The organism is Olivibacter sp. SA151, assembly GCF_054130995.1.
In genome coordinates this window covers 5766085-5823755 of sequence record NZ_CP096391.1, presented here as the reverse complement: position 1 = coordinate 5823755, position 57671 = coordinate 5766085, and the positions used below count along the sequence as shown (strand labels likewise).

49 protein-coding genes (2 of these 49 only partly in view) are annotated in these 57671 nt (G+C 40.9%); 30 read left to right on the top strand and 19 right to left on the bottom strand.

Translation table 11 applies throughout. The features are described from left to right. On the bottom strand, positions 1-552 hold the 5' portion of the coding sequence (locus M1D52_RS23780) for a thioredoxin family protein (RefSeq protein ID WP_437394195.1). It extends 45 nt beyond the left edge of the window; the window shows 552 of its 597 coding nt (coding positions 1-552); it begins with the start codon at positions 550-552; the stop codon falls past the left edge of the window. 125 nt (positions 553-677) lie between these two features. Here M1D52_RS23780 and M1D52_RS23775 point away from each other — a divergent pair, with 125 nt between their 5' ends. From M1D52_RS23775 to nagB, 6 genes are all read left to right on the top strand, one after another. Next, positions 678-3158, top strand: coding sequence for an outer membrane beta-barrel family protein (locus M1D52_RS23775; protein WP_013664793.1), 2481 nt, complete (start codon positions 678-680; stop codon positions 3156-3158). A gap of 107 nt (positions 3159-3265) precedes the next feature. Next, positions 3266-3718 (top strand): cytochrome B, encoded by a 453-nt coding sequence (locus M1D52_RS23770; protein ID WP_437361092.1) that lies wholly within the window; start codon positions 3266-3268, stop codon positions 3716-3718. A gap of 244 nt (positions 3719-3962) precedes the next feature. Further along, on the top strand, positions 3963-5372 hold the full coding sequence (locus M1D52_RS23765; protein ID WP_437394196.1) for an anthranilate synthase component I family protein: 1410 nt from the start codon (positions 3963-3965) through the stop codon (positions 5370-5372). A gap of 134 nt (positions 5373-5506) precedes the next feature. Next, positions 5507-6100, top strand: coding sequence for an anthranilate synthase component II (locus M1D52_RS23760; RefSeq protein WP_013664796.1), 594 nt, complete (start codon positions 5507-5509; stop codon positions 6098-6100). 10 nt (positions 6101-6110) lie between these two features. Next, positions 6111-6893 carry an indole-3-glycerol phosphate synthase TrpC gene (trpC, locus tag M1D52_RS23755; protein WP_437394197.1) on the top strand — a complete coding sequence of 261 codons (783 nt, stop codon included), beginning with the start codon at positions 6111-6113 and terminating at the stop codon, positions 6891-6893. Positions 6894-7016: 123 nt separating this feature from the next. Beyond that, a complete protein-coding gene (gene nagB, locus M1D52_RS23750; protein ID WP_013664798.1) occupies positions 7017-8936 on the top strand; it encodes a glucosamine-6-phosphate deaminase in 1920 nt (639 codons plus the stop codon). A 56-nt stretch (positions 8937-8992) separates the two neighbouring features. Here the strand turns inward: nagB and M1D52_RS23745 are convergent, their stop codons facing one another. After that, a complete protein-coding gene (locus M1D52_RS23745; protein ID WP_437394198.1) occupies positions 8993-10303 on the bottom strand; it encodes an FAD-dependent oxidoreductase in 1311 nt (436 codons plus the stop codon). Between the two features lie 743 nt (positions 10304-11046). Here M1D52_RS23745 and M1D52_RS23740 point away from each other — a divergent pair. Next, positions 11047-11397 (top strand): hypothetical protein, encoded by a 351-nt coding sequence (locus tag M1D52_RS23740; RefSeq protein ID WP_130854514.1) that lies wholly within the window; start codon positions 11047-11049, stop codon positions 11395-11397. Positions 11398-11457: 60 nt separating this feature from the next. Here the strand turns inward: M1D52_RS23740 and nadD are convergent, their stop codons facing one another. The 3 genes from nadD to M1D52_RS23725 are packed head-to-tail and all read right to left on the bottom strand — an operon-like array spanning position 11458 to position 13509. Next, positions 11458-12033, bottom strand: coding sequence for a nicotinate (nicotinamide) nucleotide adenylyltransferase (gene nadD / locus M1D52_RS23735; protein ID WP_130854513.1), 576 nt, complete (start codon positions 12031-12033; stop codon positions 11458-11460). Between the two features lie 13 nt (positions 12034-12046). After that, entirely contained in the window at positions 12047-12613 is a 567-nt protein-coding gene (gene gmk, locus M1D52_RS23730; protein WP_013664802.1) for a guanylate kinase, read from the bottom strand. A gap of 20 nt (positions 12614-12633) precedes the next feature. After that, on the bottom strand, positions 12634-13509 hold the full coding sequence (locus M1D52_RS23725; protein WP_437394199.1) for a YicC/YloC family endoribonuclease: 876 nt from the start codon (positions 13507-13509) through the stop codon (positions 12634-12636). Positions 13510-13695: 186 nt separating this feature from the next. Between M1D52_RS23725 and M1D52_RS23720 the strand changes: the two genes are divergently transcribed. Beyond that, the gene (locus M1D52_RS23720) at positions 13696-14472 is read left to right on the top strand and encodes a hypothetical protein (protein ID WP_437394200.1); all 777 of its coding nucleotides are present in this window, start codon (positions 13696-13698) and stop codon (positions 14470-14472) included. A gap of 54 nt (positions 14473-14526) precedes the next feature. Here the strand turns inward: M1D52_RS23720 and M1D52_RS23715 are convergent, their stop codons facing one another. Continuing rightward, positions 14527-17454, bottom strand: coding sequence for a M16 family metallopeptidase (locus M1D52_RS23715; RefSeq protein ID WP_437394201.1), 2928 nt, complete (start codon positions 17452-17454; stop codon positions 14527-14529). 97 nt (positions 17455-17551) lie between these two features. Between M1D52_RS23715 and M1D52_RS23710 the strand changes: the two genes are divergently transcribed. The 3 genes from M1D52_RS23710 to M1D52_RS23700 all read left to right on the top strand — a co-directional run bounded on the left by M1D52_RS23710 (position 17552) and on the right by M1D52_RS23700 (position 22496). Further along, positions 17552-18241, top strand: a complete 690-nt coding sequence (locus M1D52_RS23710) for an OmpA family protein (protein WP_013664806.1) — start codon at positions 17552-17554, stop codon at positions 18239-18241. A gap of 312 nt (positions 18242-18553) precedes the next feature. Next, entirely contained in the window at positions 18554-21340 is a 2787-nt protein-coding gene (polA, locus tag M1D52_RS23705) for a DNA polymerase I (RefSeq protein WP_437361077.1), read from the top strand. Position 21341: 1 nt separating this feature from the next. Next, positions 21342-22496, top strand: coding sequence for a toxin-antitoxin system YwqK family antitoxin (locus M1D52_RS23700; protein ID WP_437394202.1), 1155 nt, complete (start codon positions 21342-21344; stop codon positions 22494-22496). 78 nt (positions 22497-22574) lie between these two features. Here the strand turns inward: M1D52_RS23700 and M1D52_RS23695 are convergent, their stop codons facing one another. The 3 genes from M1D52_RS23695 to M1D52_RS23685 form a co-directional block, all read right to left on the bottom strand. Beyond that, positions 22575-23258, bottom strand: coding sequence for a metal-dependent hydrolase (locus M1D52_RS23695; protein WP_437394203.1), 684 nt, complete (start codon positions 23256-23258; stop codon positions 22575-22577). Between the two features lie 145 nt (positions 23259-23403). Then, positions 23404-23709 (bottom strand): YbaB/EbfC family nucleoid-associated protein, encoded by a 306-nt coding sequence (locus tag M1D52_RS23690; RefSeq protein ID WP_013664810.1) that lies wholly within the window; start codon positions 23707-23709, stop codon positions 23404-23406. Positions 23710-23826: 117 nt separating this feature from the next. Beyond that, entirely contained in the window at positions 23827-25014 is a 1188-nt protein-coding gene (locus tag M1D52_RS23685) for a serine hydrolase domain-containing protein (RefSeq protein ID WP_437361072.1), read from the bottom strand. A 247-nt stretch (positions 25015-25261) separates the two neighbouring features. On the opposite strand from M1D52_RS23685, the gene fumC reads away from it, so the two are divergent. The 3 genes from fumC (at position 25262) to M1D52_RS23670 (ending at position 28421) form a co-directional block, all read left to right on the top strand. Continuing rightward, positions 25262-26659 (top strand): class II fumarate hydratase, encoded by a 1398-nt coding sequence (gene fumC / locus M1D52_RS23680; protein ID WP_013664812.1) that lies wholly within the window; start codon positions 25262-25264, stop codon positions 26657-26659. Positions 26660-26731: 72 nt separating this feature from the next. Beyond that, a complete protein-coding gene (locus M1D52_RS23675; RefSeq protein WP_149105161.1) occupies positions 26732-27199 on the top strand; it encodes a fumarate hydratase in 468 nt (155 codons plus the stop codon). A 34-nt stretch (positions 27200-27233) separates the two neighbouring features. After that, complete coding sequence (locus M1D52_RS23670) at positions 27234-28421, top strand: BamA/TamA family outer membrane protein (protein ID WP_013664814.1); 1188 nt, start codon at positions 27234-27236, stop codon at positions 28419-28421. 74 nt (positions 28422-28495) lie between these two features. Here M1D52_RS23670 and M1D52_RS23665 read toward each other — a convergent pair whose 3' ends face one another. Next, positions 28496-29281: an O-methyltransferase gene (locus M1D52_RS23665; protein ID WP_377613219.1), complete on the bottom strand. Its 786-nt coding sequence runs from the start codon at positions 29279-29281 to the stop codon at positions 28496-28498. A gap of 635 nt (positions 29282-29916) precedes the next feature. On the opposite strand from M1D52_RS23665, the gene M1D52_RS23660 reads away from it, so the two are divergent. Continuing rightward, on the top strand, positions 29917-30945 hold the full coding sequence (locus M1D52_RS23660; protein WP_437393740.1) for an IS110 family RNA-guided transposase: 1029 nt from the start codon (positions 29917-29919) through the stop codon (positions 30943-30945). A 331-nt stretch (positions 30946-31276) separates the two neighbouring features. After that, positions 31277-32365, top strand: coding sequence for a hypothetical protein (locus tag M1D52_RS23655; RefSeq protein ID WP_157622200.1), 1089 nt, complete (start codon positions 31277-31279; stop codon positions 32363-32365). Between the two features lie 145 nt (positions 32366-32510). Here the strand turns inward: M1D52_RS23655 and vapC are convergent, their stop codons facing one another. Further along, positions 32511-32924 (bottom strand): type II toxin-antitoxin system VapC family toxin, encoded by a 414-nt coding sequence (gene vapC, locus M1D52_RS23650; RefSeq protein WP_130854503.1) that lies wholly within the window; start codon positions 32922-32924, stop codon positions 32511-32513. Then, positions 32921-33112 carry a type II toxin-antitoxin system VapB family antitoxin gene (locus M1D52_RS23645; RefSeq protein WP_013664818.1) on the bottom strand — a complete coding sequence of 64 codons (192 nt, stop codon included), beginning with the start codon at positions 33110-33112 and terminating at the stop codon, positions 32921-32923. The genes vapC and M1D52_RS23645 overlap by 4 nt, the downstream gene beginning before the upstream one ends. 297 nt (positions 33113-33409) lie before the next feature. Here M1D52_RS23645 and M1D52_RS23640 point away from each other — a divergent pair, with 297 nt between their 5' ends. Then, a complete protein-coding gene (locus tag M1D52_RS23640; protein WP_130854502.1) occupies positions 33410-33622 on the top strand; it encodes a hypothetical protein in 213 nt (70 codons plus the stop codon). Between the two features lie 943 nt (positions 33623-34565). Then, positions 34566-35195 carry a hypothetical protein gene (locus tag M1D52_RS23635; protein ID WP_437366683.1) on the top strand — a complete coding sequence of 210 codons (630 nt, stop codon included), beginning with the start codon at positions 34566-34568 and terminating at the stop codon, positions 35193-35195. 37 nt (positions 35196-35232) lie between these two features. On the opposite strand, the gene M1D52_RS23630 is transcribed toward M1D52_RS23635, so the two are convergent. Both M1D52_RS23630 and M1D52_RS23625 read right to left on the bottom strand, forming a co-directional pair. Further along, on the bottom strand, positions 35233-36087 hold the full coding sequence (locus tag M1D52_RS23630) for a transglutaminase-like domain-containing protein (RefSeq protein WP_013664821.1): 855 nt from the start codon (positions 36085-36087) through the stop codon (positions 35233-35235). Between the two features lie 704 nt (positions 36088-36791). After that, positions 36792-38288, bottom strand: coding sequence for a catalase (locus M1D52_RS23625; RefSeq protein ID WP_437393738.1), 1497 nt, complete (start codon positions 38286-38288; stop codon positions 36792-36794). A 104-nt stretch (positions 38289-38392) separates the two neighbouring features. Here M1D52_RS23625 and M1D52_RS23620 point away from each other — a divergent pair, with 104 nt between their 5' ends. After that, positions 38393-39331, top strand: a complete 939-nt coding sequence (locus tag M1D52_RS23620; protein ID WP_013664823.1) for a hydrogen peroxide-inducible genes activator — start codon at positions 38393-38395, stop codon at positions 39329-39331. 1 nt (position 39332) lies between these two features. On the opposite strand, the gene M1D52_RS23615 is transcribed toward M1D52_RS23620, so the two are convergent. The 4 genes from M1D52_RS23615 to porX all read right to left on the bottom strand — a co-directional run bounded on the left by M1D52_RS23615 (position 39333) and on the right by porX (position 43805). After that, positions 39333-40295 (bottom strand): YihY/virulence factor BrkB family protein, encoded by a 963-nt coding sequence (locus M1D52_RS23615; RefSeq protein WP_013664824.1) that lies wholly within the window; start codon positions 40293-40295, stop codon positions 39333-39335. A 28-nt stretch (positions 40296-40323) separates the two neighbouring features. Beyond that, positions 40324-41535, bottom strand: coding sequence for an alanine dehydrogenase (locus M1D52_RS23610; protein WP_013664825.1), 1212 nt, complete (start codon positions 41533-41535; stop codon positions 40324-40326). 180 nt (positions 41536-41715) lie between these two features. Next, positions 41716-42162, bottom strand: a complete 447-nt coding sequence (tsaE, locus tag M1D52_RS23605; RefSeq protein ID WP_437393736.1) for a tRNA (adenosine(37)-N6)-threonylcarbamoyltransferase complex ATPase subunit type 1 TsaE — start codon at positions 42160-42162, stop codon at positions 41716-41718. Positions 42163-42254: 92 nt separating this feature from the next. Then, entirely contained in the window at positions 42255-43805 is a 1551-nt protein-coding gene (porX, locus tag M1D52_RS23600) for a T9SS response regulator signal transducer PorX (RefSeq protein ID WP_130854498.1), read from the bottom strand. A gap of 236 nt (positions 43806-44041) precedes the next feature. Between porX and M1D52_RS23595 the strand changes: the two genes are divergently transcribed. The 7 genes from M1D52_RS23595 to M1D52_RS23565 all read left to right on the top strand — a co-directional run bounded on the left by M1D52_RS23595 (position 44042) and on the right by M1D52_RS23565 (position 50642). Then, complete coding sequence (locus tag M1D52_RS23595; RefSeq protein WP_437366092.1) at positions 44042-45268, top strand: HD domain-containing protein; 1227 nt, start codon at positions 44042-44044, stop codon at positions 45266-45268. 79 nt (positions 45269-45347) lie between these two features. After that, positions 45348-46385 (top strand): UDP-3-O-(3-hydroxymyristoyl)glucosamine N-acyltransferase, encoded by a 1038-nt coding sequence (gene lpxD / locus M1D52_RS23590; protein WP_013664829.1) that lies wholly within the window; start codon positions 45348-45350, stop codon positions 46383-46385. A gap of 50 nt (positions 46386-46435) precedes the next feature. Beyond that, on the top strand, positions 46436-47848 hold the full coding sequence (locus tag M1D52_RS23585; protein ID WP_013664830.1) for a bifunctional UDP-3-O-[3-hydroxymyristoyl] N-acetylglucosamine deacetylase/3-hydroxyacyl-ACP dehydratase: 1413 nt from the start codon (positions 46436-46438) through the stop codon (positions 47846-47848). A 1-nt stretch (position 47849) separates the two neighbouring features. Beyond that, a complete protein-coding gene (lpxA, locus tag M1D52_RS23580) occupies positions 47850-48644 on the top strand; it encodes an acyl-ACP--UDP-N-acetylglucosamine O-acyltransferase (RefSeq protein ID WP_130854496.1) in 795 nt (264 codons plus the stop codon). Positions 48645-48703: 59 nt separating this feature from the next. Then, positions 48704-49327, top strand: a complete 624-nt coding sequence (locus M1D52_RS23575) for an ABC transporter ATP-binding protein (protein WP_437393734.1) — start codon at positions 48704-48706, stop codon at positions 49325-49327. Positions 49328-49408: 81 nt separating this feature from the next. Then, positions 49409-49969, top strand: a complete 561-nt coding sequence (gene efp / locus M1D52_RS23570) for an elongation factor P (protein ID WP_013664833.1) — start codon at positions 49409-49411, stop codon at positions 49967-49969. Positions 49970-50063: 94 nt separating this feature from the next. Continuing rightward, positions 50064-50642 (top strand): 5-formyltetrahydrofolate cyclo-ligase, encoded by a 579-nt coding sequence (locus M1D52_RS23565; protein ID WP_437393733.1) that lies wholly within the window; start codon positions 50064-50066, stop codon positions 50640-50642. Between the two features lie 37 nt (positions 50643-50679). Here the strand turns inward: M1D52_RS23565 and M1D52_RS23560 are convergent, their stop codons facing one another. Next, positions 50680-51474, bottom strand: a complete 795-nt coding sequence (locus M1D52_RS23560) for a S1/P1 nuclease (protein WP_437393732.1) — start codon at positions 51472-51474, stop codon at positions 50680-50682. A 134-nt stretch (positions 51475-51608) separates the two neighbouring features. On the opposite strand from M1D52_RS23560, the gene M1D52_RS23555 reads away from it, so the two are divergent. The 4 genes from M1D52_RS23555 to nrfD form a co-directional block, all read left to right on the top strand. After that, positions 51609-52589, top strand: a complete 981-nt coding sequence (locus tag M1D52_RS23555) for a deoxyhypusine synthase family protein (protein ID WP_013664836.1) — start codon at positions 51609-51611, stop codon at positions 52587-52589. Between the two features lie 376 nt (positions 52590-52965). After that, complete coding sequence (locus tag M1D52_RS23550) at positions 52966-54237, top strand: cytochrome c3 family protein (RefSeq protein WP_013664837.1); 1272 nt, start codon at positions 52966-52968, stop codon at positions 54235-54237. A 38-nt stretch (positions 54238-54275) separates the two neighbouring features. After that, a complete protein-coding gene (locus M1D52_RS23545) occupies positions 54276-57299 on the top strand; it encodes a TAT-variant-translocated molybdopterin oxidoreductase (protein ID WP_437393730.1) in 3024 nt (1007 codons plus the stop codon). 30 nt (positions 57300-57329) lie between these two features. Continuing rightward, positions 57330-57671 carry the 5' end (the start) of an NrfD/PsrC family molybdoenzyme membrane anchor subunit gene (gene nrfD / locus M1D52_RS23540; RefSeq protein WP_013664839.1) on the top strand. It continues 1137 nt past the right edge of the window, so only the first 342 of its 1479 coding nucleotides appear in the window; the start codon lies at positions 57330-57332; the stop codon falls past the right edge of the window.

Here is a 57671-nt window from a genome sequence, read left to right as displayed (position 1 = left end):
TTTCGTTTTATCTTTCGTATACCATAACATCACTTTTTCAATCCATTCCTCTTTACTTAAACCCATAACTTTTAGCGATTCGATGTATAGCTGCAGTTCTTTAGGCCGTGGCCCCCAGTTAAGTATCTCTTTATTTTCGGCCACGTCATAGATAATCAATTTCGGAATCCCACGTGCCCCATTGGTTAAATATTGGTCCATATAATCTGTACTGCTATCTCTCAAAACGATAAATAAATCAATCTGGCTAGGATTGGCTTCCGCTATTTTGGCTATAACCGGTAATATCTGAGCCGCATCCCCACACCAAGCTTCTGTAATGACAGTAAAAACATATTGTCGTTTCAATTGTGAAAGCTTCGTAAGCAAAGACTCTTTCAGAGTGATCATTTTACCAATGCGCTGCATTCTTACCAGATTTAATGCCGTAAAATTGGCTAAAAACGAGGATTGGTCAGGACCCGTAGTCTGTCTTTTTTCTACAAGCTGTTTCACCAGTTCTATATAAGCATCGTAGCTAAATCTTTCTTGCGGTATATGGTTTAAAGACATGCCGCGAAGATACTGTAATAATGGTGTTACGGGTTAATCTTATTGTCAAAAAAGGAGTCCTAGACTAATTGATAATGTTAATTTTGACGGCGTCAGATAAAGCTAAAATTAAATAGATTCATACAATGAAGTTACAAGTGGTAAGAAATATTACATTATTCTTAACCTTATGCCTAGGACCTTTCCTTTTGCAGGCGCAAGACCTTGCGAAGATAAGCGGCATTGTTGTCGATTCCGTCAGTAGTCGACCCATAGACTTTGCTAGCGTAACCTTAATGAACCAACAGACGAACCAAGTAATAAAAGGCGGGCAAACCGATGATGACGGTAAGTTTATTTTTTCCGGCATACCGGCTGGGACTTACCTATTACGCGCCAGCTTTGTTGGCTATGATGCTTATGAAAAGCGATCGCTACGTGTAACCGGTACACAAACACTGGCATTAGGGAACCTAAAGCTAAGCCCTTCGGCAAGTACCATGTTAAAGGAAGTGGTAATAGAAGGGACACCGCCTGCTATGCAAATGGGGATTGATCGAAAGATTTTTAATCCTGAACAAAGTATCGTGAGTGCAGGAGGAAGCGCTTCTGAACTATTGGCTAATGTACCTTCCCTGTCGGTGGATATGGATGGAAATGTGGGGTTGAGAGGTTCTACAAATGTTAAAATCTTAATCGACGGAAAACAATCGGCATTAGCCGGCAGCAATATTAACAGTCTATTGGAATCATTACCTGCCAATTCTATACAACGAATCGAAGTGATGACAAATCCGTCCGCTAAATACGACCCGGAAGGACAAGGGGGCATTGTCAATATTATTTTGAAAAAAAACATCCGTACAGGCTTTAACGGCATGGCTCGTGCAGGAGGTGGTTCTTTTAACAATTACAATGCAGGGATCGACCTAAACTATCGCGATACGAAATTTAACTATTTTGGAGGCTACGATTTCAGACGAAGAAATAATCCAGGGAGCGGCTTTAATAATAATATTTACAATGATGGAAGTAGGGTATACAATATAAGCGATAACCAACGGAAGGGGAATAGTCACACTGTTCGTTTAGGAGCTGATTTTTTTGCAACAGAAAAAACTACCTTAGGATTATCGGCTAATCTTAATTTACGTGATAATATTCGGCGAGAGGATCTATTTTATACATATTACGATGCAACAGGCTCCGTCATCGGTACGAGTCCACGCTACACTAACCAGAATGAGGACGATACAGGTTACGAGTTCAATTTCGATTTCAAACGGGAATTTAAACGCGAAGGGGAAGAATTAACTGCCAATGTATCATACGGTAGAAGTAAAGAGGACGGCATCCAGACCTTTGAGCAAACGGCAACGGATCCTTCCATTGTAATTGATCCCGGTCGGATTAATGATACGTATGAAGATGGTGAAAACGTTAATATACAAGTCGATTATGTGCTTCCCTTTAGCAAGGAACAAAAGCTTGAGACAGGGTACAGAACAACTTTACGTTACAGCGATGAACAGCAATTGTCCGACGCGTTTTCTCCATCCACGGGGCAATATGAACGAGATTATAACCTAACAAATGACTTCAATATGGATGATATTGTCCATGCTCTTTATGCTAATTACCAGAACAAGCTAAGCGACAAATTTGGTTATCAGGTTGGTCTACGTGCTGAACAGGCTTATTTAAATACCGAGTACCTTTCTTATGATCCGAATTTAGCCCCTGAAGACCGGTCGACTAAAGGGCGACTGGATTATTTCCGTGTTTATCCAAGTATCTACCTGACACAGGAACTCTCAGAAGGTTCATCCTTACAACTGAGTTACACACGTCGAGTTAACCGTCCTCGCGGATGGCAAGTGAATCCTTTTTTGGATATCTCTGATCCCGTAAATTATAGACAAGGAAATCCAAACCTTAAGCCGGAAGATATTCACTCCCTGGAATTAGCGTATAGTAAAAAGCTGGGAAAAATGAACCTAACCTCTTCGGTATACCATCGCATTACGAACGATGTAGTGGAAATGATCGTCGATTCGGCAGCGTCAGGCACTAATGTTACCTATTCAACCTTCCGTAACATCAGTCAAAATCGCGCAACGGGGATTGAACTTATTTCGCAGTTCACACTGAACCAAAATTTTGATTTTATGGCCAACTTCAATGGAAACTACCAATCATTCAGTGGGAGTGAAGAATACGGCGTTGACGCAAACAGCGGTTTTAACTGGGATGCTAACTTAACGGCCAATGGCAGGATTGCTAAGGGCCTGACCGCTCAACTTAGAGGGAATTATATGGCTCCACGTGTCATGGCACAAGGGACATCGACCAGCATGTTTTTTGCGGATGCCGGACTCAAGTGGTCTGTTTTGGAAGATAAGGGAAGTATCATGTTGAATGTTCAAAATATCTTCAACAAGGCCCGGTTTGGAGGAACAAGAACAACTGCGCAGTTTTACAGCGAATTCCAACGTAATTTCATGAAAGGTCCGCGTGCTATGTTGACACTTTCTTATCGCTTTGGCAAACGTAACCCCGATCAAGAACGCAAGCGTAGAAGAGAAGAAAATACGGAAGATTTCCAAAGTGGTGGCGAAATGCAATAAAATATTTCGCCGCTATAAATTACTTCTTTATGGCAGCTAAGCTAACCGATAAACTTTCATATAAAGGAAAGTTTGGCTAAGTTTGCTAACGATAAAAACTAGACAACATGTATACAGGACTTAAACATTTACATTCGGGGCTGCGCTATGTGGTTCTTTTATTGTTAATATTAGCGATTATTTCAGCGATAAGCGGATTGGCTGGAAAGAAATCCTACACAGAAGGAAACCGTAAATTGAATTTATTTACCTTAATTTCGGGCCACATCCAGTTATTGATAGGTTTAGCACTGTATGCAATGAGCTCGATGGTTACGTTTAACGATATGAGCAACGTCATGAAAACTGCAAACCTGCGTTATTGGACAGTGGAACATATTAGTATGATGGTATTGGCCATTATATTAATAACCGTAGGGCATTCCAAATCAAAAAAGGCGGTGGATGCCTCTGCTAAACACAAGTCTATTGCTGTATTTTATACGATTGCTTTGGTTATTATACTGGCCGCTATTATGATGGCTGTTGGAAAAGGCTTTATAACCTTCTGGGGATTCTAAAGGCTTGAGCCTTTTTATGTTAACTTTAGTCAAAAAAATTTGAAATATTAAAATTTTATAGTAGGTTTGCTTTATCATGACAATCGATACTACAATACGCAACTGGTGGTGGCCTGTTAAAGAACAGCGCCGGGAGCATATATAATGGCATAGATTGATCAACCAAAGCCGAAACTTATAAACCCGACGCATATACGTCGGGTTTTTTTGTGCTTATGATTACAGCAATGTTAACAATTTAAGAATGGAGACATATCAATTAAAGACGAGATTTAAAAAGTTATTAGCGGACACGACCACACCGGTGAGTATATATTTACGATTGCGGGACGTTTTTCCCAATAGTCTACTGTTGGAAAGTTCAGATTACCACAGTCGCGAAAATAGCATGAGTTATGTTTGTTGCAGTCCAATAGCTGGTATCAGCCTCAATGAAAAGCAGTTAAATATGTATTTTCCCGATGGCCAAAAACGCAGCAAGCTGGCAAATGCCGTTAATTTAAGAGAAGAAGTTTCCAATTTTCGCCAGTCTTTCACGGCTGATAACCTTGATGATTTCAAATTTATCACGAATGGATTATTTGGATATTTCACCTTTGATACCGTTGCTCATTTCGAAGATATCACTTTAAAGACACCTATTGATGAAGCACGGAATATTCCTTTTCTGCAGTATCACGTCTATCGTTATGTGATTGCCATCGACCATTTCCGTAATGAGCTCTATGTGTTTGAGCATTATTTGGGTGAACCTGAGGAAGACGGTTTGAGCAAAATCCAGTACTTGATTCAAAATAAAAATTTTCCTGAATACAAATTTGAGCTTAATGGCGAGGAGCGTTCCAATAAAACGGATGAGGAATACAAATCATTGGTTGAAAAAACGAAAGAGCATATCTTCCGAGGAGATGTGTTTCAGATTGTTCCGTCGCGAGCTTTTAGTAGGCCGTTTTTAGGAGACGAGTTTAACGTTTACAGAAGCTTACGTTCCGTGAACCCTTCTCCGTATTTATTTTATTTTGACTATGGTAACTTTAAATTATTCGGCTCTTCGCCGGAAGCCCAACTGACAATTAAGGGGAATGAGGCGTCCATTTATCCTATTGCAGGAACTTTCAAAAGAACGGGAAATACTATAGAGGATCTTCGAGTTGCGGAAGCTTTGAAGAACGACCCTAAGGAAAGTGCAGAACATGTTATGTTGGTTGATTTAGCACGGAACGACTTAAGTAGGCATTGCATCGATGTGGAAGTTAGATCCTTCAAGGAGGCGCAATTCTATTCGCATGTCATTCACCTCGTTTCGAAAGTGAGTGGAACCTTACAGGACGGGGCCAATCCTTTTGATGTGGTAGGCGATACCTTTCCGGCCGGAACCTTGAGCGGTGCACCCAAACATATGGCCATGCAGTTGATCGATCGCTACGAGAAACAACAACGTGGATTTTATAGTGGCGCCATCGGCTTTATGGGTTTCAATGGAGATTTCAATCATGCGATCATGATCCGAACTTTTTTGAGCAAGAATAATAGATTGCACTACCAAGCTGGGGGTGGTGTGGTAGCAGACTCGTCGGCAGAAGGCGAATTAAATGAAGTTAATAATAAAATAGCCGCTCTCAGAAAAGCGTTAACTTTAGCCGAAGAGCTCTAGGCTGTTGATAAGGAATAGTTAAGTAGTGAAATGGCGAGGTAGCTGAGGCTGATTGCTGATAGCTAAAAGCTGATAGAAATGAATAAATAAGCTGACAGCAGATTGCTGAAGGCTAAACGCTGATAAAAACAACAATGACGCAGAAAAAACTTGCTACTGAACCAAAGATATTGGTGGTAGATAATTACGATTCTTTTACCTTTAATTTAGTGCATCTGCTGCAAGAATGTGGCTTGGATTGCACAGTGGTTAGAAATGACAAATTTCGCATCGAAGAGGTGGCGGCTTATGATAAAATTTTGCTTTCGCCCGGGCCCGGGATTCCGGAAGAAGCCGGGCTCCTCATGGACGTTATTCGTACTTATGGTGCATCTAAAAGTATTCTCGGTATCTGTTTGGGACAGCAAGCAATCGCTGAAGTATATGGAGGGAAACTATTTAATCTTAAAAGGCCTGTGCATGGTACCGCAACTCCCTTAAAGATTCTAAAATCAACGGAACCGTTATTTAAAGGCTTGCCCGAACGCTTTAACATTGGTCGTTATCATTCTTGGGCCGTAGCACAGGAACAATTTCCCGAAGAGCTTGAGATAACCGCCGTCGATGATGAGGGGGTGATTATGGCCTTGTCTCATCGCTATTATGATGTAAAGGGTTTACAGTTCCATCCTGAATCTGTTTTAAGTGAGCACGGAAAACAAATGATCGCCAACTGGTTGAATAATTAATCGGCATACAATGAATATACTGGATAAGATTATAAGCAGAAAAAGAGAAGAACTATTAATTGCTAAACAGCAAGTAACAATAGATGACCTGATGCGTCGGCCACTTTTCGATCGTACTTGTTACAATCTCAGAGACTCGGTACTTGATCCGCAGAGAACCGGCATTATTGCAGAATATAAGAGAGCCTCTCCATCAAAAGGCGTAATCAATGATCAGGTTACCATTGAAGAAGTTACCAGGGGATATGCAGAGGCAGGTGCCTCCGCTATTTCAGTTTTAACTGATCGTGATTTCTTTAAGGGCAGTTTACAAGATTTAATAAAAGCTCGGGAAACGGTGAATGTACCTTTGTTACGAAAAGATTTTATCATTGACGAATATCAGATAGCCGAAGCAAAAGCATATGGTGCCGATATCATATTGTTAATAGCCGCTGTTTTAAATAATGAAGAGGTGGAATCGCTGGCCAAATATGCTAAAAACTTAGGTTTGAATGTGCTTTTAGAAGTACATAACCAGCAGGAGCTGGAAACGAATTTATTCGACACGGTAGATGCTATTGGCGTAAACAACCGAAACCTTAAAGATTTTACAGTATCAATTGATCACTCGTTAGCGCTGGTGAACCGCATTCCGGAATCCTTTGTTAAAGTTTCGGAAAGCGGCATAAGCGATCCTCTTGTTATTAAGCAATTGAAAAAGGCGGGTTTTCAGGCGTTCTTGATCGGTGAAAACTTCATGAAAACAACGGACCCTTCAGCATCGATTAAACAGTTCGTGAACGAATTATAATTTACGCAGTCGATTGCTTTACACAAAAAGATGAACATCTGCCAAAAAGCTAGTCAATTTATTATGAGGTATATAATATTTCGTTATTTTTGCGTCTCACCTTAAATGAAACTATCCTCAAAAATGGCTAGATTAAATCTATTGGAAGAAACGCGTTTCGAGAAACTCCCCGTAACCGTTTACAAAAATTCAAAGGCAGCCTCATTAGCTGTCGCTGCTCGTATTGCAACCCTAATTAAAGAAAAGCAAGAAAAAGGTGAGCAGGCCGTATTAGGTCTCGCTACAGGTGCAACTCCTGTTCAAGTTTATGCAGAGCTCGTGCGACTTCACCGCGAAGAAGGACTAAGCTTTCAAAACGTTACTACTTTTAATTTGGATGAATATTATCCCATGCAACCCGACTCTGCCCAGAGTTATGTTACCTTTATGAACAAAAACTTATTTGATCATATCGATATTAAGCGGGAAAATATTAACATCCCCGATGGAACACTCGATCTATCGGACATACCGACCTATTGTATGGAGTATGAGCGTAAGATCAGTGAACTGGGTGGTTTGGATTTTCAACTTTTAGGAATCGGTAGAACCGGCCACATAGGTTTCAATGAGCCTGGTTCGGCCCCGAATTCAGGTACCCGTTTGGTTACTTTGGACGACCTTACCCGTCGAGATGCGTCTCGCGATTTTGGGGGGAAGGAGAACGTGCCAACGAAGGCTATTACTATGGGTATCGGTACCATTTTTAAGGCTCGCGAAATCATTTTGATGGCTTGGAGTCCTGTTAAGGCCGAAATTGTTAAAAAGGCAGTGGAGGGGGAAATGTCTTCGGATGTGCCCGCAACCTTCCTTCAGCTTTCTGATAATGTTGAATTCGTTTTGGATGAGGGAGCCGCAAGTGAATTGACCCGTTTCAACACGCCTTGGTTGGTCAAAGACTGTGTTTGGAACTCTAAAACCATAAAAAAGGCAGTAATTTGGTTGGCCCAAACGGTTAAAAAGCCAATTCTCAAATTAACCGAAGAAGATTACAACAACCATGGCATGGCGCAATTGGCCACGGAAAAAGGGCCGGTTTATAACATTAATATAGATATTTTTAATCAGCTTCAACATACGATTACCGGTTGGCCGGGAGGGAAACCTAACGCGGATGATAGTCAGCGTCCTGAACGTGCAGTGCCTGCGAGGAAAAATGCGATTATCTTTTCACCACACCCGGATGATGACGTAATTTCTATGGGTGGTACTTTTATACGTTTGGCTGATCAGGGACATAATGTACACGTTGCTTATCAGACTTCCGGGAACACAGCTGTTTGGGATGATGATGTCTTACGGTATATAGAATTTGCTACTGACTTTACAAAGTCGCTGAATTTAGGGACGGAAAAATTAGAAGCATTATATAACGAAACCCGAAGATTTATAGCAGCCAAAAAACCGAACCAAATTGATACAGAAGAAATCCGTACCATTAAGGGGCTAATTCGTAAAGGAGAAGCAATAGCGGGTGCCCGATTTGCCGGTCTGCCTGACGAAAATATCCATTTTCAGGATTTACCTTTTTACGATAGGGGCAAATTTTCAAAGGTTGTATCTTATGAGGATGATATCGTAAAGACGATGGAGTTATTGCAGCAAATCAAACCGCATCAGGTTTTTGCAGCCGGTGATTTTGCCGATCCGCATGGAACGCATAAAGTTTGTTTCGACATTATTTTGGAAGCGTTGACCCGATTAAGTAAAACGGAGGAGTGGACAAAAGATTGCTGGTTGTGGCTATATAGAGGGGCATGGCACGAGTTTGAGATTCATGAAATAGAAATGGCCGTTCCCTTGTCACCACAAGAAGTGATTCGGAAACGCCACGCTATTTTCAAACATCAATCACAAAAAGATCTGCCTGTGTTTCCGGGAGATGATGCTCGTGAGTTCTGGGTACGTGCCGAGGATAGAACCAGTGAAACAGCGAGAAAATACGATGAACTAGGTTTAGCGGATTATGAAGCCATTGAGGCTTTTGTTCGCTGGAAATTTTAATGAATACAGATTGGGTTTGTTTAAGTATCTATTGAGATGCTTGAACAAACCTCAATCTAATATTGTAATTCGCCTTTCAAATTAACGCGAACATGAAAGGGCTGTAAATACGTGTCAACTAAAACTGCAAATTCTCTACGACTTAGTTTTCGTTCCGGATCGTAAGAACCTTTAAATTTAAAGCGTTTTATCCAACCTTTCTCAACTTCGGCATTTAACTCCTCTCCCCTATTGGCAACATACTTTATTAAATCCAATAAGTCACTTAACTTAAATACCGGGATATCTTTGTCTTTAAACCATATCTGACTTCTGGTATATAACTGTTTGATGGGAAATTCGACTTCTTTTGAAGACACCAGGCTGTCGGGAGAAAACTGAAAAGAGTTTTCGTTATTTTTATAGACACCCCGAAGGATACCGGTGGCTCCAACGCGTTGGATCTGGGAATAATGAACATCTGATAAACGGATGTCCTGAAAAGGCATCATAAAACTCTTAAAGGCTAAAAGCTCGCCCTGTAATGTCCTGACATTAATTTTGTCAGAGGTAGTATTAAAAAAAGCACAGTAAGCTGCTGCAGCACCGCAGGCTTGTGCGCGCAACATCAATAGCGGTATCCGCTCTATATTATCGGGGGATAATAGCTTCTCATTCGGTTTTGTTGAGAAATAGTTTCTTAGTGAACTGTCGGGCAACAGATTGCTTAGCGGTATATTGAAAATCTGTTTTCCTATTTGTCCGACAGCAATCCCCGTTCTGTATAAAGAAGAATCATAGTCGATTTGCTTAACCAGTTCAGAAGGAAAATATTCCTTATCTTTAATATCCTTTTCCTTTAATAAACTTAATAGGGAAGCTTTATCGGTAGCATCTACTATGGCCCTTACTTTTATTTTTTCCTTATTGCTCAGGGTTACCTGCCAACCCTTACCGGACTTCTCTATTTCAGATACCTTGAGATTTTTTTTATAAGATAATCGCTTAATCGTGTCCGCGCTGTTTTCAAAAACGTTTTGCGCTATTCTAGGTGCTATATGTTTTTTTGCAGCAAATAATGCAGAATCCGAGATTTCTTTAACATTAGCAATTCCCTTTAAAAAAAATGCCCAGGTCCCAACATCGAGCAAGTGATTGGATGAAATGCTTTTCGTTTCACCTTGTATTAGTGTCCCTCCTATATTGGTTGAATCTACTATCCAATAAGTTTCAACACCGGATTGTGCAGATTGCATGGCTGCAGAAAAAGCATCGGCTCCATGTCCGTATACCAGTACTTGTGGCTTAGGGGGCTTTTTACTTTTTTGTGCCGTTCCCTGAAAGGGTATTGAACAGCATAAAATCAAGAAGAAGAGTCTATTTACCATCTTGCATAGAATGAATTGCTGTTAGGTCTGTTCCGTTTGCCTGCAAGTTACGCAGATGATGAATAATTTCCAATTCTAAATGACTATCGGGAATAATACCTAAAGATAAGTGGGATTGTTTTGGGAGCTCCCTTGGTCGGTTTTACTTAAAAATAGAACTATTATTTTAATCAACTTTTCTTGATAAAAGTTGAGCAAAATCAAGGCTCGTGTAGGCTACCTTGCACCTGATGGCAAAGCATTCATGGTGCGTATTGGAGCCGTTTCACTTCCTCAATCCGCTTGGATAGTGCAACATGAACAGAGGTGCAAATGCTTTGCTGCTCGTTGCATCGGTATCCTCCAAGGCCGTTCTTCCAGCGCACAGGGCTATATTTAGGGCTGAAGAAATAATACGTCCGGTTAAAAGTAAAAGCCCAACGTTCTGCTAAAATATCACCTAGGAAATTTGCGGTTTGCACGTTGAGGCACTACCTTTTATAGCAAAGTTCCAAGTGATGAGTTTTTGGTTACTTTTTGCGGAAAAAAGTGACAAAAAAAACGTTCCTTTAATATAAACAATTCATCTATGTGTTAAATCGATCCCTGTTTTAGGGCAAAAAGCCGATAGTCATATTCTTCTAATACTAACACCAAACATACATGAAAAGCGAAACCTCTAAATAATTCATTTAAGCGATAAGCAAACTATTTATTGACAATCACTGTTATATACTTAGTTTGAAATATCATATCAGGAAATTATGAGTACATCTGCATCTATGACGCCACTTTCACAGGTTATGAATAAATTAGCCGCTAAAGGATATGGCGAAGAAATCACGATAAAAAAAGAAGGGGCTTATTTAGGTAACCTGAAATCACCTGTTTACCAACCACAAGACTTAACCATTGTTCGAAATTACCGTTTTGAAGGGGAAAGTGATCCTGCCGATATGTCTGTTTTATATGCTATAGAAACGAAAGATGGTAAAAAAGGATTTCTTTTAAATGCCTATGGCACCTATTCAGATCAAGATGCTGCCGATTACGATGCATTCATACTCGATGTACCTATTGACGAGAAAGCAGAGCTGGAAGAATTGGGAAATTAGTTCATAATTGATCGGGGGCTAACGAATAAGTAACAACTGGGTGCTGACAGCCGATGTCAACTACAAATAAACGCCTTTTTTATCAATAAAGTCCAATACTTTATCCGGTAAAAAATACTTTACGCTTTTATGATCTTTTATGGCATTTCGAATAAAGGTGGATGATATTTCCATTAACGGCGTTTCGGTAAAAGTAATTCGGGGATGTTCCGCCCATTCGCCCGCGTCATAACCAGGTCTTGGATATACATAAACGAAAAAATCACGTAAAATGATTTCGTAGTTTTTCCACTTCTTCAATGTAACTAGGTTGTCGGAACCCATAATCAAAACGAAATCTTTGGTAGGATAACGTTCCTTGAGGTGGACTAAGGTGTCAATGGTATAGGAAGGTTGCGTAAGACGGAATTCAATATCACTTGCTCGTATGCGGTCTGTATTGTCAATGGCCAAGTTTACCATTTCCAATCGATCATACATATTCAGAAGGCTATCCTTCCTTTTTAGTGGGTTATGCGGTGAAACCACCAGCCACACCTCCGAAAGGTCGGTATAATTGGCCATGTAATTAGCAATAATTAAATGGCCAATATGAATAGGATTAAATGAACCAAAAAAAAGTCCTATTTTCTGCATTCCGTTAATCGCCTTATTTCAAAAAATCAAGCAATAATTCAGACGCCTCTTGGCACGCTTTGTCAAGATCGTCATTTTTTAGGATAACATCAAACTTCTCTGCATAAGCCAATTCTTTACCGGCCTTTTCAATGCGCTCCTTAAGTTTCTCTTCTGTATCCGTTCCTCTTCCACGTAATCTTTCTACCAACACATCCAATGAAGGCGGCTGTACAAAAATTGCAAGCGCATTTTCGCCGAATTTTTTCTTTAAATGCAAGCCTCCAATGACGTCAATATCGAAGATAACCGCTTTTCCTTCCATCCAAATGCGTTCTATTTCAGCACGTAGTGTACCATAAAAAGTGCCGGAATATACCTCCTCGAATTCTACAAACTCCTTTTTTGCAATGCGGTGTAAGAACTCTTCTTTAGTGATGAAGTAATAATCCTTTCCATTCACTTCGCCATCACGGGGCTCTCTTGTGCTAGCAGAGATTGAAAAGGCAATCTTGTCATTAAATTTTTCCAGTAACCACTTTACTATTGTTGTTTTTCCAGCGCCTGAGGGTGCGGAGAAGATAATTAGCTTTCCTTCCATCCGGTAATGACAAGTTTATTCTATAAAATATTTAGTAATTGTTCCTTAATTTTTTCCAGCTCTTCCTTCATTTGAACAACCGTCTGCTGAATCTGCGCGTTATTTGCCTTCGATCCAAGCGTATTGATTTCACGTCCCATCTCCTGGGAGATAAAACCTAATTTTTTTCCATTTGCATCCGGTGCAGTTAGGATCTTACCAAAGTACTCGCAATGGCTTCGCAATCTGACCTTTTCTTCTGTTATATCTAACTTATCAATATAATAAATCAACTCTTGTTCGAAACGATTTTTATCAACATTTTCGCCGCCTACGGCCTCTTCCATATAATTACTGATACGTTCTCTGATTAATGGAATCCGAGCTACTTCTTGGCTTTCTACGGTTAATAGAAGCTCCAAAATGATTTGGTTTCGTTTAAAAAGATCATCTTTGAGAACTTTTCCTTCATCCGACCGGAATTGTTGGAATTTCTCCAATGCTAAATAAAATGTATCCAGCAAATCTTGCCATTCTTCTTCATCGGCAGCCTCTTCGGCGTAGCTTATGACCTCCGGCAAATTCAGTGCTAATTCGAATATATTTTCCGTAGGATCGCCAAGATCTGTTGCAATGGCTTTTAGTTGGTGATAGTAATTTTTCAACAGGCCGCCATCAATGGTGGCCGCCTTCGCTGCGGCATCGGCATATTCGACGTTGACCGTTATATTGACCTTCCCCCGTTCAATCAGTTTAGTACACTCGTTACGAAGGAATAGCTCTTTTTCAGAGAAAGTTTTAGGTAACTTCAGATTAAGTTCTAAATATTTTGAGTTTAGCGACTTAATTTCTACCGTATATTTCGCTTTGGCACTTTCTTTGGTCCCTAAACCAAATCCGGTCATTGATTTTATCATATGCAAACTTAGATAAAATGCTTGACATTTGCGAACATCAGGTAATGATATCGTTGTTCATCGTAGGTAATTAGCTAATGGGATCATAATGACGGGACAACTGTCGGCAACTGATAGTCACTAGCTAATTTAACATTTTTTAGCACTATTAATGCAAATGATTTGTTATGTTTACCGAGGAGAAGTATGGAGCGCAAAAAACACTTTAAAAGCATATATAACACCGTTCTGACACTATTTTTACTTAGTTTGAGCTCCTTGGTACACGCGCAGGAGACACTTGAAGGAATAGTTCTGGAGAAAGGCACCCCAAAGAGAGTCGCGGAAGCTACAATTACCAATAGAAGGACCTTGGAGAAAGCGATTTCAAACAGTGAGGGCGGTTTTGTCATTCCTGCTAAGGCTGGGGATACGCTTATAGTTACCAAGTATGCCTATTCATCAGAGTATTATCGTATTACCGATCCCAAAAATATTGTGGTAAGTTTAAATCCCACCATTGAATTGGAAACGGTCACTGTTACGGGCAAAACCAGAAAAGAAGAGCTTCAGGATATATTGGAGGATTACGAAAAGCAGACACCCTATGGGGCTCGCAAGCCTAAGGCATTGGCCTACTTCTTTAATCCATTAAGCGCTTTGTATGGTACTTTCAGTCGGTCAGCAAAGAATGCCAGAAGATTCAACAATTATGCGCAGAATGAAATAAAAGAGACTGAGGTCGATAAAAAATTCAATAAATATAATGTTGGCGAGATTACCGGTTTGCAGGGAGATGATCTCATGAATTTTATGTCGCTCTACCGTCCGAGTTACGAGCAGTGTAGGTACTGGAATGAGTACGATATTCGGGATTATCTAAAGGCGTCTCTGGAAAAATTTGAACGCGATGGTAGACCAAAGGCAGAAACCTTGCCGAAGATTCCCATTCCTGAACAACAACTCAATAAAAAGGAATACTAGTTCGTTTGCGAGAGCTGTTTGATTTGTCATTTTCAAACAGCTCTTCTCAGAGATTTAGTAGCCAAAAAGCGTTTTCAGATCAAGCTCTTGCACCGTCCCATATGCTGCGAGATCCGTGTTTTTCACACGTTCTCTGCTTCCTACGATGCAATATGAATAGGCCTTTCCCTTAAACTCACTACGATGAAAATACTGCAGGTCCGAAAAATTCATGTCTTTCACTTCATTATATACTTTCTTACGCATATCATAATCGACACCTAATCGCTGCGCATTTAAGAAAGAATAAATAATGCCATCTTCTGTAATACGGCTGGTTTCGAGCGACCTGAGTAACCCTTCTTTGCTGGTATTGAAGACTTTTTCAGAGGCAGGCAAATCGTGGAGCAGCTCGTTCATTCCTGATATAGCCTCCTTCAGTTTATCCGCCTGTGTGCCTACGTAAGCCAGAATACTGTAACGATCATCCTTCTTACTCGGAGAAGAGTAAACCGCATAGGTAGAATAGGCAAGTGCTTTAGATTCCCGAATCGTTTGAAAAACAATACCGCTCATCCCGCCACCAAAATAGTTATTAAAAAGTTGAATAACCGCGGTTTTATCCGGATCATACACATCAGAATTTCTGAACCAATCGATTTCAGCTTGCACCATATCATAATGTGCAAAATATACTTTTGATTCATTCTGCGTCGTCTTTTCGAACTTTACCGGAGCAGGATAAGCCTTTAGGGGACTGGCTGTAACATGCAAAGCGCTTAATTCACTGCTTAGCGATGCCGTACTCTTAGGGCCATAGTAGATAACCTGATGTTCGTAGTTTATCAGATCGTGCAAAATATCCGTTAATTCACCGGCTTGAACTGCTTCCAGTTCTTCATCTGTTAACACGTAATTAAATGGATTTTTTGCACCATACTGGGCGTAACTCACCAAGCCTTTTAAGATAGCACTTTTATCCAGTTTAGCATCCTCACGTGCTTTCTTCAGACGCGATTTTAAACGCTGCCAAGCTTGTTCATCCGGCTGGCAATTTTTCAATAAATCCTCCAGTAATTGAACCGCCTGTCCGAAATTCTCCTGTAAACCATCTAAGCTAATGGAGCTAACTTCCGAAGAAACGTTAACATCAAAGGATGATGCAATTTGATAAAAGGCCTTACTGATATCCTCTGCGCTTTTTGTCGATGTACCAATATATTGTAAATATTCGGCGGCAATGGGCAGTAATTTGTTGTGATAGCTACCCATTTCTAATCGATAGCTCAAGCGAAAAATATCGTTCGTTTTATTTTCCACCGACAAGAGCGTTAGCCCATTAATTCGGTCTCGATTAATATCTTTGCCGTAATCGATCCACATAGGAGCGACCGGTGTTTCCGGCATCTCATTCACTTGCTTCAAAAAAGCAGATTGAGCATCTCTGTTCACTTCAACCGGTGTAATTGCTGGTTTCTCAACTTTCTTTATACTTTTATCCTCCCCCTTCTTCTTATAGACGGCGACATAATTATTATTTAAGTATTTCTTTGCGAAAAGCATGATGTCTTGCTTCGTGATTGTCGCCAGTGTACTATTATAAGCGACCATTCGTCGCCAATCTATATCCGATGTAAAGGCATCCATCAGGCTGCTTGCTCTGGATCTGTAGCTTTCGTTCGTCTCGATAGTATACTTTTTGGCGTTATTAAGGATGCCAATTAAAAGCTCATCAGAGAACATGCCTGTTTTGAGTTTTTCAATCTCGTCCAGCATCAGCTGTTTTACCTCGTCCAATGATTGACCTTTCATAGGCCTTCCTTGCAAGAGTAGCGTACTATAATCTTTGAGTACATAAGGAAAGGCTGCGGCAGAAAGCAGGCGTTGTTTTTTAACTAAATTGAGATCGAATAGACCTGCGTTACCATTGGTAAGAATGCTACCGATCAGCTCTAGTAATTGGGTGTCCTTACTCTGAGATCCCGGAAAGCGGTAGCCAATCATCACACTTTCAGGTGTTGGCCCAACCACTTCCTTAAGAATTGGTGTTACCATTTCCTTTTCAGGTTCAAAGTGGTAGGCCGGTACTTCTTTCTCCTTCATAAAGGAAAAGCCAGTATCGATTTTTTTTATCACGAGATCTGGATTAAAATCTCCCGACATAATGATGGCCATATTATTGGGGACATAGTATGTTCGATAATAATCTCTGATTGCAATTAAAGAAGGATTCTTTAAATGTTCGATCGTCCCAATGGTTGTTTGCTTACCATAGCTGTTTGGAAATAGATTTTCAAACATGGATTCGAATACCTTAGTGCCATCATTATCCAAGCCCCTGTTCTTTTCTTCATAGACAGCCTCCAATTCGGTGTGAAAAATTCTGAAAATCGGATTCCGAAATCGCTCCGCCTGTACGGCTAAAAACTTATCGATGGACGAAGAGGGGATGTTTTCGATGTAAACGGTCTGTTCAAATGATGTAAAAGCGTTGCTCCCTTGCGAACCCATGTTGGCCATCAACTTATCATATTCATTAGCGATAGCGAATTTTGCCGCTTCACCTGAAACTCGGTCAATTTCGGTATAAATCGCTTTTCGTTTCGCTGAGTCGGTTGTTGAATTATATTGCTCATATAATTTATCAATCTGGTTTAGCAAAGGCTGTTCTTTCGACCACGTTAAGGTTCCAAATTTGTCCGTACCTTTAAAGAGTAGATGCTCAAGATAGTGCGCTAAACCGGTATGGCTTGCCGGGTCCGTTTTACTTCCTGCTTTGACCGCTATATAGGTTTGAATTCGTGGTTCTTTCGTAGAAGGACTTAAAATTACGGTAAGACCGTTCTTTAAGGTATAAAATCTAGACTGCGTGGGGTCGTTTGTGACGTAACGGTAAGTATAACCGTCGCTAGTAGCGGTCTTCCATTCGTATGCCTGCTGCCCGAATAAAGTGCCTATGCCTATAAAAAGAAATAGAATGGATAGTATATTTGTATGTTTCATATGTGTGAAATTAACTTGGCCTAAAGTTAATGTTTTAAATCAAAAACTTTTTGGCACTTGGTTTGTATAACTTTTAACGTCATCAAAAAATATTAAAATGAGCATAAAAAAGAACATAGCTATTTTTGGTGTGGCACTGGCTACATCAAGTATGTTATTCACCAGCTGTAATACAGTTAAATCCATGAATAACACCCAAAAAGGTGCAGGTATAGGTGCCGTAGGTGGAGCAGGATTAGGTGCGCTTATTGGTAAAAAAGCAGGTAATACGGCTGTGGGAGCCATCATCGGTGGAGCTCTTGGTGGAGTGGCCGGTGGGTTGATTGGAAAGAAAATGGACAAACAGGCCGCAGAAATTGAGCGGACAGTAGACGGTGCGGAAGTCGTACAAGCAGGTGAAGGTATCATTGTCAAATTCGATTCAGGCATCTTATTCGGATTTGACCAAACAGCCTTAAAGCCGGAAGCCCAAACTAACATTAAGAACTTGGTTAAGTCGTTGAACGACAATCCTGATACCGACATTTTGATTATAGGTCACACTGACAACAAAGGAACAGCGGAGTATAATCAGGGACTATCGGAACGTAGGGCTGCCGCTGTAAAAAATTATGCAGTGGCACAAGGATTATCCTCTAGCCGGGCAAAGACAGAAGGAAAAAGCTTTAATGAGCCAATTGCTGATAATAGTACCGAAGCCGGACGCGCGCAGAATCGTCGCGTAGAAATCGTAATTGTTGCTAACGAAAAGATGAAGGAAGAGGCGAAGCAGCAAAGTTCAATGTAGCCTAAAACATTCACTACATACTCAAGAGAGTAAGCGATTTTAAGCTTACTCTTTTTTTGTTTTAAAGGTATTCATAGAAGCTCAACGCAAAGCTCCTCAGTCGTTCGGGCTTTTATGATCAAGCATAAAGAACAGTTATAAAAATAAACTAATAAAAACCTTTCTTTTTTAAAAGCGAAATTCCTGATGGAATTAGCAAGTGATATTTCAAAATCGGCCTATTCTGTTAACTTTGTATCCAACGATGGGAGGGGATAGAAAATGTCTTCTTACTAAGTCCAAGATTGAACGATAACGAATAAACATATTCCAATGAAACTTTTTTTGTTAGATGGTATGGCTCTGATATACCGGGCTCATTTCGCATTAAGTAAAAGTCCTCGCTTTACCTCTACAGGATTGAATACTTCCGCTATTATGGGCTTTACGAATACTTTATTGGAAGTACTAAAAAAGGAAAACCCATCGCACATGGCGGTCGTGTTTGATACCGAAGCGCCAACAGAGCGTCATACCTCTTTCGAGGCGTATAAAGCCCATCGGGAGGCTATGCCCGAAGATTTGGCAGCGGCTATTCCCTATATTTTTCGATTAATTGAAGGTTTCAATATTCCGGTGATTACCATGGACGGTTTTGAGGCCGATGATATTATTGGGACTTTGGCAAAAAAAGCAGAGCAAGCGGGTTTTGAAGTCTTTTGTATGACGCCTGACAAAGATTATGCACAGCTTGTAAGCGATCATATCAAAATTTACAAGCCTGCCCGTATGGGAAACGGACATGAAATACTGGGCGTAAAGGAAGTGTTAGAGAAGTGGGAAATCGAAAGAGTAGAGCAGGTAATTGATATCTTAGGTCTGTGGGGTGATGCGGTTGATAATATACCCGGCATCCCTGGAGTTGGCGAGAAAACAGCAAAAAAATTGATCCAGGATTTTGGATCGGTTGAGGGAATAATTGCCAATAGCGATCAATTGAAAGGAAAGCTAAAAGAAAATATCGAAACCTATGCTGAACAAGGACTTATTTCAAAAAAGCTGGCAACGATTATCCTCGATGTGCCTGTCGAATTTGAGGCTGAAACCTTGATGATAAGGGAGGCCAATAAAGATTTATTGGAGCCGTTATTTGCGGAATTGGAATTCAGAACATTGGGTAAGCGAGTGTTTGGAGAAGAGTTTAATGTCGTAGACAATAAAGTGTCTGCCGGTGGCCAAATGGATCTCTTCTCATCCGGAGAAAGCGCGGCGCCTGCACCTGAAGCAACAATACCGCCTGCTCCGGGAAACCATATCGGCAATACGGAGCATAGTTATACCTTCGTGGATAGCGAGGAAAAACTGAACGAATTGCTGGCACTTTTAGCGAGACAGAAGTCTTTTTGTTTCGATACGGAAACCACCGGTACCGATGCTAATTGCTGCGAATTAGTTGGACTTAGCTTTTCGGTAGAAAAAGGCCAAGCGTGGTATGTACCCGCATCAGCGGATCAAAAAGAGGCTCATGCATTGGTTCAGCAATTTAAGCCTGTTTTCGAAAACCCTGCTATCGGTAAAATCGGACAAAATCTAAAGTTCGATATATTGGTTTTGAGCTGGTATGATGTGAAGGTTGCAGGTGAGCTTTTTGATACCATGTTGGCTCATTATCTCATTGATCCCGAGACTAGGCATGGAATGGACGTGTTATCGGAAAATTACTTGGGGTATACACCGGTGTCCATTACCACGTTAATCGGCCCAAAAGGCAAAGGGCAATTAAATATGCGCGATGTAGACCCTAAAACGGTTAGCGATTATGCCGCAGAGGATGCGGATATCACTTTACAGCTGAAAGAGATTTTTGAACCCATGCTTATTAAGGTTGAGGCTGATAAGCTGGCACATGAAGTCGAGTTTCCACTTGTACCGGTATTGGTAGATATGGAAAGGGTAGGCGTTCGGATCGATGTGAAGGCACTATCCGACTTCTCCTTGGCGATACAGAATGAAGTTCAAATACTGGAGGCAAGAATTTATGAGAAGGCAGGTGTGCCTTTTAATATTGCTTCCCCTAAACAGTTAGGAGAGGTCTTATTTGATAAATTGCAGCTTGATCCAAAAGCAAAGAAGACAAAGACAGGTCAATATCAAACGGGAGAGGATGTACTCATGGCGCTTGCCAATAAGAGTGACATTGTGCAGGATATACTGGAATATAGGCAGTTACAAAAGTTGCGATCAACTTATGTTGACGCGCTACCCCAGTTGATCAATACGAAAACCGGACGTGTACATACCTCTTATAACCAGGCGGTGGCCGCAACTGGAAGGTTAAGTTCAAACAACCCCAATCTTCAAAATATCCCGATTCGCACAGAGCGGGGAAGAGAAGTTCGGAAAGCTTTTATTGCACGTGATGACGAGCATGTTATCCTTTCGGCGGATTATTCGCAGATTGAACTTCGCTTAATTGCAGAGATCAGTAAAGATGCCAATATGCTGGATGCTTTTGCAAAGGGCTTGGATATTCACACAGCGACAGCGGCCAAGGTGTATGGCGTAGGTTTGGAGGAAGTTACCGGTAATCAAAGGCGGAATGCAAAGGCGGTGAACTTCGGGATTATTTATGGGCAATCGGCATTTGGTCTGTCGCAAAGCTTAGGAATCCCGCGTCGGGAAGCAGCGGATATGATTGAACAATATTTTATTCAGTATCCGGGCATCCGTGATTATATGAATAATACCATCGCCTTTGCTAAAGAGCACGGTTATGTAGAAACGCTGTTAAAACGTCGACGTTACCTGAGGGATATTAATTCGGCCAACGCTACGGTACGAGGTTTTGCAGAGCGAAATGCGATCAATGCCCCTATACAAGGATCGGCCGCCGATTTGATTAAAATTGCGATGATTCACATTCATCAAGATATTCAGCAAGCTAATCTTAAAGGAAAAATGACAATGCAAGTACATGATGAATTGGTGTTTGACGTACCAAGGAATGAGGTTGCAGCGTTTAAGGAAATTATAGAAGCGCGTATGAAGGGAGCTTTAAAAACAGAAGTTCCCATTGTGGTGGAAATTGGTGAAGGGCAAAATTGGCTTGAAGCACACTAGAATGAAAATCAAACAAAAGAAAACGATTTTTAAAATGGGGCTGCTGCTGATCAGCAGTCTATTAATTGGGCCACGCTTAAGGGCGCAAACAGATAGTACGGAAATTAAACCTATCTATTTTGAACAGTTGACGGACGGCACGACGCAGTTCTATTTCGATGAACATTATTTTCTGGTCGATAAATTTTGCCAATTTAAATCCATCGAGCGAGTGGGTAAATATAATATTTCGATCAAAAGCTTCGACGGTCCTTTTACCGATTACAATAACGACGGCAAAGTGATCCTGACAGGGAATTATTTCCAAGGCAAAAAAGAGGGGGTTTTCACGGCCTATTTTGCCAATGGACAGATAAAGTGGACAACTACCTTTAAAAATGGTAAGGCTGAGGGGGTCTCTCGCTATAATTATCCGGATGGCTTGCCGATGCTGGAAATTCTTTATAAAGAGGAGGGAGCTTTTGTCCAAAATTATTGGGATACCAAAAGACGTCAACGCGTGAAAGATGGAAATGGAAAATATGAGTTTTCGGTAAAGGCTGAGGGTTACAACGAATATGGCTACACCTTTACCGACTATCAAGGGAACATTAAATCGGGAAAGCCGGATGGTAATTGGAATATTTTTCTGGTATATCCTAAAAATGAACGTGACTACGCAGGCTATGAGCGATTTGAAGAGGGCGTGTTTAAAGGAGGTTATGATGAAATTACCGGGGTTCCCTATAAGAACGGATCGCGGATACAGATCGGTCCCTCCTTGTTCTTCCTTCAGGCGGAAGGAATGGTCAGCAAGAATTGCACCATAGATGAGAACCAGGATTTTTCTATGTTCATGATGAAGAAACTAGAGGCCGCTTTCGCTATTTATGATTCTCGCGGGTTACTCACCGGACCTGCCAAGCTCGAAATAAAGGCGAGTGTTGACAAAACAGGAAGTCTGCGCGAACTGGAGATCGTTAAGGGCTTAGCGGAGAAAGACGGCGATAAAATCATGGCTAATGCCTTACAGAATATCAGTTATTGGATTCCTTCTTACGGCGAGACTGACTATATCGATGATGTTTTTAATATTACTGTAGACGCGATGGTGGACGATGAAAGTGGACGGCTCCGCTTTTACAATTTACAAATACAGCGGGAAAAGGGAATATAACGTCAATTAGCTAATGTAATAATTAGCTAATTGATTGATTCTATGCGCAACTTGAGATGCTTGTGCACCTTATCTTTTTTACAAGGTTATCGATTCTCCGATTGCTAGCAAATGAAGATTTAAACCGGCGGCAGCAAATTTTTGCTTGGCTTCTTCTTCATTGATTTTAATAGGAGGAAAGGTGTTATAGTGTATCCCGATAATATTCTTGCAATTAACAAAACCAGCGGCTTTAATGGCGTCATCCACGCCCATGGTATAATGGTCGCCTATGGGTAAAATGGCCCAATCCAATTGCTCATCCGCTAAGAGCTTCATCTCCAGCGTCAATGCCGTATCGCCTGCAAAATAGATTTTTTTATCGCCACTTTTGATGAGATATCCCGCCGCTACGCCCCCATATTGCTGATCCGGCGTGCCATTGGTATGTAGTGCATACACCATTTTGGCTGTACCAAAAGAGGTTTTTAGGGTACCGCCAAAATTGAACGCAATAATCTTATCTTGGCTAATGCCTTGCCGTCCTACCCAGGCCGCCGTTTCTACGATGGCAACGACAGTGGCATCCGAGTTTTTTTGAATGGCCGCTACATCTGCTACATGATCTTCATGTGCGTGGCTGAGTATAATATAGTCAGGTTTCAGCGTATTGATGTCTATATGTTTTGCTTGTTCATTTGGTGTAATAAAAGGATCGAACAATACATTGGCGCCAGCTAACTCCAAGGCAATCGTGGCATGTCCATAAAATGTTGCTTTCATGTGTTAAAAGTAAAAAGTTAAAAGTAAACCTGCATGCGGTAGGCAGGAAGTAAAAAAGCCTGCCTTCTGTAAAACTGCTCATTACCCGTTATGAGTTGATAGTCATAATTCCTAAAGCGTATAACTAACCACTTATAACTTAAAACTATTGACCAAACATACCGCCCAAACCACCCAACATGTCTTTGGTTGCGGCTTGCATTTCGGTCTGGCTTACATTTTCAGCTTGCTGAAGAGCCTTGTTGATAGCCACCACTAATAACTCTTCCACTTCTTCCAAATCAGCACCTTCGTGGAACGTTGGGTCTATTGTAATCGATTTAATTTCTTTATTGGCGGTTGCAATTACTTTAATCGCTCCTCCCTCCACTTCACCTGACACACTTATTGTGTCGAGGCGTTTTTTAATTTCTTCGGCCTTTTGCTGTGCCTGAAACAATTTATCGAACATATTCTTTTATATTTAGTTGTCAGCTTTCAGTTGTCAGCTCTCGGCTGTAAAAACCCATGATCTCATTAATGCAATTTTAGCTAATTATCACATTAGCTAATTGGCTAATTAGCACGACTACTCTCCAACATAATCTCCACTACCGTTATAAGCGCCTTGCCTGATAACGGGCATATCCAATATTTTAAATAGATCGTCTAAATGTGTAAGACTTCCGTTCGCCATATTACTTAACAAAACAATGGTAACATCGTTTTTCAAATCTCTAACATATAAGTTTTTAAAACCATGCCACCAACCTGTATGGTATACAACATGCTCCTTTCCTTGCTCAAAGGTACGCCAACCAAAGCCATAATTAAACACACCTTTGATGGACTTTTTGTTATGTGGTGCGTAAGCAGAGTCTTGCCAACTTTGATTGATTAATCGCCCTTCACGCATAGCACGATCAAAAAGAAATAAATCTTCCACGGTGCTATAAATTCCCTTATCGCCCACGGGGCCGTCGTGAAAATTTTGAACAACAGACCTCCGCCAAACCTTGTCATGGCCGACAACATCGGTAGGTATTTTTTCATAATCAGCTTTAGAGTAAACATGCGTATTCTTCATTCCCGCGGGTCTAAAGATATTCTCTTGCATAAATACCGTAAATGATTGACCGCTTACCTTTTCTATAATTGCCCCCAGTATCATAAAGTTGGAGTTGTTGTAATGAAACCGAGTGTCGGGTTTGGCATAGGGTGCCGGCTTACGCTCAGCAAGAATCTTCATAACGTCCATGTTGGTCATCCCTTTTTTCTTGTCGGGCCATAGGTCATCCGTAAAATAAACATAATTGATCAAGCCCGATCGATGCGTTAGTAGCATCCGGACGGTAATGCCTTCATAGGGGAAGTCGGGGAAAAACTCCTTCACTTGCTGGTCGAGCTTTAATTTACCCTCTTGTACCAATAGTAAAATACCGGTAGCAGTTAATGGTTTAGAAACCGAAGCCAATTCAAACTGAGAACGAATCTTCAAGCTGTCCTTACGCAGATAATCAGCCCAACCAAATGCATTTTCGTAAATAATCTTTCCTTTTTTTGCTATCAGTACATTGCCATTAAACGCCGATTTCTTATGAAGTTTCTGCATAAAAGCATCTACCTCTTTATTTGCATCCCGAGGGTGATATATGAGCTTGATACTATCGGTAATTGCTTGTTCTTTGGCCTGCTGCGCCTTTTTTTCTTCAGCAGAATTGCAAGCGGTGAATATAATAAAGGAAAGGAGTGAAAATAGTAATAATCGTCTCAACACGTAATGAATTTGCTATTAAAAGTACAACATCATAGGAATGGCGAAATTGATAAAATATTGTGTTAATTGCTAATTTAATGAAATTTTTACACAGCCTGTATGCATAATGTAATAAGAAATAGGAAAAATAAAAACAATTAGCGCGCAAATATGGTCAAGTGTATAAGTTTTATAACTTTGTAAGGATAAATCAACGTGGCCACAAGCCCATGTTGATGATGGAATAACAATATCATAACGTATAAACATGTCATATAGAATTGAACGCGATACAATGGGCGAGGTGAAGGTGCCTGCCGATAAGTATTGGGGAGCCCAAACTGAAAGATCCCACGAGAATTTTAAAATTGGTCCGGAAGGTTCGATGCCTAAAGAAATCATCCGCGCTTTTGCTTACTTAAAGAAAGCCGCAGCTTTTACCAATACAGATGCAGGCGTGTTACCGGCAGAAAAGCGGGATTTAATAGCGCAGGTTTGTGATGAGATACTTGAAGGAAAACACGACGGTGAATTTCCTTTGGTAATTTGGCAAACCGGTTCCGGGACACAATCCAATATGAACGTGAACGAAGTGATTGCCAACCGTTCACACGTTATTCAGGGAAATAAATTGGGAGAAGGAAAAACTTTTATCCATCCGAATGATGATGTAAACAAGTCACAATCGTCGAATGATACCTATCCGACAGCGATGCATATCGCAGCTTATAAGATGTTGGTGGAAACTACTATTCCAGGCGTTGAAAAACTTAGGGATACACTGAAAGAGAAGTCTGATAAATTTAAAGATGTTGTAAAAATTGGCCGTACCCACTTAATGGATGCTACACCTTTAACGCTGGGCCAAGAATTTTCAGGCTATGTAGCCCAACTAAATTACGGGTTAAAAGCTTTAAATAATACACTTTCGCACCTTTCTGAACTGGCATTGGGCGGTACAGCGGTAGGTACCGGGATTAATACACCGAAAGGGTATGATGTCAATGTTGCCAAATACATTGCGGAATTTACGCAATTACCCTTCCGTACCGCTGAAAATAAATTTGAAGCTCTGGCTGCTCATGATGCCATTGTTGAAAGTCACGGCGCATTAAAACAACTGGCGGTATCCCTTATGAAGATTGCAAATGACGTCCGTATGCTAGCTTCCGGGCCGCGTTCGGGTATCGGAGAGATCTTTATTCCGGAGAATGAGCCCGGCTCATCTATTATGCCAGGTAAAGTGAACCCTACCCAGTGCGAGGCCCTAACGATGGTCGCTGCACAGGTAATGGGAAATGACGTAGCCATTACCATAGGAGGTGCTAATGGCCATTATGAGCTAAATGTCTTTAAGCCTTTAATGGCTGCCAATTTCCTCCAGTCGGCGAGATTAATTGGTGAAGCTTGCGTTTCCTTTAATGATCACTGTGCGATCGGCATTGAGCCGAACTATGATGGTATTAAAAAACATGTGGAAAATTCACTCATGCTGGTTACGGCCCTGAATCCGCATATCGGTTATGAGAACGCTGCCAAAATTGCGAAGAAGGCCCATAAAGAGAATAAGTCGCTGCGCGAAGCGGCCTTAGAACTCGAGCTACTTACCAATGAGCAATTTGATCAATGGGTGCGCCCCGAAGATATGATCGGTGGTTTGAAATAGGGGTTCTAAAGGATAATGAGGACTCGGAATCATTATTTAATATTTAAAAGCACATACCTTACGCTTGTAGGTATGTGCTTATTGCTTTGTTCTGCCTGCAAGTTTAATCCGAATATACAGGGAGAGGGTGAGCCCTATTTACAAGGGGTGTGGGTGCAAGACTCCATAGCCCACCAAGATCAGCTATTGACCTACAGTTTATATCGTCTTAAGTTTACTTGTGACTCGGTCTATATTACCTTAAAAACCTTTAGCAAGGTAAGAACGGTAGTTGATTCTTGTTACGGCGATGGACAGTGGGAAGAATACGCTAGGGGAGTGTATCTGGTTAGAAATGATAGCTTATTGATAGAATCTACATTTACCCGAAGTAACTGGCGTCAGAAATTATCGGGCTGCCATCGTATCGGTCAATTTTTGCCCCGGTTTAAGTTAGTAAAACATACGGCCGACTCGCTTTACCTCGAAAGCCAATACTATCAAACACCGGTTAATCTGAGGAAAATTGAGCACATTACCTGTGTGCCCAAACCTCTTTGATATTAAACATTTTAGATTTTTTGCTCGTTTTTTTATGAGAATGTTAGCTCAACGGTTCCTGCTTGGAACAGCTATTCTTTGCCTCTCGTCTCTCAATATAATCGCACAGGAGAAGAAGCCCGGACTCTATCAAAGGTTCATGAACGGCAAATTGATGCAGAGTAAACTGGTTCAGAAATTCATCTCGTCAGAAAAAGATTCTACGCGATCAGCTGGTTTTGTGGTGTTGCCTTTATTGGGATATGCACCGGAAACCGGCCTAGAGTATGGACTTTCCGGTATTTACAACTTCTATATTGATAAAAGCGATACGCTCATCCGAACGTCCAGCATTGTATTGCAGGGGTCGTTAACCACAAAAAAGCAATCGAATCTTAAATTGACATCCGATATATGGACAAAAGGCAATGATTATCATATCATTTCAGAGATAAGGTATAAGGATTTTCCATTCAATTTTTATGGAATTGGTGATCAAACTCGAAAAGCGGATAAAGACTCCTTGGTTCAACGATTGTTTAGGCTCAGGTTGGAAGGGGAAAAGAAGATTGTTAAAAATTATTATGTGGGTCTCGGCTTGATTTACGAGAACTATGAATATAATGACGAGGCTCCCGGTGGTATTTACGACTGGACACCACTGTATGGTAAAGAAGGTGGAAAATACCTGGCCTTTGGAATCTCGCAGTTGTATGATAGCCGTAACACAAATATCTACACTACCAAGGGCTACTATGCGCGGGCAGTCTATCATTATATGCCTGATTTCTGGGGAGGGAATAACTTTGAGGGAAGTCGCTTGGATTTCGACTTACGTGCCTTCTTTCCGTTAACACCGAAGTTAACGCTTGGCCTACATGCCACCTACGATGAATACTTCGGCAATGTGCCATTCTATTTATTTCCGCAGCTAGGAAGTGATGAAGTCATGCGAGGGTATTATCCAGGTAGATACCGAGACAAGACATTGATGACCTCGCAGGCAGAGTTACGCTATCGCGTTCATCCACGTATTGGTTTTACGGCCTTTATGGGAGCTGGGACGGTCTACAATAAAAAGATAGACTTTTCATCGCTGAAACCTTCTTTCGGCGGTGGCTTACGCTACTTCTTTGATCTGGAACATAATTCGAGCATCCGGATTGATTACGGTATAGGCGAAAAACGTCCCGGAGAGCCGCGGCAATCAGCCTTTTATTTATCGCTCGGCGAAGCGTTTTAGAGTGATCGGCTATCAGCAATCGGTAATCAGCTAAAAATAAAGCTGATAACTCATTTCCGAAAACTGATGGCCTACTAGTAACTAATCTTAAAATGTTCTTTTTCCTGGCCTTTTTTGAAGAAAACCAAGCCAATGAAAAATAGGTCGATTGTTAAAGTTACCTGTGGGTGGTTTTTGATTTCCCGCCAAGCCTCTTTCATGCCATCACTCCAATAAATGTCGTCAAAGATCAGTACAGTCTGTTCATGAACTTTAGGTAGGCAATGATAAAAATAATTTAAAGTCGCCTCCTTCCGATGATTACCATCTAAAAAGAGAAAGTCAATTTTTTCCTGCTCTTGAATAAGCTGCGGTAGGATTATATCAAAGTTTCCTATTTTCAGTTGGACCTGCGACGCACCAAGCTCATCGAGGGTTTGCCGGGCAACAGCCGCAGTCTCCGGGCAACCCTCTACTGTTGTGATGGAGGCATTAGGATTAGCCTTGGCTAGGTAGGCAGTGGTGATTCCCAGGCAAGTGCCTAATTCTATAATGGTTACCGGTGCAAAGCGGTTGGCTAATCGAGCAATAAGCTGTGCAACCCGTTTTGGCTTCAAGGCATTCTTCGCAATCAAACCTACGGCCTTTTGTTTTCCATTATTCATCATCGAACCGGCACCATAGTCGGTTACCGTGATAATTCGTGTGTCCTTCTTTAGCGCTTGCCGCTTTCTTTCGATTTCTTCTTCGTAAGGTTTAGTTGAAAAATCATATATAACCTCATCAACAAGTTTATAAACAAATGGCGAATGCACACCATGGCGTGTTTTAGCGGAGAATTTGTGTATTAGATAATCAATGAAGAAACGGTAGTTTGCCATATACGGCAGCAAAGATAAAGCTTTTATATTTGTTCTTTTCTCTTTGAAAAAAAAGGAACTTTTTTCTTAATCAGCTTTTTCTTGATAAAAAGCTGACCAAAAATCAAGGCTTGTGTAGGCTACCTTGCATCTGATGGCAAAGCATCGCTGGCGCGTATTGGAGCCGTTTCACTTCCTCAATCCGCTTGGATATTGCCGTATGAACAGACATGCAAATGCTTTGCGGCTCGTTGCGTCGGTATCCTCCAAGGCCGATCTTCCAGCGCACAGGGCTATATTTAGGGCTGAAGAAATAATACGTCCGGTTAAAAGTAAAAGCCCAACGTTCTGCTAAAGTATCGCCTAGGAAATTTGCGGTTTGCATGTTGATGCACCACCGTTGTAGCAAAGTTCCAAGCGAGGAGTTTTTTGTTTCTCGTATGTTTGGAAATCATTAAGTTTCTGGAGAAATAGCAAGAGGAGAAGGGAAGAAATATTTTGTTTCAGGGAGTTGAACATAATATCCCGAAAAAAGAATCATTCACCATCTCCTAATGCTTCTCCGAGTCTGAACAGTACTTAGGGAGCTTTGGTATCCCGTATAAATGCGAGAAAAGATGATAGAAGCTTTTGCTGTCTCATTAACCCATTTTATCATGAAAACAACTAAACATTGTGTTGGCGTAGATATATCGAAGGATTCGATAGTTTGCTGCCTGGGAAGTAGTATTCAGGAAGAGAGCCCTGTTTTTAGCCGGCCAAAAACTTTCACAAACGATCTCAAGGGATTCGGGCAATTATTGGATTGGTGTTTACAGCAAGTAGATAATGGGGTGTCTTTTGTTTTGGAGGCAACAGGGGTTTACTATGAACGGTTAGCTTTCTGGCTGGATGATCGCAATCAGCAACTTTCCGTTGTGCTGCCTAATAAAATCAAGCACTATTCTAAAAGCCTTAACATTAAAACTAAAACTGATAATGTAGATGCTCAGGTACTAAGTAGATTTGGTTTAGAACGTAAACTGGATTACTGGAAAATGCCTACCAAATTTATGCGTGAAATAAAGTCATTAACACGTGAATATCAGGAAGCCAAAGTGAAGCTTGTTGCAGCAAAAAACCAGTTACATGCAAAAGAGTATGGTTATGACTGCCTTGTTTCTGTGTCAAGACGACTAAAAAGACAAATAAGTCTGCTTGAAAATCAGTTGCTTGAAATTGAGGCCGAACTTAGAACAACTGTAATGTCAGACACCTTATTTTATGATAAAATTACTAAAGTCATTACCATACCAGGTGTCAGTTTTATAACAGCCATAATCGTTTTAGCTGAAACAAATGGCTTTGCATTAGTTAAAAATGCTAAGCAGTTAGTAAGCTATTGTGGCTTGGATATTCAACATAATCAATCTGGAGGCCACGAGGGAAAGTCAAAGATATCCAAAAAAGGAAATAGCTTCATTAGAAAGGCACTCTATATGCCTGCACTCGCTGCTAGCCGATATAATAAAGATCTAAAAGTATTTTATGAAAGAATAATTGACAGGAAGCCAGCTAAAAAAATCGGAATAACTGCTGTAGCTAGAAAGTTACTGATCTTAATATATATCTTATGGAAGAATGATCAGGAATATATTTTCGAAGAACAAATAAATAACGCTGTAATGGAAGTAGGCAGATACTGAGATCTGCCTACACAGGATGAATAGCTTGCGCTGCTCTCCTTCAGAAAATAAAGTTATAAAATATTTGGAATCTAACACAGTATCTTTTTTGCGGAAAAAAAGAAAAACAAAAAGGTTCCTTTAATATAAGCACTATTCCATGATAAATGCTTGTTTTAAGAATAGATGGATAAACTTTTTTATAAAAGAAAGTTTATCTAAGTTTGCTATACTATTTTTGTTTGCAGCTGTGCAATTTTCTGCCTTGTTGCCGTTATATAGTAAAATACCGAAGCCGGAAATGATGAAGGACATTGTTTTCGATTTCCAAGAAAAAATGTACTCGATGCAAATGAACCGTATATTCGCGCTAAACCTGATTATCCTCTGCCTGTGGACTTCCTGTAAGCGGGCAGATGATGAGCCGATCTATCCCGCAACGCCTATCTCTAGGCTGTATATATCGTTTTCGGATATCGCTAATTCGGATACGCAGGTTTATCAAAACGCGGTAGTGATTGATCCTGCGGATAGCGCCGGTTATATACCAGCTCCCAGCGGCGCGAATACGCAGCCTCGGCTTGGAATGGGTATCACATATAGCCCTGATTTAAGACAAGGTTTTCAGGTCAGTAGAAACGATACTACTATTAAGTATTTCTCGGTGAATGATGCTGGAGTTATAGGTACTTCCACGCGCAGCTTTAAGGACACTATTCACCTTTATATGCCTCGTGCCATTCGTTACGATAACAAATCCGATCAGTTATTTATTACGAATGATCATCCAGACAGCGCTTCCTTAAACATATACTATAATCCTTCGCGGCTGGTGGGACAGCAATCCCCAAGAAAAAGGCTTAAACTGGCAAATCTTCCTTGGGGTATTTCAACAAATATGACACTTAATACAAGTGATTCTTTGCTATTGCTGTCGATGCAAGGGAATACCAAAGAAATATGGGGTTTTGCATTAAAAGATATTGCTTCCATACAAGACACTTTTATTAACAACGCTAAACCAAATTATACAATCACCATTGCGGGAGCAAATGATATTCGAGGTATTACTTATTCTCCGAGACTTGATATCCTGGTTCTTTCCGATTTAGGTCCTGCGAAACTCACGGATAATCCAAGTAATAATAGTGTGGATGGAAAAATTTATGTTATCGAGAATGCAAAGCAAGCGATAATGGCTGGTGGAACGATTACACCAACAAGAATTATTACCGGAGCAGCTACTGGTTTGGTGGACCCAATAGACGTTGCAATCACCGATTTACCCAATCGAAACCAGTTCATATATGTCATCGATCGAGCAAGGCGACTCATAAGATTTGCATTAGATGCTAATGGGAATATCGAACCCGAGACAAGCAGGGCGTTATCTTTAACGCCAGAATTTATGTATCTTGATTCTCGGGGACCGAATGAGTAACTCATAAAGCGAACATCAGACTTTGTTTATAAATAGCTCAAAGATTGAATCTAATTGTGTCTATCATAGATAGCAGTAAATGAAATAGCTCAATAAGCGGATGAAGAACCCTATTTGACATAGGTAACCCCTAATTGCATATCTTTTAATTTTTTTGCTTCCAGATCTTCAATTTGCTGTATTTACTTATATGATCAAAATCTCGATCGGTATGAACTAGGGGAACTGAAAAGGAAACAGCATAATAGGCAATTAGGCAATCGTTGCTCTTACGTATGGTCACTCCTTTTTTGCGTAGAGATCGAAACAGGTCTGCTGCACCTATGGCTGCTCGTCGTGGAGGCAATTCCAATAAAGTGAAATAGGATAGTGCTTCCTTTATTTCTGTATAAGTTGAATCCTCACGTATTCCCTGGAGAATTTCTTGAACAATGGTGGGCGTAAGTAATACCTCACGATCCGTTTCTATATATTCTTGCAATAATAAAGCTTGCGGTGTGTCATTTTTGTTCAGGAAATCAACCCATACCGACGTATCAAAAAGCAAAGAACTCCTCATAGGCTACGCATCTGGTCGAGATCTCCTTCCCAAGTGCCCTTCTTTCTCAACGCTATAATGCTTTTTCGTTTCAGAGAGGCAATATATTGCTTTAATGCTTCATGAACGACTTCTTTCTTTGTCCTTAGTTTACTTATTTGAAGCGCCTGTTGAATGAGGTTTTCGTCTAGCTCTATATTAGTTCTCATTTCTGTAATTTTTACTATGTGTAAAGATAATAAAATTTATACACATTACGGCTAGTTTAAAAGGCTTTGACCCGAACTGTGTGATTTATCTATTTTTCTATGTTTCAATGCCCTCTTTGTTACAAAAACCTTAACATTTTCATAATGAGTATTTGATCAAGCATTACGAAAATTGAAAAGCTTGTACGACAGGTATTTAAAATTTGATAAAAATTCAATAAAAGCCGTGTTTTATTGCGCTTATGCTTGCTTTTGCTTATGGTAGCTGCTAAATTTGTGATAGCAAAAATGGAGGATATGGAAGTAAATTTACGTCGATTATCTGTTTTTACCGCGGATCTACAGCTGATCTTGGGCAAGAGCATGCGTACATGCCAACGCCATATGCAGTTGATCCGCGACATGTATGCTTTGGAAAAGCAGCAGCCCGTTACGGTATATCATGTTGCAGAATACCTCGATACGCCTGTATCAAAAATAGCTGCCTTTCTGAAGATTAACCGGAATTGAATGGATAGATGAGCAATGGGATTGCTCCGATGTAAAAAGATTTCTTGGTAAGCCGCGGCAATTGCCCGCGGCTTTTTTGTTTGCGGCACACCTAAGGTCTAGAAAGTCTTAATAACTGTCAGTAAGACTGAGATAAACACAATTAAGTTTAAGACAAACGCAAATAAGTTCGAGATAAACATGTTTAAGTCTATCCTTAACACGTATTAGTTTGTTATGAAGGTAGAAGCGTTTGAAGTAAATACAAACAATATGAAGGTAATTTTAAGATAAGTTGAGACACTTTTGATCAAGCTTGCTTTAACCTTGCTCATGTCTGCTATAAACTTAACTAAAGAAATAGCAAACTTGTTTACGTTTGCAATAACAATGGACAATGTTGTTATAAACTTGACCAAGTTTGTCGTAATCTTAACCAAGTTTAAATTAAACACAAACAAGATTACCCCATAATTGGTTAAAATTGTTCTAACGTTGTTCACAGTTGTGACAAAGTTCTATAACGTTCTGTCAGGCCTTTCTAAGTTTATATTAACAACGATCAAGATTGTATTAAATCTATATGGATTTGGAACAAATTTAGTCAATAGAGCGTTCGATTTGGTCATCCTTAAACGTACTTTTCCTCCTCTTTTATCGGACAAAAGCGTCAAAAAACGACAAAAACGCCATATGCGTCATTTTCGGACATGGCTTTTTTTGATTCTACTCAATTTTGTTTTGTTCATCAGCGGTTGATGGACTTATACAAATATAAGTAGATGATAACAAAGAGAAAACATCCGTCCAAGCCAACGTAAATGTACAATAGGTGATCGGCTTTAAGCAATAGGCCATCCAAGGGAAGGCAAGCTTTTATCTATTGATGACTTGCTTGTTTAGGTATCAATACGCTCCAGTTGGAGTTTTTAATTTTGAATTTTTACTTTTTAATTTTTAAATCATGCAAAATAGATACATCGCTATAGGATTTAGTAATATCGCAGACGACGCCATGGCAACTTTAGGAACAACCGTTATTACCGCCATGACGGACAATCCAAATTTCGAAACGCCCGTTCCGGCGTTGACAGATATACAGTTACTCCTTGAGGATTACCGGGTGAAACTGGCGGCTACCCGCAAGGGTAGTCCTTTGAACACCAGTGAAAAAAACGTGAGCCGCCAGGCACTCGAGAAAGGACTTAGGCAATTAGCGTTTTATGTGGATGCCGTTGCAGACGGGGCCTTACATATTATTTTAAGTTCGGGCTTTCCCGTAAAGCCGCTTCGGTCTTCGTTGATTGCTCCTGCTATACCAGAGCGTCTTCGTCTGAGCGATACCGCACAGAGCGGACAAATTCGCTTCGATTTTAACCCGGTTAAAAAAGCCTGGGAGTACGAATACTGCTATGCTACCGAAGTAGACGATAATGGAAACATATTATGGGGCGACATCTTATCTACTACTTCGTCTCGTAACAACATTATCGCTCCGCTGATTCCCGGTGTTGTTTGCCGCGTACGCGTGCGTGCCCGTAATGGAAAAGGTGTAAGTGATTGGAGTGAAGCCGTTAGCTTAATGGCGAGATAATACCGAGTAAGGGGCCGGCGAAGTCGGCTCCTTGCCTTTACCCGAAAATACTCAATAAACGTTGTATTTCAGCGGCTTTTTCTAAGCTGCCTGCTTGATTATAGGAAGCTAATAGGTTACGCAAGACACGGCTGACGATCGCCAAGTTATCACACGGCAAAAAGAATTGTTCATCATTAGGCAAATTAAGTTGCTTTAAAAACGATAAGACATCATGTCTTCCAAATATCTGGCCTCTATTAAAAGCATTGATATAAAAAAGAACTCCTGCTTCGTCGGCCTTAATTTGTTCGTCCATATAAGCCAATATAAAGTGGCGTGGCAAATTGACACCATAAATTGGGATATCCAAACGCTGCGCTACAATACTATATAGTGCTGCTAATAAAATCGGGTTTCCTCTCCTCGTTTCCAGCACTTTACCGATGTACGAATTTTGCGGATCGTGGTAATTTTTGGTATTACCTTTGAAGCCATGCATATTGTAAAATACGTTATTTAGTAAACGTACTTTCTCCACAGCGCTCATGTTATACATCATTTCCAACCAAGCATCGCGCTTAATTTCTTCTACTTGATTGATGATGGTTTGATCTTCCAGATCGGGATATTGATATTTATTGACAATAATCAAGCCCTGCAATAAATCAAACCCCCCGCCCATATACCAAAGTTCCAATTCATTAAAAACCTGTTCAAACTGAATTTTATGGATTAGGTTCTCTATCCTCGACTGAAGAAAAGAATCAAATGATTTTTCCCAAGCAGCTTCCAACGGAGCAATAACCGCTGTCCCTAGTGTTAACAACTTCTCCTCCACGTGCCGAAATACCTCTTCATCCGGATCGTCTAATAGATGTATCAAGGAATTTATCTCTTTGTCATTAAGCATATACAAAGATAAAAATAAGTTGTGATTTGTGTGTTATGAGTTGCTTTTCTACCGAGGTTACCACACTCGTATTCAATAGGATGTTTAAATTAAAAGAACGATTATTTTTGTCACTTTTTTCCGCAAAAAGTAACCAAAAACTCATCACTTGGAACTTTGCTACAACGGTAGTGCCTCAACGTGCAAACCGCAAATTTCCTAGGTGATATTTTAGCAGAACGTTGGGCTTTTACTTTTAACCGGACGTATTATTTCTTCAGCCCTAAATATAGCCCTGTGCGCTGGAAGATCGGCCTTGGAGGATACCGACGCAACGAGCCGCAAAGCATTTGCATGTCTGTTCATACGGCAATATCCAAGCGGATTGAGGAAGTGAAACGGCTCCAATACGCGCCAGCGATGCTTTGCCATCGGTTGCAAGGTAGCCTACACACGCCTTGACTTTTTATTCACTTGCGTCTTTTTTAAGGCGTTCATGAGCTCGAAGCAAAGCTTCTCGGTTTGGGTTCTTTTTGTGTTAAGACAAAAAGAACACGATAAATTTGACTAAGAAAAACCTTCTTTTTAAATGCACTTAACCTTCCTGTCACCATTGCTTTTTAGACGAATCCTATAAAGGCGTTTAAAAACCTTATGGTACCTGAAATATAGGTTTACGTTATCAGGAGAGAGGACCTGTCTCTCCCCTGAATGGTTGGTTTTGTTTATTGAGCTTGTGGCATATGTTGACTGAGTGATTCCATACTTAGCCCCAATCCCTGCGCAATGGCCATGCCGAGCTGCACATCGGCTCTAAACCAGTGACACAGCTGTCGGTTAATAATGAGCTCCTTCTTGGAGCCGGTGATACCCTTCATTGAGGTCACGATATTATGAATGGTGTTCCGTTTGGCTTCCGGTGTCATCAATCTGAAAAGATTTCCAGGTTGCGTATAGTGATCATCCTCGCCCGGCGCGTTGCGGTTATACCAATCGGCAATATCGCTTTCTAAATTCCATGCAGGCTGTTTGTAGCTTTCATCTTCATAGATGCTATCAAAGCTGTTGGGGAAATAGTTTGGCGTGGAGCCTCCATTTCCGTCTACGCGCATATAGCCATCCCGTTGATAATTGGCTACCATAAAAGGGCACCTGTTTACCGGAATTTGCTCATAATTTACACCTAATCGATAACGATGGGCATCCGGATAAGACAAAATCCGCCCCTGCAACATCTTGTCGGGCGAATAGCTAATACCGTCAATAACATGTGCCGGTGCGAAGGCCGCCTGTTCTACTTCGGCAAAATAATTGGATGGATTTTCATTCAGTTCTAAAACGCCCACTTCTTGTAAAGGATACTCTCTCTGAGGCCAAATTTTGGTTAAGTCAAAGGGATTCCAGCGAAAGGCCTTCGCCTGTTCCTCCGTCATTATCTGTATATATAGTTTCCAGCGAGGGAAATCGCCGCGTTCAATCGCTTCAAATAAATCGCGCTGTGCAAAATCAGGGTCTTCTCCCCGCATGCGCATCGCTTCTTCATTGGTGAAATTTTTAATGCCCTGTTCCGTTTTGAAATGGAACTTGGTCCATACACGCTCATTATTGCTATTGATGAAAGAGAATGTGTGACTGCTAAAACCGTGCATGTGACGATATCCTACAGGTGTGCCTCGGTCTGACATCAGTATAAGCACCTGATGCAGACTCTCTGGGTTTAACGACCAGAAATCCCACAACATCGTTGCGCTTTTCATATTGGTTTGCGGATCACGCTTCTGTGTATGGATAAAGTCGCTAAATTTTTTTGGATCTTTTACAAAGAAAACCGGTGTATTATTGCCGACGAGATCCCAATTGCCGTCTTCCGTATAGAACTTAACGGCAAAGCCGCGTGGATCTCTTTCTGTATCAGCTGAACCTTTTTCCCCTCCAACCGTTGAAAAGCGTAAAAACAAACGCGTTTTTTTGCCTATCTCATTAAAAATTTTAGCTTTTGTGTAGGTGGTGATGTCCTGGGTTACGGTAAATGTGCCATAAGCACCCGAACCTTTAGCGTGCACCACGCGTTCGGGAATTCGTTCGCGATTAAAATGGGCCATTTTTTCATGCAGGTGAAAATCCTGCAATAATATAGGGCCGCGTGGCCCAACGGTCATCGAGTCTTCATTGTTAGTGACGGGAATACCCGAGGCGGTTGTTAGCTTCTTTTTCTCTTCCATGTGTAAAATTGTTTAGTATGATTCCTCTGTCGACCAAAGGTAGTGCTTCGGTATGAACATCTTACATCGAATTTTGCTATGTTTGTATAATCAAAATTTATATTATGACGCTTGTTCAATTAGAATATATTATAGCTGTTGATACATATAGAAGTTTTGTGGCCGCTGCAGATAAGTGTTTTGTAACGCAGCCTACATTGAGTATGCAGATTCAAAAATTAGAAGAATCTTTAGGTGTTCGGATTTTTGATAGGACCCGGCAGCCTATTGTGCCTACCGAAATCGGAGAAGAAATCATCCGACAAGCGAGAGTGGCGGTTTTAGAGAGCCAGAAAATTAAAGAGATTGTCGCTTATAAGAAAGGCGAGGTGGAAGGTGAATTAAAAATCGGTGTGATTCCGACGGTTGCCCCGTATCTATTACCAAAGGTATTAGGCAATTTCATGGAGAAATATCCGAAATTGCATTTGCATGTATGGGAGTATACAACAGAAAAGATAGTCAGGGAGTTAAAAACAGGGGTATTAGATTGCGGTATTTTGTCGACACCGATCCACGAGCCCAATTTGCAGGAACACCCCTTGTTCTATGAAACGTTTGTTGCTTATATAGCTAAAGAAAGCAGTTTGTCAAAGAAAAAAGCCGTTACTGCAAGTGATATATTGAATGAAAAACTTTGGTTATTGAACGAAGGGCACTGTATGCGGAATCAGGTACTGAATATCTGCAATAGGAGGAAAACGATGAACCCGGACGATTCCTTCGAATATAACACCGGCAGTGTAGAAACCCTAAAACGGATGGTGGATACGAATGCGGGCGTAACGATTATGCCTGAATTGAGTATTGCTGAGTTTTCTGTAAAGGAACTCGATCAGGTGCGTTATTTTAAATCGCCCGAACCGGTTCGCGAAATTAGTTTAATCACGCAACAGAACTACCTAAAGAAAAGAGCCATTGAAGCTTTGAAAAGTGAAATTCTACAGATTCTACCGAAGCGTTTTAGAAATAAGAAGAAAAAGGAGGTGATGGATATTGGTTAAATCAATGCTTGAAACTATTACCTGTTATCTCCTGCTGATTGATGCGAACGGCAATGGAGGAGGGTTTGATACCGTCTCCGAACATCTCTGCATTTTTCTCCGTAAACTCAGCGCCGAAAAATAGAATGGAGGATGTGTAGTTTATCCAAAGCAAGATAATTACTATGGAACCGGCGGCACCATATCCGGATGCAGGTGCCGCATGCTGCATATACAAGCCTATCGCCCACTTGCCGATCATAAATAAGATGGCGGTGAAGAAAGCACCCGACCGTACGTCTTTCCACTTGATTTTTACGTCTGGAAGGAATTTAAAAATACAGCCAAAAAGAACGGATAAAACAATAAACGTGATAAGGGTATTGGCAAGATATAAGGCGATGTTGGTCGTTTCGTCGAAAAGGTCTAAACCAAAAACCTGAAAATCGGGAAGATACTTGATGAGCGTAGTGCTAATAACAGAAATGACAACATTCAAGAGTAAAGAAACAACTAACAAAAAGCCCAAAATAAGCACAATGGAAAAAGACAGTGCACGATCAACAAGTAGTTTTACCCAACCTCTTTTTGGTTTGGGCTTCACATTAAAGATCATGTTGAGCGAATCCTGCATTTCTACAAAAACTTTTGTCGATGCGTAAATTAACGTTCCGACACCAATAATGGTTGCAATAATGGATCCTTTTCCGACCGATAAGCCTTTTATAAGTGATTGTATAAGTGCGGCGGCATCAGCCCCGACATATTCGTTTATTTGCTGAAAGATTCTTCCCTGTTGTGCATCATCACCCAAAACAAAGCTAACAACAGCCAATATAATGATCAGGAGAGGAGCCAACGCAAATATGGTATAGTAAGATAATGCTGCACTCATTTTCGATACTTTGTCGTCACCGAAGCCAATGACCGTTGCCTTAAGTAGAGTGAAAGCGTCTTTATAAAACTGTTTTCTTAAAACCTTCATATATGCCTTGATTTAACACCTAAAGTGATCATCGATGGGATACAATCAGTAGTTCGAGATCTTTCGGGGTTAAATTAAATTTATTGGCTATATCTTTATTCGTTAACTGTCCTTGGTAAAGATAAATGGCATTTCGAATACCCGGTTTGTTCCAGATAACTTTCAATAGCCCGCCCTGTTCCCCAATATCCAACAAAATCGGTGCGAAAATGTTTGTCAGCGCATAGGTGGCTGTTCTGGCAACACGAGATGCTATATTGGGAACACAGTAATGAATAACATCATACTTTCTGAAAACAGGGGAATCGTGATTGGTTATATGAGAAGTCTCGAAACAACCGCCTTGGTCAATACTGACATCAACCAGCACAGAGTTGGGTTTCATTTTAGAAACGGTTTCTTCGGTAATAATACACGGACTTCTGCCATTGGTGGCGCGCATCGCACCTATTACGATGTCACAGGATAGGACCGCTTTTTGGAGTACAATGGGTTGAATAACCGAGGTGAATACTTTATTCCCTAGATTGTTTTGTAAGCGCCGAAGACGATATAATGAACTGTCAAAGACTTTTACCTGTGCACCTAAGGCGAGTGCGGCACGGGTCGCATACTCTCCAACCGTTCCGGCACCGATAATGACTATTTCAGTAGGAGGAACGCCGGTAATCCCCCCCAGCATCAGGCCCTTGCCTTGGAACACGTTACTTAAATATTCGCCGGCAATTAGAATAGAGGTAGCGCCTACAATTTCGCTCATTGCACGTACAACCGTTAACCGGTTATCCTCGTCCCGCAAATACTCATAAGATAGCGCCGTAACCTTCTTCTTCATCATGGCTTTTAAATGCTCAAAGCCCAATAAAGAGGGTTGTTGGCTGGAAAACAGGACCTGGCCGGTTTTCATTAAATCAATTTCTTCCAAGGTGGGAGCCCCAATCTTGACGATAATGTCGCAGGTGTAAATGCGTTCCTTTTCATGAACAATGATAGCGCCCTGCTCGCTGTAGTGATGATCCAGAAAGTTGGCACCGTTTCCTGCGCCGGACTCTAACATAATTTGATGACCATTCTCTACAAGTAAAGCAACAGACAAAGGGGTAAGCGCAATACGGTTCTCCTGAAAGCTCACTTCCTTAGGGATTCCGATTAATAAACTGTTCTTCTTTTTGCCGGTTTCTAGCATGGCCTCCTGTGGCTGCATCATCGCTTGACGCGCCAAGTTAGATAATTCTGTCATACAGAGCTCAATTACACAAAAAATCGGGTTAATTTACGAAAAAGTATCTACAGTTCGTTCATATTTTATAATTGCGTCTGCCATTCGGATGCAAAACTTGCTCGATTTTGATCGAAAGTATTTTAATCGGTACACAGAAAAAAAGATAAATAGCAGGATAAATGAAGAAATGGGAGCATGCTAATAAAGTTCAGACAAATGGGAAGATGGAATCCCTTTTTGTATCCTAATTTTACGTTCATTTTTTTCTCCGAGCTCAATTGTAACACTCACTACCTCTTCGGGTAGGAGATTAGGGATTTTTTCAGGCCATTCAATAAAACAATAGTTTCCTGAGAAGAAGTATTCCTCATAACCCAGATCTAAAGCTTCCTGTTCCTCTTTCAACCGGTAAAAATCAAAATGATAAACGTTTCCGTGAGGACTATGATACTCGTTAACGATTGAAAAAGTTGGACTGGCTGCTTGGTCGGTAACCTGTAGTTGCTTGCAAAGCTCTTTAATAAGTGTGGTTTTTCCTGCTCCCATTGGAGCGAAAAACAAAACTACCCGATCATCGGCTACAAAAAGAAGTATTTTTTTTGCCACATCAGGTAGTTCGCTTATGTCGTTAACGGTAAGAATCATGAAGCAAACTTAGAGAAACCGGCATGGATATGCAACGTGCTTTCTAAAGTCTTTTCGTAATACTCACCGGTGAAACCGATTACGATCCTTCATCATTTCGGTGTATACGTAATATACGGAATGATCATCTCTTCAAGAGAAATACCACCGTGTTGAAAAGTTTCGTTGAAGTAATTGACAAACTGGTTATAGTTGTTAGGATAAACGAAATAGGTGTCTTCCTTGGCAAATATAAAACTTGAACTTACGTGAAGTTTCGGCAATTTTGCTTCATGTGGGTTCTTGATGTGTAGTACATCCTTATCAATAAAGTTTAGATTTTTACCCTGTTTGTAACGAAGATTACTATTCGTGTTCCGATCGCCGATTACCTTACTTGCATGTTTTACACGAATCGTACCATGGTCAGTCGTAAGAATGACACGTACATTTTTTTGTGCGAGCCATTTTAGGGTATCTAAAAGTGGTGAATGTTTGAACCATGACAGCGTGAGCGAGCGATAGGCTGCTTCATCGCTGGCAAGCTCCCGGATCATGGCCATGTCAGTCCGGGCATGGGACAGCATATCGACGAAATTATAAACCAGCACATTAAGGTCATTTCCCATCAAATTGGATAGATTGTCCGTGATGTCTCTTCCCTGTTCCAGTGTAAGAATTTTATGGTAGCTGAATTTGCATTCTTTCCGAAACGTATTTTTTATTTGTGCCGCTAAAAACTCTTCCTCGTGTAGATTTTTGCCCCCCTCGTCTTCATCGTTTTGCCAAATATGCGGAAAGTTCTTCTCCATATCAAGCGGCATCATCCCGCTGAAAATAGCATTCCGGGCATATTGGGTCGCCGTAGGCAAAATACTGTAATAAGTCTCCTCCGCATCCATACGATAGTAATTGCCGATGATTTCATGTATCACTTTCCATTGATCATATCGTAAATTGTCTATTAAAAAGAAAAAGGTAGGCTTGTTATCCAGTACCGGGAATACTTTTTTCTTAAATAGTTGAGGTGACGAAACCGGCCCGCTCTCCGGATCTTTGACCCAATGCAGGTAATTCTTTTCAACAAATTTCGAAAACTGGGCATTGGCTTCCGCCTTTTGCATGGTCAAGATTTCGTGCATGCCTTCATCTTCCAATTTTTCGAGTGAAAGCTCCCAATAAACTAATTTTTTATAAACATCAACCCATTCATTAAAGTCCAGATTATCATTCAGGGTCATGCCAAGCGTTCTAAACTCCTGTTGGTAAGCCATTGATGTTCTTTCGCTTACTAAGCGTTTATTCTCAGTGAACTTTTTGATGGTCAATAGAACTTGTTTCGGATTTACCGGTTTAATTAGGTAATCATCGATTTGCGAACCTATTGCATCTTCCATCAGAAACTCTTCTTCATTCTTCGTGATCATTACCATGGGGACGGTCGGATTAATGCCCTTTAAAATCCCTAAGGTTTCCAGACCTGTAAGTCCCGGCATATTTTCATCCAAGAATACTAAATCATAAAAGGAATTTTTGAAAGCTTCAACGGCATCATGTCCATTGGTGACTGTTTTTACACCATATCCCTTTTCATTGAGCAGCATAATGTGAGGCTTTAATAAATCGATCTCATCATCTGCCCATAGTATATTTGTTTCTTGCATCGTTACGTTATAAGTTTTACGTTCTAAGTCCTAAGTCCTAAGTCCTAAGTCCTATGTCCTATCTCAATATAGAATCACGAACTTACGCAATTGTTTGGAGCCTTTCCGCTTTTTTAACAAAAATTAACAGCGACGTAAATAAATTCAATTTAGATTTGATTTCGATGTAGAAAGAGAAGCTGCATCATGGACATTTCATTAAAAAATAGCACCTTTGTGCTTAAATTTTTTGGCTTTTGAATAAGAAAAAAATTATTAATGATCCTGTTTATGGTTTTGTTTCCATACCATCAGATTTGATATTTGATCTGATACAGCATCGTTATTTTCAACGCCTTCGGTATATTAAACAGGTAAGCCTAACACATTTAGTTTACCCAGGGGCACTGCATACGCGTTTTCAACACGCACTCGGTGCTATGCATCTGATGGGCTTAGCTTTAGAGACCCTGAAAGGTAAAGATATCGATATAACAGCGGAGGAAGAAGAGGCCGCCATTATAGCCATATTACTACATGACATAGGTCATGGACCATTTTCGCACTCGTTGGAACACACCTTGGTGCAGGGAGTATCACATGAGCATATTTCGTCGTTAATAATGAATGAAATGAACCGGAAATTCAATGGTAGCTTGTCTATGGCGATTGATATCTTTAAAAACAAATATCCAAAGCGATTTTTGCATCAATTAGTGTCGAGTCAGCTTGATACGGACCGAATGGACTATCTCAACAGAGACAGCTTTTTTACCGGTGTTTCCGAAGGGGTGATCAGCTTTGATCGGATTATTAAAATGCTGAACGTTGCTAATAACGGCTTGGTGATTGAACAAAAGGGAATTTATTCGGTTGAGAAATTTTTAATTGCCCGTAGACTAATGTACTGGCAAGTATACCTGCATAAAACGGTATTAAGTGCTGAACAGATGTTGATTAAAATCTTACAGCGTGCAAAGGAGCTTACCGATAAAGGAAACAACGTATTTGCAACAGAGGCGTTGAAACATTTTATTGATAACAGAGTCACAAAGGAGGATTTTTTACAAGATCGCACCCATCTCGAATTTTTTACCATGCTGGATGATACAGACATTTTGGCAACTGTGAAAATGGGGGTAAAGCATGAGGATACTGTCTTATCTAAGTTGTGTGAGCAATTTATGACAAGGAGGCTCTATCATGTCGAATTAAGTAATTTTATGCCTACCAAGGAACGAATAGAAGCATTACGTCGTGCAGCTATGAACCTGTTCAAGGTTGGGGAGGATGAAGTGCATTATTTCGTATTCACGCAGTCGGTAGAAAACAGTGCTTACGATGCCGGTGAGGGAAATATTAACATTTTGATGAAGGATGGTACCATCCAAGATATTACGACAGCCTCCGATTTATCGAACTTGGAAGTGCTGGCAAAAAAGGTCAAGAAATTTATGATTGCTTACCCAAAAGAATTGCGGTAGTTGTCAGAAGTTCGCAAAGTATTGATATACAAAGGAATTTAAAATTTGTTCATAAAAATTTAACACATAAATTTGCGCGATGCAATTTACTGCCAAACAAATTAGCGAAATCATTGATGGTTCTATAGAGGGAAACGAAGATGTTGTGGTATCGAGGGTTGAAAAAATCGAAGAAGCTAGCCAAGGGGGGCTTACTTTTTTAGCTAACCCTAAATATGAAAACTACCTTTACACGACAGAAGCATCCATTGTTATTGTCAATAATGACTTAACGGTTGAGGAGCCGATAAGTGCCACGCTTATTCGAGTGAAGAATGCCTATACGGCAATTACCTTGCTATTAGAGCAATATAATAAATTCCGTTTTCATAAAACGGGAGTAGAAACGCCCTCCTATATCCATCCCTCCGCTAAGCTAGGGGAGGATGTATATGTAGGGGCTTTTTCTTATATCGGAGACAATGTTGTACTAGAAGATAATGTAAGCATTTATCCGCAGGTGTACATTGGCGATAATGTTAAGATAGGCGCGGGGAGTATTTTATTCCCCGGTGTAAAAATATATCACGATTGTGTTTTAGGAAAAAATGTGGTGATCCATTCAGGCACTGTTATAGGAAGCGATGGTTTTGGCTTCGCTCCACAAGAGGATGGTACCTATCGTAAAATAAGTCAAATCGGAAACGTTGTTATAGAAGATGATGTTGAAATCGGCTCTAATTCCACAATCGATCGTGCAACGATGGGACATACAATCATTCGAAAAGGTGTAAAACTGGATAATTTAATTCAGTTGGCGCATAATGTGGAGGTTGGAGAAAATTCAGTTATAGCTGCTCAAACAGGTATCTCAGGAAGTACAAAAATCGGTAAGAATGTAGTTTTAGGAGGACAAGTAGGTGCCGTAGGACATATCACGATAGCTGATGGTACACAAGTGCAGGCGCAATCCGGTATCAACCGTTCTATAGATACCCCCGGGTTGAAATGGGCGGGAACACCGGCAAGTCAGTTCCAGAATCAGATGCGAGCACAAGTAGTATTGCAGCGATTACCGGATTTGGAACGCCGCTTGGATCAAATTGAAAAACTAATTAAAAAACTTGACGAAGAATAAATGAGTACTAGCGGCGACAGCGTATGCTAGCCTTAAATTATTAGGAAGAGATGAACGTTAAACAAAGAACACTTAATTCAGAAATTACGATTTCAGGGGTTGGCCTCCACACTGGTAAACATGCTACATTAGTTTTTAAGCCGGCACCTGTAAATCATGGATATAAATTTAAACGAATAGATTTAGAAGGTCAGCCCATCATCGATGCTGACGTGGATAACGTTTCAGACACTTCGAGAGGAACCACGATTACACAAAACGGCGCAAGCGTAAGCACAGTAGAACACTTACTGGCATCCTTAGTAGGAATGGAGATTGATAATGTGCTGATAGAAATTGATGGCCCTGAAGTTCCGATTATGGATGGGAGTGCTTTAATTTACGTAGAAGCCATTGAGAAGGCAGGGTATAAAGATCAGGAAGCAGATCGGGAATATTACGAAATACCTCATAATATACATTATACCGAAGCTGATAGAAAAGTAGAGATGGTTGCGATGCCTTTAGATGGGTATCGATTTACCTGTATGATTGATTACAATTCACCCGTATTGGGAAGTCAACACTCTGCTATTACTAGCATCAGCGAATTTAAAAAGGAAATTGCCTCGTCCAGAACGTTTTGTTTCTTGCATGAATTAGAAATGTTGCTTGAACATAATCTGATTAAAGGAGGTGATTTAAATAACGCGATTGTAGTAGTCGATAAAGATGTGAGTAAAGATGAGCTGAAGCATTTAGCGAAACTCTTTAATCGGGAAGATATCGATGTGGCAAGGGAAGGTATCCTGAATAATATTAAGCTTCGCCATCAGAATGAGCCGGCACGGCATAAGTTGTTGGATATGATTGGCGATTTGGCCTTAGTAGGGCGGCCGTTGAAGGGACATATCATGGCTGCACGTCCCGGGCATGCTGCCAATGTGGCATTTGCCAAAAAGATCAAAGCGCAGATTAGTAGGGAAAAGAACAAGAAGTATGTGCGGGTTTACGATCCGAATATGACCCCCGTTTATGATACGGCGCAGATTATGAAGATTTTACCCCATAGGCAGCCGATGCTGATGGTGGATAAGATTCTGGAACTTACAAAAACTCATGTGGTGGGTTTGAAGAATGTGACAATGAATGAAGACATCTTCATGGGGCATTTTCCAAATGAGCCGCTATTCCCCGGAGTTCTTCAAATTGAGGCCATGGCACAAACAGGAGGCATATTGGTGTTAAATACCGTACCCGACCCGGAGAATTATATCACCTTATTTTTGAAAATTGAGAACGCTCGGTTTAAAGCACAGGTGAAGCCGGGAGATACTATTATTTTTCACTGTAGTTTATTGCAACCGATAAGAAGGGGTATCGCGCAAATGAAAGGTGTTGGCATGGTTGGCGAAAAGATTGTGGTAGAAGCAGAATTGATGGCACAGATAGTTAAGATAAAAGAAGAAATTAAAGAGCAATAAGATGATCCAACCATTGGCATATATACATCCGCAAGCCAAAATCGCGGAAAATGTAGTGATCGAACCTTTTGTAACTATTCATAAAAACGTAGAAATAGGCGAAGGAACATGGATAGGCTCGAATGTTGTTATCATGGATGGCGCGCGTATCGGGAAAAATTGTCGTATTTTCCCTGGGGCGGTAATAAGTGGCATCCCGCAGGATCTCAAATTTGCGGGTGAAGACACTACCGCTGAAATTGGTGATAATACCACCATCCGCGAATGTGTGACCATTAATAGAGGCACAAAAGATAGATGGCGTACGGTAGTTGGAAATAATTGCCTTATCCAAGCATATAGTCATATCGCCCACGATTGTTTTGTTGGTAATAATTGTATTTTTTCAAATAGCAGCACGTTAGCGGGGCATATTACAGTTGGCGATTATGTGGTGTTGGCGGGCATGGTTGCTGTTCATCAGTTTTGCCATATTGGGTCTCATGCGTTTGTTGCAGGAGGTTCTTTGGTTCGTAAAGATGTTCCGCCCTTTGTTAAAGCAGCGAGAGAGCCACTTTCTTATGTGGGGATTAATTCTGTCGGCTTAAGGCGCAGGGGCTTTTCATCTGAGCAAATCAACGAAATCCAAGATATCTATCGTACCATGTTTGTGAAAAACAACAATTTAACGAAAGCCTTGGATATCATTGAAACGGAATGCCAACCAACGGAGATTCGCGACGAGATCCTGGACTTTGTGCGAAGCTCTAATCGCGGAATTATGAAAGGCTTTGGCCAAGGAAAGGTTGCGCTGTAAGATTTTAACCTAAGCAGCATTAAGCTGCTTATGGTGTTTTACTGCTGGAGGATTAGCACTTGGATATCATACTCGAAAATATCGGTCGGCGTTTCAATCGAGAGTGGATTTTTAAATCGATCAATTACCATTTTTTGCATGGAAATAGTTATGCGATTTTAGGCCCTAACGGGTCCGGTAAATCAACCTTACTTCAGGTGTTGATCGGTAGTCTTACAGCATCCGAAGGCACCATTCGATACCTCGATGAAGATCAGAAACTGGATGCGGATATGTTTTTTTCCTCGAGTGCTTTAGCGGCGCCCTACCAAGAGCTGATCGAAGAGTTTACGCTACGTGAATTAATCGATTTTCACTTTTCTTTTAAACGAATGGAAGAAGGCCTGAACGCACAATTGCTAGTTGAATTATTGGATCTCGAACGCGCTGCGGACAAAGAACTACGCTACTTTTCGTCCGGAATGAGACAGCGCACGAAATTGGCCTTGGCTTGCTGTTCGCAAACCCCTGCCTTATTTTTAGATGAACCCACATCCAATTTGGATACACAGGGGATCGCTTGGTATCTTAATCTGATTGAGCGATTCGCCAAGAACAAATTGCTGATTATTTGTTCCAATCAAGAACATGAATATAGCTTTTGTCAGCATCAAATTCATATTGAGCAGTATAAAAACTACTAGGCGACTAAATTTTTGGGAATCCAAATTTTAAGGTTACCTTTGCACCACCGAAAAAATGTTTTTACATAATAACTTATAGATATGGCTAAAGCTTCTGATGTCAAGACGGGCAATATATTGCGTTTTAACGGCGAATTGGTATCTGTAGATGAGTATATTCATAGAACTCCGGGAAACCTACGTGCTTTTTATCAAGCGAAGATGCGCAACGTTAGAACGGGTAAGTTGGTGGAGTATCGCTTCCGTACCGATGAGGAGGTTGAGATTGCGCGTGTTGAGACGAACGATTATCAATACCTTTATGATGAAGGAGACTTTTTCGTTGTAATGGATAATGTCTCTTTTGAGCAATATAATATCCCCAAATCGCTTTTTGGTGATTCGGCACGGTTCTTGAAAGAGGGTATGAATGTATTGGTGGCCTTTGAAAGTGAGGAACCGATTATGGCTCAAACACCTACTACGGTAGAGCTTGAGATTACTTATACGGAACCTGCTGTGAAAGGCGATACCTCTACAAACGCCCTGAAAAGCGCTACCGTGGAAACGGGCGTTGAAATTCGTGTTCCCTTGTTCATCAACCAGGGTGATAAAGTTAAGGTTGATACCAGAACCGGGGATTATATCGAACGGGTGAAATAATTTGATTAAGTTTTTAGGTTTAGGTTGATTAGGCGGTCTTTGAGAGCTCTTCTCTAAGGCCGTTTTTTATTTGTCTTTTAATATAGCAGACGGAATGTATACAAAACAAGCTAGCAGATTGCGGTTTAAGTTTATGCGCGATCAATTGTCGGATACGCAGTACCATCAGCTCAATGCAAGTTTGCTGAGAAACTTTCAGTCCTTGCCAATGGACGGAATTGCGTACCTCCATACCTTTCTGCCTATATTGGAAAAAAGAGAGCCTAATACATTTCTCCTCATTGACTACATAAAGGTGAATTATCCCAATACAAAAATTGTGGTGCCAAAAAGCGATTTGCAGAAGAACATAATGACCCATTACGTGTTGGGCGAACAAGCATTAATGAAAAACAAGTGGGGCATCGTAGAGCCCGGAGGATCGACCAACCAAGTAGCGGTAGGATTGATAGATGCTGTGCTCTTACCTTTGCTAAGTTTTGACATGGAGGGGAACCGGGTAGGTTATGGCAAGGGCTATTATGATCGCTTTTTAAGCGAATGCCGTCCGGATATTCGCAAAATTGGTTTGTCGCTATTTGATCCCGTTGATAAGATTATTGATTGTGAAGCACATGACATTCCTTTGGATAGCTGCGTAACACCTGAAAAAATATGGGTTTTTTCTAAATAGGCGGCAGAGCTAAATGCGAATACTTAACACCTAAGTGCTAACCAAACAAATCGTTAAGTATTTTAGCCAGTCGGATTCCACCCTTTAGTAGTTGTTGATTCAGCGTGTTGATATGATCGAAGTTATAGCGATAGCTGAGCTTCTCTTCAGGTTGGACATCTTTATACAAAGATTCACTAATCTGGTAAGATTCATACAGCCAGTTTTCCAATGAGCTGTTCTGCCACATAGCGCGCTGTTCCTTTGTGCTGAAATTAATCGATTGGGTATATTCCGTAAAACTTAGCTGCTGAAAATCTATCAATTGCTCATCCCAAATTCGATGGAGATTCGTGGGGATATTGAACCAATAGAGTTTGATCTTATTACCTCCTAGATCTTCAAAGCGGCCCGTATGCATCGGTTGATGGATGTCGCCCACAATATGTATAATAAGACGAAGGTACATTACCTGAGTGGCTTTATCTAAAGAATGTCGATTTTTAAGCTGCTGAATCAACATAAGGAGCTTGTTGTAAGCATTAGCGGTCGTGTCGCTATGTAGTTGTTGGCTTAGCTGTTCGTAAGTCAGGCCGCTTTTAAAATTTACATAATGCCAACTGCCTAAATAATTGTAGGCTGGGTCAGATTTTATAAAGTCGGGCCAATTCGCAGCCATTGCTAAAGATTCATTACCCAGAATTTCCTGAATATTTTTTCTTGCCCGCTTGCTTAAATGTTGATCGGCAAGCGCACCTACCACACGATGACCGGTAAGCCCCCAAGCGAAGGCAGAATGGTAAGAAAAAAGAAACAGGATAACTATGACATAGAGTATGGCAACTTTCTTCATAGTGCAAAGTTAGTCAAAAGCCATCAGCCATTAGCTATCCGTTTGCTGTTTTATTTCCGTTTTATTGGTTGATATCCGATCGCTGATCTCCATAAAAATCCTATCTTTGTCAACTAAAACAAAACACATATATCATGAGTGTTGAAAGAGGTCCAATATCACAATTTATAGAGAAAAATTACCTGCATTTTAATGCCGCATCGTTGGTAGATGCTGCCAAAGGCTATGAAGCCCATTTGGATGCGGGGGGCAAAATGATGATTACGTTGGCAGGAGCAATGAGTACGGCCGAACTGGGAATTTCCCTAGCCGAAATGATCCGTCAAGATAAGGTTTCCATTATTAGCTGTACCGGGGCTAACCTAGAAGAAGATATCATGAATCTGGTAGCACACTCTCATTATAAAAGAGTGCCTCATTACCGAGATTTGAGTCCACAAGACGAATGGGATCTATTAGAAAATCACTATAACCGCGTAACAGACACCTGTATTCCGGAGGAAGAAGCTTTCAGGAGATTACAGCAACATATCCACAAAATATGGAAGGATGCTGAACAGGCGGGAGAACGTTATTTCCCGCACGAGTATATGTACAAAATGCTGAAAAGCGGTGTGTTAGAACAATATTACGAAATCGATCCAAAGAACTCGTGGATGTTGGCTGCCGCAGAAAAGAATCTTCCGATTGTGGTACCTGGATGGGAAGACAGCACGATGGGAAATATCTTCGCTTCCTATGTGATTAAAGGCGAGTTGAAAGCTTCCACCATGAAAAGCGGAATTGAATATATGGCTTACCTGGCAGATTGGTACGTAAAAAATAGTGATGGTAAAGGCATTGGCTTTTTTCAGATTGGGGGAGGTATAGCGGGCGACTTTCCGATTTGTGTTGTGCCCATGCTTTATCAAGACATGGAAATGGAGAATATTCCGTTCTGGAGTTATTTCTGTCAGATATCAGATTCAACTACATCTTATGGCTCTTACTCAGGCGCGGTACCCAATGAAAAAATTACATGGGGAAAGCTAGGGATAGAAACACCTAAATTCATTGTTGAATCAGATGCCACCATCGTTGCACCATTAATTTTTGCCTGGATATTAAAACAGTAATATTTTATAAGGAGCTCTTGAGCTCCTTTCTTGTTTTTCAGCCCGTAGGATGTCATCCTGCAACCTAAATTTCGACCATGGCCGGAGCTTATAGCCGCTTTCTTAAATAGAGTAATAATATTTTTTTAATATTTCAAATTCCCTTCCCGTATTTTTTCGGATGATTTTTGACGGGCCTTTAAAAAAGGGCTTAGAAAACTAAATAGAGGCGATTTAAAACAATTTAGAATCATTATAAATTGATAATTAAAGTCACGAAATTGTCACTGATATCTTAATTAGTTATACTTTTGTGCTCAGGTTTTAAAGAGGTATGCCCAGTGCATCTTTGAATCTGTTAGGTTACATTCATATAAAATAGTATAAAGCTCTCAATATGAGAAACATCTCGTTACTTTTTAGAAGTGTTGTAAAGTCCTTGATCTTAGTTTCAGTACTAAGTATGGCAGCTGTGTCTGCCCGTGCGCAGGACGTTAAAGAAGGGGCGTCTCTGTTTAAACAGAAATGTACCTCGTGTCACGCCATCGATAAGGATCTGGTTGGCCCTGCATTGAAAGATGTAAGCAAAAGACATGAGGAAGAATGGTTGATTAAGTGGATTAGAAATTCACAGGCTTTAGTTGCTGCGGGAGACGAACAAGCGGTTGCGCTTTTTGAAGGGCACAACAAGGTCGTGATGACTCCTTTCCCTGATTTGTCCGATGACAATATCAAAAACATATTAGCCTACATCGACGATGCTTCACAGGCTCCTGCCGGTGGAGATGGTAAAACTGCGGGAGGTGATGCTGCAGCTGCCAAGAGCGATGACGTGAGTGATTTTATGCTGTACGGATTGATTGCGGTAATTGTAATCGCGTTCATTGTGATTGTTGTGCTGAACCGTGTTATCAAAACTTTGGAACGAATCATTCTTAACAAAAAGGTGCTTATTGAGGAAGAAGAGGAAGAAACAGAAGGTAAAGACTACTTAGGGACCCTTAAAAAGTTAGCTAAGAATAAAAAATTGGTTTTCTTCTTTGTACTTGGCTTGGTAGCTTTCCTTGGTTCGGCAGGTTGGAAAACATTGTGGAATGTCGGTGTTCACCAAGGTTATAAACCGGTTCAACCGATTAAGTTCTCTCACCAATTGCATGCGGGCGTTAATCAGATCGAATGCCAATACTGCCATTCGGGCGCATTTAAATCAAAAAATGCTTCCATTCCTTCTGCGAACGTTTGTATGAACTGCCATAAATACGTTACAGCCAGTGAGAAGTATAATGGAGAAACTTCACCTGAAATCCAAAAAATCTACAATGCATTGGATTGGGATGGTCAAAAGTATGGACCTAATCAACGTCCAATTCAATGGGTTAGAATCCATAACTTGCCCGACTTCGCTTACTTTAATCACTCGCAACACGTTTCAGTTGCAGGAATCGAATGTCAGCGTTGTCATGGACCGATTGAGACCATGGAAGAAGTTTATCAATACTCTCCTTTAACCATGAAATGGTGTGTGAATTGCCACCGTGAAACAGAAGTTAATCACAAGGACAATGCATACTACGATCAGCTGATCGCTGCTCATGAGAAACTAAAAGAGGGCGACAAGATTACAGCTGCATCACTTGGTGGCCTTGAATGTGGTAAATGTCATTATTAATAAATTGAGAATACGCATCTTTAATATATATAGCTTAAATGGATAGCAACAAGAAATATTGGAAAGGCTTAGAAGAACTGGAACAAACACCTGCTTTTGTAAAAAACAGCAAAGGTGAGTTCGCAGAATCCCTTCCTATAGAGAACGTATTAAACGAGGCCGGTTTAAGTACAAAAACACCTCGTCGCGACTTTTTGAAAGCGTTAGGTTTTGGATTGGGAGCAGTTTCGCTAGCGGCTTGCCAAAGCACCCCGGTACATAAATCTATACCCTATTTAATAAAACCGGAGGAAGTGACTCCGGGTATTCCAAATTATTACGCGTCTAGTTACAATGGTCAGAGTATCTTGGTTAAAACGAGAGAGGGTAGACCTATATTGATCGAACCGAATCCTAAATCAATCGGTGTAAATCGGGGAACTGATGCAGCAACGCAGGCATCCGTTTTAGACCTTTATGATATGTCCAAGTTGAAAGGACCGAAGATCAAAGGTAATGAAGCGGATTGGGAGTCGGTTGACGCACAAGTTAAAGCAGCCTTAAATGCAGCTAACAGCGCCGGTAAACAAATACGAATCATCTCGTCTTCCATCAATAGCCCTTCAGCATTAGCTGCAATAGCAGGTTTCATCGCCAAATACCCAACTGCTAAGCTGGTTGAGGTAGATGCCGTGTCCTATGCGGGTATTATAAAAGCAAATCAAGCAAGTTTCGGTAAGGCCTCTATTCCTCACTATCGTTTTGATAAGGCGGATGTGATCGTGAGTGTGGGTGCGGATTTCTTAGGAACTTGGTTAGCGGGAGAAGAGCATACACAACAATATGCCGATAATCGCGGATATAAGTCGCTTGAAAACAAAAAAATGTCGCGTCATATTCAATTCGAAAGTGGATTAAGTATGACTGGCGCAAATGCAGATGCGCGCGTTGCGGTTAAGCCTTCCGAGGAAGCTGCGGTGCTTGTCTCATTGTATAACGCAATTACAGGAGCTTCTTTAGCAGGAGGTCTTTCGGCTAATGAAAAGGCACAGAAGGTAGTTGGTCTTGTATCAAAAGAACTTCTGAATGCAAAAGGCAGATCGGTGGTGGTAGCAGGAAGTAATGACGTTGCTTTGCAAACACTTGCCAATGCCATCAATGCAGCCTTAAACAATTACGGAAGCACGATCGATTTAGATAATGTATCTTATCAGTATAAAGGAAATGATTCTGACTTTACAACTTTCTTGAATGAAGCTGCTGCCGGTCAAGTAGACGTAGCCTTTTTCTTAAATGTGAATCCAGCATACGATTATTTTGACCGCGAAAAAGTCAAAGGCGCTTTAGCCAAAGTTAAGCTCAAAGTATCTTTTGCTGATCGTGAGGATGAAACGGCGGAATTGGTAGATATTTTAGCGCCTAATCATAACTATTTAGAGTCTTGGGGAGATAGTAACGCAAGAGAAGGGTACTTTACAGTCGTTCAACCTACAATCAATCCGGTATTTAATACCCGTCAAGCCGAGCAAAGCTTACTTATATGGTCAGACAATGCGCTTGCTTACCATGATTTTGTAAAAGAAAACTGGGAAAAGAATATACTAGCCGGCACCGGTAAAACCTGGGAAAATGTGCTGCAAGCTGGCTTTGAATATAAAGGCGACAAACCCGCGCAAGCTTATAGCTTTGCAGGAGATGTAAACGCAGCTGCTGCGGCTGCAGTGAGCGCTAGCAAAGCCTTGGCTAAAGATGTGGAAGTACAATTATATCAAAGTGTGGCCATAAGAGATGGTAAACAGGGAAATAACGCGTACTTGCACGAGTTACCGGATCCTATTTCAAAGGTGACTTGGGACAACTACGTCGCCATTGCGCCTAAATTTGCAGAGAGCTTAGGGCTTGGCGAGAATAGCGTAGTAAAGGTTACAGGAGAGAACGGCTATTCAGTGGAACTGCCGGTGCTGTTGCAACCGGGACAAGCTCAAGGTACAGTGTCTATTGCTATTGGATACGGTAGAACGAAGGCTGGTAAAGCAGGGAACGAGGTTGGACAAAATGCGTATCCATTTGCTAAGTTCGTGAATGGTACACTCCAATTTAATACAACCGCTAAGTTAGAAAAGGTTTCAAGAACCTATGAATTAGCACAAACACAAACACACCATACCATTGAAGGACGCAATGTAATCAGGGAAACTACTTTTAAAGATTACGTGAAGGACCCTGCGCACGGAAGTGGTAATCACGGCGAAAAGCATAAGACTTACGACTTGTGGGATAAGTTTGAGTCGCCGGGGCATAAATGGGTTATGGCGATCGACCTGAATGCTTGTACGGGATGTGGTGCCTGTGTGGTGGCTTGTAATGTGGAAAACAATGTGCCGGTTGTCGGACGGGATGAAGTACGTCGCCGCCGCGAAATGCACTGGTTAAGAATTGACCGCTATTATAGCTTCGAGCATGATGGCGAACAAGTAACAGAGGAAAAGGAATTAGACAGACTAAGCAGAGAAAATGCTAATCTGGATAATGTATCGGTTGTTTTCCAACCCATGCTGTGCCAACATTGCGATCATGCCCCTTGCGAAACCGTGTGTCCGGTATTGGCTACCGTTCACTCTTCAGAAGGCTTGAACCATATGGCTTATAACAGATGTTTTGGTACACGTTACTGTGCGAACAACTGTCCATATAAAGTACGTCGTTTTAACTGGTTCAACTATTGGAATGATTCGCGCTTTGATAATTACCTGAACAATGAGTTCACTCAATTAGTGTTGAACCCGGATGTTACCTCTAGATCACGTGGTGTGATGGAAAAATGTACCATGTGTTTACAACGCATCCAAGGTGGAAAATTGAAAGCGAAATTGGAAAAACGTAAGTTGAGAGACGGTGATATAAATACGGCTTGCGCAGCAGCATGTTCTGCTAATGCCATTATCTTCGGCGATATCAATGATCCTAATTCAGAGGTATCAAAGGCGTTGAGAAATGAGCGTGTTTATTATGTACTGGAAGAAATTAACGTACAACCTAACATTGGTTATATGACTAAAGTTAGAAATACTTTTGAAGCTTAATCGGTTTAATTGATCTGAAAAAATAAGAATATGTCATCGCATAACGAATCAATACTTAGAGAACCATTAGTTACCGGTAAGAATATTACTTATGCCAAGGTAACGAATGATATTCTCGTACCTGTAGAGAATAAACCAAATGCGGCTTGGTGGATTGGTTTCACTGTAGCTGCTTTGGGTGCGCTACTATGGGTTTTTAGCGTAAGTTATACATTTTGGACGGGTATCGGCGCTTGGGGCCTAAACAAAACGGTAGGCTGGGCATGGGATATTACCGACTTCGTATGGTGGGTGGGTATCGGTCACGCAGGAACGTTGATTTCTGCGGTATTGCTTCTTTTCCGTCAAAATTGGCGTAACTCCATCAACCGC

Coding starts and splice junctions, on each gene's coding strand:
- tsaE (WP_437393736.1), bottom strand. CDS start 42,162: ATGATTCTTACCGTTAACGACATAAGCGAACTACCTGATGTGGCAAAA.
- trpC (WP_437394197.1), top strand. CDS start 6,111: ATGAATATACTGGATAAGATTATAAGCAGAAAAAGAGAAGAACTATTA.
- M1D52_RS23560 (WP_437393732.1), bottom strand. CDS start 51,474: ATGAAGAAAGTTGCCATACTCTATGTCATAGTTATCCTGTTTCTTTTT.
- M1D52_RS23655 (WP_157622200.1), top strand. CDS start 31,277: ATGAACCGTATATTCGCGCTAAACCTGATTATCCTCTGCCTGTGGACT.
- M1D52_RS23585 (WP_013664830.1), top strand. CDS start 46,436: ATGAACGTTAAACAAAGAACACTTAATTCAGAAATTACGATTTCAGGG.
- M1D52_RS23765 (WP_437394196.1), top strand. CDS start 3,963: ATGGAGACATATCAATTAAAGACGAGATTTAAAAAGTTATTAGCGGAC.
- M1D52_RS23565 (WP_437393733.1), top strand. CDS start 50,064: ATGTATACAAAACAAGCTAGCAGATTGCGGTTTAAGTTTATGCGCGAT.
- M1D52_RS23625 (WP_437393738.1), bottom strand. CDS start 38,288: ATGGAAGAGAAAAAGAAGCTAACAACCGCCTCGGGTATTCCCGTCACT.
- porX (WP_130854498.1), bottom strand. CDS start 43,805: ATGCAAGAAACAAATATACTATGGGCAGATGATGAGATCGATTTATTA.
- M1D52_RS23620 (WP_013664823.1), top strand. CDS start 38,393: ATGACGCTTGTTCAATTAGAATATATTATAGCTGTTGATACATATAGA.
- M1D52_RS23550 (WP_013664837.1), top strand. CDS start 52,966: ATGAGAAACATCTCGTTACTTTTTAGAAGTGTTGTAAAGTCCTTGATC.
- gmk (WP_013664802.1), bottom strand. CDS start 12,613: ATGGAAGGAAAGCTAATTATCTTCTCCGCACCCTCAGGCGCTGGAAAA.
- M1D52_RS23745 (WP_437394198.1), bottom strand. CDS start 10,303: ATGGTAAATAGACTCTTCTTCTTGATTTTATGCTGTTCAATACCCTTT.
- M1D52_RS23715 (WP_437394201.1), bottom strand. CDS start 17,454: ATGAAACATACAAATATACTATCCATTCTATTTCTTTTTATAGGCATA.
- M1D52_RS23710 (WP_013664806.1), top strand. CDS start 17,552: ATGAGCATAAAAAAGAACATAGCTATTTTTGGTGTGGCACTGGCTACA.
- M1D52_RS23645 (WP_013664818.1), bottom strand. CDS start 33,112: ATGAGAACTAATATAGAGCTAGACGAAAACCTCATTCAACAGGCGCTT.
- M1D52_RS23770 (WP_437361092.1), top strand. CDS start 3,266: ATGTATACAGGACTTAAACATTTACATTCGGGGCTGCGCTATGTGGTT.
- M1D52_RS23720 (WP_437394200.1), top strand. CDS start 13,696: ATGGAGCGCAAAAAACACTTTAAAAGCATATATAACACCGTTCTGACA.
- M1D52_RS23740 (WP_130854514.1), top strand. CDS start 11,047: ATGAGTACATCTGCATCTATGACGCCACTTTCACAGGTTATGAATAAA.
- M1D52_RS23690 (WP_013664810.1), bottom strand. CDS start 23,709: ATGTTCGATAAATTGTTTCAGGCACAGCAAAAGGCCGAAGAAATTAAA.
- polA (WP_437361077.1), top strand. CDS start 18,554: ATGAAACTTTTTTTGTTAGATGGTATGGCTCTGATATACCGGGCTCAT.
- efp (WP_013664833.1), top strand. CDS start 49,409: ATGGCTAAAGCTTCTGATGTCAAGACGGGCAATATATTGCGTTTTAAC.
- M1D52_RS23640 (WP_130854502.1), top strand. CDS start 33,410: ATGGAAGTAAATTTACGTCGATTATCTGTTTTTACCGCGGATCTACAG.
- M1D52_RS23610 (WP_013664825.1), bottom strand. CDS start 41,535: ATGACAGAATTATCTAACTTGGCGCGTCAAGCGATGATGCAGCCACAG.
- M1D52_RS23670 (WP_013664814.1), top strand. CDS start 27,234: ATGAGAATGTTAGCTCAACGGTTCCTGCTTGGAACAGCTATTCTTTGC.
- M1D52_RS23630 (WP_013664821.1), bottom strand. CDS start 36,087: ATGCTTAATGACAAAGAGATAAATTCCTTGATACATCTATTAGACGAT.
- M1D52_RS23555 (WP_013664836.1), top strand. CDS start 51,609: ATGAGTGTTGAAAGAGGTCCAATATCACAATTTATAGAGAAAAATTAC.
- lpxD (WP_013664829.1), top strand. CDS start 45,348: ATGCAATTTACTGCCAAACAAATTAGCGAAATCATTGATGGTTCTATA.
- M1D52_RS23615 (WP_013664824.1), bottom strand. CDS start 40,295: ATGAAGGTTTTAAGAAAACAGTTTTATAAAGACGCTTTCACTCTACTT.
- lpxA (WP_130854496.1), top strand. CDS start 47,850: ATGATCCAACCATTGGCATATATACATCCGCAAGCCAAAATCGCGGAA.
- nadD (WP_130854513.1), bottom strand. CDS start 12,033: ATGCAGAAAATAGGACTTTTTTTTGGTTCATTTAATCCTATTCATATT.
- M1D52_RS23700 (WP_437394202.1), top strand. CDS start 21,342: ATGAAAATCAAACAAAAGAAAACGATTTTTAAAATGGGGCTGCTGCTG.
- nagB (WP_013664798.1), top strand. CDS start 7,017: ATGGCTAGATTAAATCTATTGGAAGAAACGCGTTTCGAGAAACTCCCC.
- M1D52_RS23760 (WP_013664796.1), top strand. CDS start 5,507: ATGACGCAGAAAAAACTTGCTACTGAACCAAAGATATTGGTGGTAGAT.
- fumC (WP_013664812.1), top strand. CDS start 25,262: ATGTCATATAGAATTGAACGCGATACAATGGGCGAGGTGAAGGTGCCT.
- M1D52_RS23695 (WP_437394203.1), bottom strand. CDS start 23,258: ATGAAAGCAACATTTTATGGACATGCCACGATTGCCTTGGAGTTAGCT.
- vapC (WP_130854503.1), bottom strand. CDS start 32,924: ATGAGGAGTTCTTTGCTTTTTGATACGTCGGTATGGGTTGATTTCCTG.
- M1D52_RS23660 (WP_437393740.1), top strand. CDS start 29,917: ATGAAAACAACTAAACATTGTGTTGGCGTAGATATATCGAAGGATTCG.
- M1D52_RS23725 (WP_437394199.1), bottom strand. CDS start 13,509: ATGATAAAATCAATGACCGGATTTGGTTTAGGGACCAAAGAAAGTGCC.
- M1D52_RS23675 (WP_149105161.1), top strand. CDS start 26,732: ATGTGCTTATTGCTTTGTTCTGCCTGCAAGTTTAATCCGAATATACAG.
- M1D52_RS23665 (WP_377613219.1), bottom strand. CDS start 29,281: ATGGCAAACTACCGTTTCTTCATTGATTATCTAATACACAAATTCTCC.
- M1D52_RS23545 (WP_437393730.1), top strand. CDS start 54,276: ATGGATAGCAACAAGAAATATTGGAAAGGCTTAGAAGAACTGGAACAA.
- M1D52_RS23635 (WP_437366683.1), top strand. CDS start 34,566: ATGCAAAATAGATACATCGCTATAGGATTTAGTAATATCGCAGACGAC.
- M1D52_RS23775 (WP_013664793.1), top strand. CDS start 678: ATGAAGTTACAAGTGGTAAGAAATATTACATTATTCTTAACCTTATGC.